The 44,135-nt window shown below is 60.7% G+C and carries 40 protein-coding genes and 6 pseudogenes; 28 read left to right on the top strand and 18 right to left on the bottom strand.

Annotated elements, in window-relative coordinates; translation table 11 throughout:
- The coding region (locus FEZ63_RS25355; RefSeq protein WP_210251572.1) for a hypothetical protein at positions 1-212 on the top strand (212 nt) is incomplete at its 5' end.
- Positions 213-391: 179 nt separating this feature from the next.
- Here the strand turns inward: FEZ63_RS25355 and FEZ63_RS26160 are convergent.
- From FEZ63_RS26160 to FEZ63_RS04725, 3 genes are all read right to left on the bottom strand, one after another.
- Positions 392-901 (bottom strand): GNAT family N-acetyltransferase, encoded by a 510-nt coding sequence (locus FEZ63_RS26160; RefSeq protein WP_420846260.1) that lies wholly within the window; start codon positions 899-901, stop codon positions 392-394.
- 93 nt (positions 902-994) lie between these two features.
- Positions 995-2,764, bottom strand: coding sequence for a DHA2 family efflux MFS transporter permease subunit (locus tag FEZ63_RS04730; protein WP_150942489.1), 1,770 nt, complete (start codon positions 2,762-2,764; stop codon positions 995-997).
- Positions 2,761-3,795 (bottom strand): HlyD family secretion protein, encoded by a 1,035-nt coding sequence (locus FEZ63_RS04725; protein WP_150942488.1) that lies wholly within the window; start codon positions 3,793-3,795, stop codon positions 2,761-2,763. The genes FEZ63_RS04730 and FEZ63_RS04725 overlap by 4 nt, the downstream gene beginning before the upstream one ends.
- Before the next feature lie 259 nt (positions 3,796-4,054).
- On the opposite strand from FEZ63_RS04725, the pseudogene FEZ63_RS25460 reads away from it, so the two are divergent.
- From FEZ63_RS25460 to FEZ63_RS04675, 11 genes and pseudogenes are all read left to right on the top strand, one after another.
- A pseudogene (locus FEZ63_RS25460) lies at positions 4,055-4,228 on the top strand (TetR family transcriptional regulator); the annotation flags it as partial.
- Between the two features lie 3 nt (positions 4,229-4,231).
- Positions 4,232-4,681, top strand: coding sequence for a TetR/AcrR family transcriptional regulator C-terminal domain-containing protein (locus FEZ63_RS04720; RefSeq protein WP_244622645.1), 450 nt, complete (start codon positions 4,232-4,234; stop codon positions 4,679-4,681).
- 286 nt (positions 4,682-4,967) lie between these two features.
- On the top strand, positions 4,968-8,126 hold the full coding sequence (locus tag FEZ63_RS04715) for a PAS domain-containing protein (protein WP_244622643.1): 3,159 nt from the start codon (positions 4,968-4,970) through the stop codon (positions 8,124-8,126).
- Between the two features lie 101 nt (positions 8,127-8,227).
- Entirely contained in the window at positions 8,228-8,872 is a 645-nt protein-coding gene (locus FEZ63_RS04710; RefSeq protein ID WP_150942485.1) for a response regulator transcription factor, read from the top strand.
- A 91-nt stretch (positions 8,873-8,963) separates the two neighbouring features.
- Positions 8,964-9,374, top strand: coding sequence for a response regulator transcription factor (locus tag FEZ63_RS04705; protein ID WP_201274086.1), 411 nt, complete (start codon positions 8,964-8,966; stop codon positions 9,372-9,374).
- A 181-nt stretch (positions 9,375-9,555) separates the two neighbouring features.
- Positions 9,556-10,083 carry a carboxymuconolactone decarboxylase family protein gene (locus FEZ63_RS04700; protein ID WP_150942484.1) on the top strand — a complete coding sequence of 176 codons (528 nt, stop codon included), beginning with the start codon at positions 9,556-9,558 and terminating at the stop codon, positions 10,081-10,083.
- Positions 10,084-10,152: 69 nt separating this feature from the next.
- Positions 10,153-10,908: an SDR family oxidoreductase gene (locus FEZ63_RS04695; protein ID WP_150942483.1), complete on the top strand. Its 756-nt coding sequence runs from the start codon at positions 10,153-10,155 to the stop codon at positions 10,906-10,908.
- 53 nt (positions 10,909-10,961) lie between these two features.
- A complete protein-coding gene (locus tag FEZ63_RS04690) occupies positions 10,962-11,396 on the top strand; it encodes a cupin domain-containing protein (protein WP_150942490.1) in 435 nt (144 codons plus the stop codon).
- Positions 11,397-11,457: 61 nt separating this feature from the next.
- Positions 11,458-12,273, top strand: a complete 816-nt coding sequence (locus FEZ63_RS04685; protein ID WP_150942482.1) for a cysteine hydrolase family protein — start codon at positions 11,458-11,460, stop codon at positions 12,271-12,273.
- A gap of 286 nt (positions 12,274-12,559) precedes the next feature.
- Entirely contained in the window at positions 12,560-13,390 is an 831-nt protein-coding gene (locus tag FEZ63_RS04680) for an alpha/beta fold hydrolase (protein ID WP_150942481.1), read from the top strand.
- A 114-nt stretch (positions 13,391-13,504) separates the two neighbouring features.
- The gene (locus FEZ63_RS04675; RefSeq protein WP_150942480.1) at positions 13,505-14,152 is read left to right on the top strand and encodes an HD domain-containing protein; all 648 of its coding nucleotides are present in this window, start codon (positions 13,505-13,507) and stop codon (positions 14,150-14,152) included.
- 8 nt (positions 14,153-14,160) lie between these two features.
- Here the strand turns inward: FEZ63_RS04675 and FEZ63_RS25455 are convergent, their stop codons facing one another.
- Genes FEZ63_RS25455 through FEZ63_RS04655 form a run of 6 tightly spaced genes read right to left on the bottom strand, consistent with a single transcriptional unit; the run spans position 14,161 to position 18,002 of the window.
- Positions 14,161-14,466 carry a TDT family transporter gene (locus FEZ63_RS25455; protein WP_244622642.1) on the bottom strand — a complete coding sequence of 102 codons (306 nt, stop codon included), beginning with the start codon at positions 14,464-14,466 and terminating at the stop codon, positions 14,161-14,163.
- Positions 14,463-15,155 carry an SLAC1 family transporter gene (locus FEZ63_RS04670; RefSeq protein ID WP_244622641.1) on the bottom strand — a complete coding sequence of 231 codons (693 nt, stop codon included), beginning with the start codon at positions 15,153-15,155 and terminating at the stop codon, positions 14,463-14,465. Before FEZ63_RS04670 ends, FEZ63_RS25455 begins: the two co-directional genes overlap by 4 nt.
- 6 nt (positions 15,156-15,161) lie before the next feature.
- Positions 15,162-15,284: a DUF2474 domain-containing protein gene (locus FEZ63_RS25105; RefSeq protein ID WP_201274085.1), complete on the bottom strand. Its 123-nt coding sequence runs from the start codon at positions 15,282-15,284 to the stop codon at positions 15,162-15,164.
- A complete protein-coding gene (gene cydB / locus FEZ63_RS04665) occupies positions 15,284-16,291 on the bottom strand; it encodes a cytochrome d ubiquinol oxidase subunit II (protein WP_150942479.1) in 1,008 nt (335 codons plus the stop codon). The genes FEZ63_RS25105 and cydB overlap by 1 nt, the downstream gene beginning before the upstream one ends.
- 3 nt (positions 16,292-16,294) lie before the next feature.
- Positions 16,295-17,719, bottom strand: coding sequence for a cytochrome ubiquinol oxidase subunit I (locus tag FEZ63_RS04660; RefSeq protein ID WP_150942478.1), 1,425 nt, complete (start codon positions 17,717-17,719; stop codon positions 16,295-16,297).
- The gene (locus FEZ63_RS04655; RefSeq protein WP_150942477.1) at positions 17,712-18,002 is read right to left on the bottom strand and encodes a hypothetical protein; all 291 of its coding nucleotides are present in this window, start codon (positions 18,000-18,002) and stop codon (positions 17,712-17,714) included. The genes FEZ63_RS04660 and FEZ63_RS04655 overlap by 8 nt, the downstream gene beginning before the upstream one ends.
- A gap of 283 nt (positions 18,003-18,285) precedes the next feature.
- Between FEZ63_RS04655 and hemA the strand changes: the two genes are divergently transcribed.
- Entirely contained in the window at positions 18,286-19,542 is a 1,257-nt protein-coding gene (gene hemA, locus FEZ63_RS04650; RefSeq protein WP_150942476.1) for a 5-aminolevulinate synthase, read from the top strand.
- A complete protein-coding gene (locus FEZ63_RS04645; RefSeq protein ID WP_150942475.1) occupies positions 19,539-20,120 on the top strand; it encodes an aminotransferase class I/II-fold pyridoxal phosphate-dependent enzyme in 582 nt (193 codons plus the stop codon). Before hemA ends, FEZ63_RS04645 begins: the two co-directional genes overlap by 4 nt.
- Positions 20,121-20,405: 285 nt before the next feature.
- Here the strand turns inward: FEZ63_RS04645 and FEZ63_RS26020 are convergent.
- Positions 20,406-20,696, bottom strand: a pseudogene (locus FEZ63_RS26020) (DUF983 domain-containing protein); the annotation flags it as partial.
- A 154-nt stretch (positions 20,697-20,850) separates the two neighbouring features.
- Between FEZ63_RS26020 and FEZ63_RS04635 the strand changes: the two are divergent.
- Positions 20,851-22,236 carry an aminotransferase-like domain-containing protein gene (locus FEZ63_RS04635; RefSeq protein WP_150942474.1) on the top strand — a complete coding sequence of 462 codons (1,386 nt, stop codon included), beginning with the start codon at positions 20,851-20,853 and terminating at the stop codon, positions 22,234-22,236.
- 163 nt (positions 22,237-22,399) lie between these two features.
- Here FEZ63_RS04635 and FEZ63_RS04630 read toward each other — a convergent pair whose 3' ends face one another.
- Positions 22,400-22,678: a GNAT family N-acetyltransferase gene (locus FEZ63_RS04630; RefSeq protein WP_150942473.1), complete on the bottom strand. Its 279-nt coding sequence runs from the start codon at positions 22,676-22,678 to the stop codon at positions 22,400-22,402.
- 506 nt (positions 22,679-23,184) lie between these two features.
- On the opposite strand from FEZ63_RS04630, the gene FEZ63_RS04625 reads away from it, so the two are divergent.
- From FEZ63_RS04625 to FEZ63_RS04590, 8 genes and pseudogenes are all read left to right on the top strand, one after another.
- On the top strand, positions 23,185-23,823 hold the full coding sequence (locus FEZ63_RS04625) for a hydrolase (protein WP_244622640.1): 639 nt from the start codon (positions 23,185-23,187) through the stop codon (positions 23,821-23,823).
- Between the two features lie 87 nt (positions 23,824-23,910).
- On the top strand, positions 23,911-24,315 hold the full coding sequence (locus tag FEZ63_RS04620; RefSeq protein ID WP_420846259.1) for a cupin domain-containing protein: 405 nt from the start codon (positions 23,911-23,913) through the stop codon (positions 24,313-24,315).
- 315 nt (positions 24,316-24,630) lie between these two features.
- Positions 24,631-25,401, top strand: a complete 771-nt coding sequence (locus FEZ63_RS04615) for an SDR family oxidoreductase (RefSeq protein ID WP_150942470.1) — start codon at positions 24,631-24,633, stop codon at positions 25,399-25,401.
- A 94-nt stretch (positions 25,402-25,495) separates the two neighbouring features.
- Entirely contained in the window at positions 25,496-26,761 is a 1,266-nt protein-coding gene (locus tag FEZ63_RS04610; protein ID WP_150942469.1) for a cytochrome b, read from the top strand.
- Positions 26,762-26,782: 21 nt separating this feature from the next.
- Positions 26,783-27,805 (top strand): bestrophin family protein, encoded by a 1,023-nt coding sequence (locus tag FEZ63_RS04605; RefSeq protein ID WP_150942468.1) that lies wholly within the window; start codon positions 26,783-26,785, stop codon positions 27,803-27,805.
- A gap of 186 nt (positions 27,806-27,991) precedes the next feature.
- A complete protein-coding gene (locus FEZ63_RS04600) occupies positions 27,992-29,044 on the top strand; it encodes an adenylate/guanylate cyclase domain-containing protein (protein WP_244622644.1) in 1,053 nt (350 codons plus the stop codon).
- Between the two features lie 108 nt (positions 29,045-29,152).
- Positions 29,153-30,097 (top strand): pirin family protein, encoded by a 945-nt coding sequence (locus FEZ63_RS04595; RefSeq protein WP_150942466.1) that lies wholly within the window; start codon positions 29,153-29,155, stop codon positions 30,095-30,097.
- A pseudogene (locus FEZ63_RS04590) lies at positions 30,004-31,195 on the top strand (IS3 family transposase). Before FEZ63_RS04595 ends, FEZ63_RS04590 begins: the two are co-directional and overlap by 94 nt.
- Before the next feature lie 338 nt (positions 31,196-31,533).
- Here FEZ63_RS04590 and FEZ63_RS04585 read toward each other — a convergent pair.
- From FEZ63_RS04585 to FEZ63_RS04565, 5 genes are all read right to left on the bottom strand, one after another.
- Positions 31,534-32,316, bottom strand: a complete 783-nt coding sequence (locus FEZ63_RS04585; RefSeq protein ID WP_150942465.1) for a FadR/GntR family transcriptional regulator — start codon at positions 32,314-32,316, stop codon at positions 31,534-31,536.
- 130 nt (positions 32,317-32,446) lie between these two features.
- Positions 32,447-33,343, bottom strand: coding sequence for an NAD-dependent epimerase/dehydratase family protein (locus tag FEZ63_RS04580; RefSeq protein ID WP_150942464.1), 897 nt, complete (start codon positions 33,341-33,343; stop codon positions 32,447-32,449).
- A 622-nt stretch (positions 33,344-33,965) separates the two neighbouring features.
- Positions 33,966-34,742 (bottom strand): FadR/GntR family transcriptional regulator, encoded by a 777-nt coding sequence (locus FEZ63_RS04575; RefSeq protein ID WP_150942463.1) that lies wholly within the window; start codon positions 34,740-34,742, stop codon positions 33,966-33,968.
- Between the two features lie 136 nt (positions 34,743-34,878).
- Complete coding sequence (locus tag FEZ63_RS04570) at positions 34,879-35,865, bottom strand: substrate-binding domain-containing protein (protein ID WP_150942462.1); 987 nt, start codon at positions 35,863-35,865, stop codon at positions 34,879-34,881.
- A gap of 48 nt (positions 35,866-35,913) precedes the next feature.
- Complete coding sequence (locus FEZ63_RS04565; RefSeq protein ID WP_150942461.1) at positions 35,914-36,894, bottom strand: NAD-dependent epimerase/dehydratase family protein; 981 nt, start codon at positions 36,892-36,894, stop codon at positions 35,914-35,916.
- 255 nt (positions 36,895-37,149) lie between these two features.
- On the opposite strand from FEZ63_RS04565, the gene FEZ63_RS04560 reads away from it, so the two are divergent.
- The gene (locus FEZ63_RS04560) at positions 37,150-37,890 is read left to right on the top strand and encodes an ATP-binding cassette domain-containing protein (protein WP_150942460.1); all 741 of its coding nucleotides are present in this window, start codon (positions 37,150-37,152) and stop codon (positions 37,888-37,890) included.
- Between the two features lie 42 nt (positions 37,891-37,932).
- Positions 37,933-38,940 (top strand): ABC transporter permease, encoded by a 1,008-nt coding sequence (locus FEZ63_RS04555; protein ID WP_150942459.1) that lies wholly within the window; start codon positions 37,933-37,935, stop codon positions 38,938-38,940.
- A gap of 270 nt (positions 38,941-39,210) precedes the next feature.
- On the opposite strand, the pseudogene FEZ63_RS04550 reads toward FEZ63_RS04555, so the two are convergent.
- Positions 39,211-39,468, bottom strand: a pseudogene (locus FEZ63_RS04550) (LysR substrate-binding domain-containing protein); the annotation flags it as partial.
- A 309-nt stretch (positions 39,469-39,777) separates the two neighbouring features.
- On the opposite strand from FEZ63_RS04550, the gene FEZ63_RS04545 reads away from it, so the two are divergent.
- Positions 39,778-42,675 carry a sensor domain-containing protein gene (locus tag FEZ63_RS04545; protein WP_150942457.1) on the top strand — a complete coding sequence of 966 codons (2,898 nt, stop codon included), beginning with the start codon at positions 39,778-39,780 and terminating at the stop codon, positions 42,673-42,675.
- Positions 42,676-42,758: 83 nt separating this feature from the next.
- Here FEZ63_RS04545 and FEZ63_RS04540 read toward each other — a convergent pair.
- Positions 42,759-43,094, bottom strand: a pseudogene (locus FEZ63_RS04540) (erythromycin esterase family protein); the annotation flags it as partial.
- 137 nt (positions 43,095-43,231) lie between these two features.
- Between FEZ63_RS04540 and FEZ63_RS04535 the strand changes: the two are divergent.
- Together FEZ63_RS04535 and FEZ63_RS26155 are read left to right on the top strand one after the other, a co-directional pair.
- Positions 43,232-43,615 (top strand): hypothetical protein, encoded by a 384-nt coding sequence (locus tag FEZ63_RS04535; protein WP_150942456.1) that lies wholly within the window; start codon positions 43,232-43,234, stop codon positions 43,613-43,615.
- Positions 43,616-43,799: 184 nt separating this feature from the next.
- Positions 43,800-43,928: pseudogene (locus FEZ63_RS26155) on the top strand (ABC transporter substrate-binding protein); the annotation flags it as partial.
- Between the last annotated feature and the right edge of the window lie 207 nt (positions 43,929-44,135).

Below are 44,135 nucleotides of genomic sequence, written 5' to 3'. Positions count from 1 at the left end.
AGGGAACGGCGCCAAAGCGAGCAGGTTCATTGTCTCGGGCCCAGGTCATCGACCAGGAAGTCCAGGCCTTTCCTGAAGACGCCCTCCGACTGGATGGAGCAGATCATCCCACCTACGCCGATCTGGACGACGCCCAAGAGGGGACCCGTCAGCGCCTGGCCAGAGGGGCGGTGGGCACCTTCGCCCTTCTGCTCGGTATTGCATTTCCATAAACGGCTTACCCGAAAAACGGCTTACCCGAACTTCTCGTCGTAAACATTGATGGATATCGCACGCACGGACTCCAGGCCCGGAAGGTCTCAAAATGACCCGGAGCGAACCTTCCCTGATTAGCTCTCCTATGAGACTCTGCATTAGGTCCCGTTCCGCGAAATGGCGAGCAATAGCCAATCTATCTTGGCCGATTGCGCCACTCTTCACGAGTGATCTCCCATACTTCCGCAGGAAAGCGACCTGACACGTAGTCTCGTTCGCACATCTCAACAATCCGCATTGTCTGACGCTCCGAGATCCGGCGAGAGCGCTCGTTTGCGACAGCTTTCGGTACTTGGAGAACAGGCCGACCCAATGTCTCGAACCAGAAGTCTGTGACTGCGGAGCTGGCTTCCAACATCAAGCCTTGCCCTTGCCAGTCCGGGTCGATCCAGAAGCCACGATTGTTGCCGGGCTTATCCATAAGACTGATGATACCAACCAGTTGCTCAGACTCGACCTTAGGCCTGATCGGCCAATGCCATCCTGTTTCCTTCTCCATAGCCGGGAGCGCATGATCCCGAATGAACGCCAGCGCTCCGTCTGCTGGATACGGCCAAGGGATCTCCTTGGAGAGGAAGCGAACGATTTCCCATCGAGGAAAGCGTTGTTGCACAGCCTCTGCGTCAGCAATTTCAAGCGGGCGCAGCGGGAGGTATGTTACCGTGCATGATACATCCTTGAAACCTGTAACGTGGTTGATGGTGTGCCCCGGCAGCGGTGCCAGGGCCCGGCGGGATGCTCATGGGGCCTGCGTGGAGGGGGCACAGGCCTGCAAACTGAGCTTCCCGCGGTGGGTAGATCGTTGTCGACGTGGACGCTCAGTGCGGCTTGGTCGCGCTCCACTGTTTGGCGGAACCGCCTGAAGCGGAATCTCGTCCAGCTCTCGATTCACCTGAGGCCGGGGTTGCAACACAACCGGCTCGGACGACTGTTCAGCCTGCGATTTTACGTATCGGGAGAGGCCGACCTTGATGGCGATCAGCGCGGGCGCGGCGACGACAAAAAGCAGGGCCACTGCATTGAACGCCGTATCGAAGGCGATCACGGTGGACTGACCTGTAACGACCCTGCCCAGCAGGCTCATGGCGGCGCGGCTGGCGGCCACGGCGTCCATTCCTTTTGCTGCCAGCATGGCTGTTGTCGTCGTCAGCCGCTCACTGACCGCAGGAACGCCTGCGGTGACGTGAGAGCCCAGCACCGCGACGTTGCCACCGACGTTATGGTCGATCAGGGTCTGGAGCCAGGCGACTCCCATGAGGCCACCAAGCTGACGCCCCGAGTTGAAGAGACCAATCCCGGACGCAAGATTGCGGCTGCTGAGATTGGTGAAAGCGATCAGGGTGATTGACAGAAACAGAAAGCCGAGACCCAGGCCACGCAACAGGATGGCTGGCATCATGTCGTCCGTGCCGCTTTCGCTGGTCGAGCCCGACAGCATCCACATCGCAACCATGATCAGCACGATTCCAAAGGGCACCGTGGCGAACGGAGGAACGCGGCGGGCCTGTATGAGGAAGGCGGCGATAAGGAGCGCTCCGACAAAAAGGGCGCCACTTGGCAAAAGGAGCAGGCCGGCATCGGTCGGCGTGAACGCGAGGACGGAGACGGCGAATGAAGGGATCAGGAACGCGCTCCCGAACAAAGCGGCGCCAGCAACAAAGCTGACGACAAAGGCAAAGGTGAAATCGTCAGACCGGAACGAGGTAAAATCAAGCAGGCCCTGATCCTTTGCCATGACTTGTTGGCCAAGAAAGGCCAGCAGGGTGGCTGTGCCGATCACCGTCAGCCACAGAATTCGTGGCTCCTCGAACCAGTCCCATCGGCTGCCCTGACTGAAGACATAGGTGAAGCAGAAAAGCGTGACCGAAATCAGGACAAAGCCGATCCAGTCAAACGGACGACGCGGGGTCGTCGCGGGCGTTGGGCCGTCCGCAATCAGGAGCAGGCCAGCGGCTGCCAGCGCTACCGGAACAACGCTGAAGAAGATCCATGTCCAGGAGTGGGTATCGAGCAGCCAGCCTTGCAGGGGAGGGGCGATCGTCGCGGGCGCAACGACCGACCCCATCGCAAACAGGGCCTGAAGGATCGGCTGAGGTTTTGGATAGGCGAGAAAGATGATCGCCTGCCCTCCGACAAGCAGGGTGCCGCCGGAAAGGCCTTGTATGATGCGGAGCGTGACCAGCAGATCTAATTGCGCTGTGATGGCGGCAATACCGCAGGCTGTGCCCATGAACAGGGTTGAACCGATGATCAGACTGCGCGGGTTGATCCGGGTCATGAGCCAAGGGGCGGCCATGAAGCCAATGAGCTTACAAGCGGTGTATCCGACATCGAGCCAGGCGAACTCATCCGGCGTGGCATAAATATCGCCCATGATGTCGCCGCGTCCGAGCGACAGGACGGTACTGGCTATCGCCTCCGTCAGTGTGGCAAGCACGATGCCCGCAACAAGAAGGGCTCCTGTCGCAGGCTTGTCGCGGCTCGGCAGGGCGACGACGGCCGTGGTCATGAGCCGCTTCCTTGGGTGATCTCGACCCGCGCAGACAGGCCGGGCACGAGGCGACCGGGCAACGGATTGTTGGCAAACCGGATCTTGACCGGAACCCGCTGGACGACGCGAACGAAGTTCCCAGTCGCATTGTCCGTGGGGAGCAGGCTGAAGGCAGATCCACTCCCGGGTGCAAAGCTGTCCACGACACCTTCAAGCGCCTCATTCGGATAGCCATCGACGGTGATCCGGGCGCGCTGACCGGGCCTGATACGTTCGAGCTGAGTTTCCTTGAAGTTCGCCACGATCCACACATCGGCGACCGGAACGACATCGAGCAGGGAGGCGCCCGGCGCAACAAGCCGGCCGACTCGGACCTGGCGGTTGCCGATAACGCCGCCGACTGGCGCACGGACCACGGTGTTGTCGAGATCGATCTGGGCGAGATCGCGGGCGGCCTGTGCCTGTGCCACCGCGGCCACGGCCGCTTCGCGCTGGGTCGCAAGGACGGCGATGCGGCGCTGCTGGGCCTCTACCGTTGCCGCCGCCGCCGACACGCCCGCCTCGGCTCGCAATCGCGCCGCGTCGCTTTCATCGATCTGGGCCTGGCTGATGGCGTTGCTGCGGATCAGCTGGCGGTGACGGTCGGAGGCCTTGGTCGCGCGGTTCAAATCGGCCACAGCCGAATGCCTCTGGGCTTCGGCCTGCCGGATGAGCGCATGCTGAAGTTCGGTCTCCGCATCGACATTGGCTAGGCGAGCTTGGGCAGCTTCGATATTGGCCACGGCTTGCGCAAGCCGTGCGCGGTAGTCCCGATCGTCGATCCGGAACAAAACGTCACCCGCACGGACGGCTTGGTTGTCCTCAATTTCTACCGCCGTGACGTAGCCCGGAACCTTTGGGGCGAGGGAGGTCACGTCGCCGCGGATGTACGCGTTGTCGGTCGATGTCTCGCCGCTTGAACGAGCCCAAGCCCATCCCGCAGCTGGCACCACCACGGCGCCGAGGCACAGCAGCAGACCGATCCTCTTTGTCTTGTTGAGCTGCGCCACGGCGCCCTCCGGTAATGGGTGTTACCATTCACAGGTACGGTAATGACTGTTACCAGTCAAGAGGAGGTCGTGACCTAGTGCAGCCGCATCACAAGCATGCCCGTCCAACGGAGATCGCGCTATTGAGCCGGTGGCTTAGGCGCACACTCGATAAGTCTACAATGACTAAACCGAAGGTTAGGTAGGGTGCCCCGTTGACAGATGCGGTAACGAACGTTACCACTCCAGTGGATACATCGGAATAAGAGGTTGGAAGCCTGTGCTTGCAGCAAAGTCAGGACGGCCAAGCAGTCGTCGGGAAGCCCTTCTACGAGCGGCTGCGGAGGTCTTCTTCGAACAAGGCTACGCGGCGGCAAGCATCGACGCGATCATCGAACGCGCCGGCGGATCGAAGCGCAACATCTACAACGAGTTCGGCAATAAGGAGGGCCTCTTCTTGGCCATCGTTGCCGAAAACGCAGACAAGGCGCTGTCGACCTTGGCGATCGAGGAGATCGAAAGACACGATTTGCGGGCGACGCTGACAGCATTCGGTCAGCATCTCATGGCCATTTACATGTCGCCCGCCTTGATTGGTGTTTATCGGATTGCTGTCACCGAGGCCAATCGCTTCCCTAATCTGGTGAAGTCGTTTTATGAACAAGGACCGGGCCGAGCTGCGTCCCAACTCGCTGAGGTGCTTGAAAGCGCCACGGAACGAGGGGAAATCCGGGCGGATGATTGCCCGCGCATAGCCGGGCATTTTGTCGGCATGATCCGCGACAACCTTCATCTGCAGGTTGTTCTCGGACTTCGCCCGCCCCCGTCGGATAAAGAGGTGCGAGAGGCGGTCGCTTCCGCCGTAGAGATCTTTTTGAACGGCGTTCGACCTGGCCCGGACAAGTAGCATGTCCTTAGCCCCAACCCTTTTTTTGATGGCACTGCCGCTCGAGGATGCTTCCTTGTCTCTTGTGCAACTAACTCATGATGGAGCGAGATGAACCTATCAATCCGGCAAAAGAGGCATGACCACGCTTGGGTAGTCTAGGCAACACAATTTGAAAGGTCAGAGAGATGCGCTTCCGTTGCGAGCCTGGGGTAGAAGCATGAGTTCGACGGCCCAAAACTTCGGGACAGATGCTATAGTCAGCACTGACAGGCCCCAGGCTTTCTTTGTTCGGCAGGAGCAGCCGATGACGAGAGTGTCTCACTCACCGACCGAAACTTTCTCCGATGCCATGCATGCGCTGCAAATTATTGAAAGCATGCCCGGCCATGCGTGGTCGGCCGACGCCGCCGGAAGGTTCACTTACGTCAGTCCAAGTATCCTGTCGTTCCTTGGCAAGGCACCCGTCGACCTCAATCCTTCCGGGAATGAGGATGAGTTCGGCTGGCGTCGAGCCATCCATCCCGATGATTATGATCGTGTCGCCGCCCGGTGGCGGCATTGCCTTGAAACCGGCGATCCTTATGACATTGAGCATCGCCTGAGGTGTGTCGATGGAGTCTATCGCTGGTTCCGAATCTCAGGACGCCCGTCCCGCGATAGCCAGGGGCGCGTTACCCAATGGTACGGCACAACGATAGACATTGAGGACCAAAAGCGGGCCGAGGCGGCGTTGCGCGATAGGGAGCGGGAACTTTCCCAGCTCGTGAACATGGTTCCGAGCCATGTTTGGCGTCTCACACCTGAAGGCGAGCCGACCTTCTTCAACAAGCGCATGGTGGATTATCTCGGCCTGGACGCGACGGATACGGACAAGCCCGGTATGAGCCGACTGGAGGCGGTCATAGAGTGCGTCCATCCGGACGACGCGGCGGCGTTCCGGGACACCCTCCACCGGTGCCTTGCCACGGGCGAGAGTTTCGCGTTGCGGTATCGCCTGCGCCGTGCCGATGGCATCTACCGCTGGATGTCGAGCCGCGCCGAGCCGCTGCGAGATGTTGATGGCAATATCGTCCAGTGGTACGGGCTCTGTCATGACATCGACGATCAGATGCGTGACGACGAGGCCTTGCGGCAAAGCGAGCAGCAGCTTCGGCAGATGATCGACGCCGTGCCGGTCCGCATCTGGAGCGCGACGCCCACGGGCGAGATCGTCCACTTCAACAAGCAGTACCGTGATCACTTTCGCTCCGTCATCGCGAATTTCGACGATTCCGTAGAGCCGCGCATCGAAACATTGCTACGAGAGCTGATTCATCCCGAAGATGCTCCCGAGGTGCAGCATACGTTATGGAACTGTTTCGAAACCGGCGGCGGGTGCGTGATGCGGTTTCGGTGGCGGGAGAAAGATCGCCTCTACCGGTGGGCGGAGTGCCGGGTCGCGCCTCGTCGTGATCAAGACGGAGCAATTGTGCAATGGTACGGAGTTTCTCTCAATGTCGACGATGAGATGCGAGCGCAGGAGGCGCTGCGGCGGAGCGAGCGGCAGCTTCAGCAGATGATCGACACCGTGCCGGCTGTCATCTGGTGTACGACCCCGGAAGGGATACCGTGCTATCTCAACAAGCGGGCGACGGATGTCATCGGCATCACGTTGAAGGATTTGATCGCGCCTGACGGCTCGCGCTACCTGACGGTCGTTCATCCGGAGGACCGGGACGTGGTGGATCAGGCGCTCGCACGTTCGATCGAGACGGGCACGTCCTTCGTGGGGAGATATCGCCAACGCCGATCCGACGGCCGTCATCGCTGGGTCGAGAGTCGTGCGGAACCGTTGCGTGACGACTCCGGCAAGATTGTCCAGTGGTACGGCGTGAGCGTCGACATCGACGACTTGGTGACCGCACAGGAGGCCTTGCGTGACCGGGAGCGGGAACTGTCTCAGCTCGTGGACATGGTCCCGGTCCACATCAGGCGTCTGACACCCGAAGGTGAGCCGACCTTCTTCAACAAGCGGTTGCTGGACTTCTTTGGTCTGGGGAGCCCGGCCCAGTTGGACAAGCCCGGCATGAGCCGGTTGGCGGCCGCCATCAAGACCCTCGTCCATCCCGATGACTCAGACCGTCTGCTGGCGACCGTCCGCCACTCGGTGGCTACCGGCGAACCCTACTCCATGAAATACCGCATGCGTCGGGTGGACGGAGCGTACCGTTGGGTTGATGGCCGCGCGGAACCGCTGCGGGATCAAAGCGGGGCGATTGTGCAATGGTACGTGATTTCCATCGACATCGACGATGAGATGCGGGCGCAGGAAGCGCTACGCGACCGCGAGCAGGAGCTTTCGCAACTCGTGGATATGGTCCCGAGCCTGCTCTGGCGGCTATCCCCTGAGGGCGAGCCGACTTTCTTCAGCAGGCGTCTGATCGAGTTCTGTGGCCTGGATGTCGGGGCCTTCCAGGGACCGGGCAAGAACCGACTGTTGGCTGCCATCGCGACCCTCTTCCATCCCGACGACCAAGCCAGGCTGGCGGAAGCGCTCACCCACTCCCTCGTCACCGGTGAGAGTTTTGCCCTGACCTATCGCCTGCGCCGGGCCGATGGGATCTACCGCTGGATGTCGGGCCGTGCCGAACCGCTCCGGGATGAGAGCGGAGGCATCGTTCAGTGGTTTGGCCTCTCGCACGACATCGACGGTGAAGTTCGAGCGCAGGAAGAGTTGCGCCTGGCGCGGGAGAGCCTGGCCCGGGCAAGCCAGGCCGCAAGCCTTGCTGAGCTTTCGGCATCCATCGCACACGAGGTGAACCAACCCTTGGCGGCGATCGTCACCAACTCCAATGCCTGCCAGCGCTGGCTCTCGGCGACCCCTCCGAACCTCGAGCGCGCTCAGAAAACCGTGGAACGCATCATTCGTAATGCAAATGCCGCCGCCGACGTCGTGAGCCACATCCGCGCCCTGTTCAACCACTCGGTGGAGAGCAGGACGAGCGCGGCGCTCGGCAGCGTCATCGCCGAGGCGCAGAACCTCATGGCCGAAGAGGCGGCCCGGCGCGGCATTCGCATGAATGTTGAGGTTGAAAGCGACCTTCCGCCTATAGCGCTCGATCGCGTCCAGGTTCAGCAGGTCCTCGTCAATCTCATCCGCAACGGCATGGAGGCGATGGACTCAGTCACAGGCAACAGAGTTCTCGGCATCCGTGTGCACCGATCGGACGATGTGGTTCAAATCGACATCAGTGATCGTGGCCCTGGTGTCGAGGATCCGGAGAGGATGTTCGAGCCCTTCTTCACGACGAAGGAACACGGCATGGGCATGGGGCTGGCAATCAGCCGATCGATTGTCGAGTCTCACGGCGGGCGGTTATGGGCTGAGAATAACGAGTCACAGGGGGCGACGTTCACCTTCACGCTGCCAGTTGAAGTAAAAAGTCACCATGACGCCCGGACGCTCGCATTGTCTCCGTCATAGAGAGCAAGCGCGTGGCCTGGCGGCGAGCGAAGTATGGAGACAACGGCGGTCACCATCTTTGGCCCTCGCTTCCCTTCCTCGTGGAACTCGGAGGCATTCCCATGAACACGCCCGACGTCAAAGCTGAACGCCCGCTGGTTCTCATCGTGGATGACGACGAGGAGGTCCGGAGCGCGCTCCAGGAGCTCATGGAGTCCGTCGGCCTCGATGCGGTTGGTTTCGCGTCGCCTCGCGAATTGCTGGACTCTGAGCTTCCCGACCGCCCCGGCTGCCTGGTGCTCGACGTCCGTATGCCCGGGGCAAGCGGCCTCGATCTTCAGCAGCAACTGGCAGCGAAGGGCAACCTGAAGCCGATCATCTTTCTCACCGGCCATGGCGACATTCCGATGACGGTCAAGGCCATGAAGGCTGGCGCCATCGATTTCCTCACAAAGCCGGTCCGCGATCAGACCCTGCTTGATGCGGTAACACTTGCTATCGAACGGGATATCGCACAGATGGCGGATACCCGTCGCGCCAAGCAGCACCTTGATCGGTTTACAACCCTGACCCTCCGTGAGCGGCAGGTCCTGCGCGAAGTGACGCGCGGCCGGCTCAACAAACAGATCGCTTTTGATCTCGGCATCAAGGAGATCACGGTCAAGCTTCATCGCGGCAATGTCATGCGCAAGATGCAGTCGGCGTCCATCGGCGAGCTGATCCGCGCCTGGGAGACGCTGCCCGGCGACCTACGCGATAAGGCGTGAATCCTAGACCTCGGTATGGTTTCCAAGTGGAATGATTCAGCGCAGCCTTGCGAAGTCGGCCTGACAGGCCGCAGCAGCAAAGGTCACCCACTTGTTCAATCCGCCAGTCATCGCGGTCGTGGATGACGAGGAGGCCATCCGTGAGGCCCTCTCCGATCTCCTTCTGGTTATGGGTTATTCCTGCCAAGCCTTCGACCGGGCCGAAGCCTTTCTCGCAGCCCATGGAACTGAGCGCTTCGACTGTCTCATCACCGATATTCGAATGCCAGGCATGAACGGTCTGGAGTTGCTCCAGCATCTTAAAGCAGCCGGCTCGACCCTGCCGGTGATCATCGTGACCTCCATGAACGACCCCTTGGCTCGGAGCCGGGCACTCGAGAGCGGGGCGCACGCATATCTCACAAAGCCGGTTACCGACGACGTCCTCCTTGAGAGCCTCAAGACCGCACTGCCGGACTCAGACATTCCTCGTGGCGAGGAGGAAGGGCCGGCTGGTTGCTAGGTTCGCCATGAAGCCGGCCTCTACATCGATCGGGGCAATCGTGAGCAAAACCTAGACTTCGGTATAGTGATCGTAGACTTATCGAGTGGCTATCCACTCCGCCGGCTCAATAGCACGACCTCCGCTGGCCATGCATGCTTCGAAGGCAATGCACTGACAGAGCCCATCACGGAGATAGCCTATGGACGCCGCAATCTCAGAACATACCAAGACGCTTCACGCGAAGGCTCCCATTGAACGTCTGAACTACGCAGCGCACTCGCCTGAGCTTTTCAAAAAACTCGCCGACCTCACGATGGCCATCAGGAAAGGCAGCATCGAGGAGTCGGTTATCAACCTGGTTGAGATCCGGGCATCTCAGCTCAATGGCTGCAGCTTCTGCCTCGACATGCATGTGAAAGAGGCAAAGCTCCACGGTGAGCGCGAACTGCGGCTCTACCACATCGCAACATGGCACGAGTCCCCGCTGTTCGAGCCGCGGGAGCGCGCTGCCCTTGCCTGGACGGAAGCACTCACCAAGCTACCCGTGGGCGGCATGCCGGACGATCTCTATGAGCGTGTCAGCAGCCAGTTCTCTGCGAAGGAACTCTCCGACCTGACTTTTGCGGTGATGGCGATCAACGCCTGGAACCGGGCAGGGGTGGCCTTCCGGTCTGTACCGGGATCGGCCGACAAACTCTACGCGCTCGACGAGGCTGGTCTGAACTGAGCTGGGCCGTCTTAGCACACAAGCATCGGCCCCCGAACGCCAGCGAGGCTCTACTACAGGAGATTGAACATGAAGATCGTCATCAATGGTGGAACCGGTCTGATCGGTTCGAGGACAGTCACCCGCTTGCGTGGTGCCGGGCACGACGTGGTTGCCGCGTCGCCCCAAAGCGGCATCAACTCGGTCACGGGCGAGGGCCTCGCCGAAGCGGTGAAGGGAGCCCAGGTCATCGTCGACCTGTCGAACTCGCCTTCCTGGGAGGATGCCGCCGTTCTCGAGTTCTTTCGGAAGTCGACTGGCAATCTCCTCGCCGCCGCAAAGGCGAACGGGGTCAAGCATTACGTGGCCTTGTCCGTCGTCGGAACGGAGCGGCTGCAGGCGAGCGGCTATTTCGTGGCCAAGCAGGCACAGGAGACACTGATCAAAAACTCTGGTGTCCCCTACACCCTCGTCCATGCGACGCAGTTCTTCGACTTGCTGGGCTTCCTGGTCAACTCTTGGGCGCTCGGCGATAAGGTGGTTGTGCCCGCAGCCCTGATCCAGCCGATCGCCCCGGATGACGTCGCTGACGTGATGGCGGAAGTGGCGTTGGCCGCGCCCCGCAACGGCCTCCTTGAGATCTCTGGCCCGGAGCGGTTCCCCATACGCGATCTGGTGGCGAAGTACCTGGCTGCGACAGGGGACGCCCGGGCTGTCGAAGCCTCGGCCGATGTCCCCTATTCCGGGGCCAGGCTCGAAGAGGCCACGCTGGTTTCGGACAACAATCCACGCCTCGGCAAGATCGATTTCGATCAATGGTTCCAGTCCAGAGCTAAAGCTGCCTGAGTGGCTGCTGTCACCATCGGTCCAACTGAGATCAATCCAGAAAGGCATCCATGATGATCAAGGGACTTTGCAGCGCAGCCGTCGTGCTGCTCCTGACCGCCAGCACCGCCGGCGCTCACGACACCCGATCGACTGGCGAGATTTCTAAGGTGACGCTCGTCTACGCGCATGAACTTCCGAACGTGCCAGGCAAGAGCATGAAGGGCGTTCTGGTCGAATACGGGCCTGGAGGCTATGACGAAGCCCATACGCATCCATCATCGGCCTTCATCTATGCGACGGTCCTCGAAGGAGCGATCCGGGGCCAGGTCAACGACGGACCGGTCAAGACCTACCGTACTGGCGAAAGCTTCTCGGAGTATCCGGGCGATCGCCACGCTGTGAGCAAAAATGTCAGCACGACGGAGCCGGCTCGCCTGCTGGCCGTCTTCGTGGTCGACACCGCTGAGAAGGAACTGCTCTTCCCAATCAAGCCGGCCACGCGATAGGGCCACACGATAGGACGGCTATGGTCGTGTGAATGTGTCTGCAAACCAGAAGGAGGTAGACATGCATAACGATGACTGCTGCAAACCGCACCGGCGCTCATTTCTGGCAGCGATGGCCGGCATCACGGCGACGGGTTTGACGGCGACAGGATCAGGTGCTGCTGCCCAAACTGCAGCTCCCAACTTTTATGCTGATCCCGCCAACCCGGCTCTCCCGAAAGGGAGCATGAAGTTGGACGCGTCCAGGGCAGCCCTGGTCGTCGTTGATCCGCAGATCGACTTCATGAGCCCGCAAGGCAAAGCATGGCCGGTCGTGGGCGAGAGCGTCACCGAGCACAATGTCGTTCCGAATCTCGGTCGTTTGTTTGAAGCTGCGAAGACAGCCGGAATGGTTGTGGCGATCTCTCCCCACCACTACTACCCTTGGGATCACAATTGGAAAATCCAAGGTCCGCTTGAGGTCTTTCAACATGAGGTGGGAATCTTTGATCGGACAGGCCCCTACACGGTTGATGGCTTCCGCGGATCCGGCGCGGACTTCTTGCCGGAATTCAAGAAGTACATCGAGGATGGTCAGACGATCATTTGCTCGCCGCATAAGTTGTATGGGCCGCAGGCCAACGGCCTGCCCCTCCAGCTCCGCAAGCAGCGGGTCGATCAGATCGTTCTTGCCGGGATGCTTGCCAATATGTGCATTGAATCGCACTGCCGGGAGTTTCTGGAACAGGGCTTTGAGGTTGCTGTCGTCCGAGATGCCATAGCGGCGCCGAAGTTTCCGGAAGGCGATGGCTATCTCGCGGCGCTCATCAATTTCCGTTATATGGCAAACGGTCTTTGGACAACGGAGGAAACGGTCCAAATGCTTCAGAAGACCTGAGCCCAGATTACTGTGTGGATGGATGACCGTCAGACGTGCGGGCCATCAATCAAGAAAAAGATCACAGACCAACGTCCTTTGTGACATCAATGCTTGCTGGGTCTGTCGCTCTAAAATTGTCTTATCAATAGGGCCGCAAATGGCTGCACCAGGAATGTGCAATCCTGCCCGCCGAGATGTGATCCGACTCGGCTTGAGTGCAGCGCTAGTCGCCTGCTTACCCACCGTGCCCGCAGCCGCTCAGCCGGCGGGCCGTGTCAACTCACCAAACGAAAGGGACAACAACATGAGTATAATCAGCACCAAAGACGGCACTCGGATCTTCTACAAGGATTGGGGCCCCAAAGATGCTCAACCGATCGTGTTCCATCATGGCTGGCCATTGAGTGCCGATGACTGGGATAACCAGATGATGTTTTTCCTGGCGGAAGGATATCGCGTGATCGCCCACGACCGCCGGGGTCACGGGCGCTCGGACCAAACCGACGGCGGCAACGAGATGGACACCTATGCAGCCGATGTCGCCGAACTGGTGACGACGCTCGACCTCAAGAACGCGATCCATATCGGCCACTCGACCGGTGGCGGCGAGGTCACCCGTTATGTGGCGCGAGCGGAATCGGGACGCGTGGCCAAGGCCGTGTTGATCGACGCGGTCCCGCCGGTGATGGTCAAGAAGGATTCAAACCCTGGCGGGACGCCACTCGAGGTATTTGATGGATACCGTGCCGCCCTGGCCGCCAACCGCGCCCAACTTTACCTCGATATCCCGAGCGGCCCCTTCTACGGCTTCAACCGGCCCGGCGCGAAGGTGTCGGAGGGTCTGATCCGCAATTGGTGGCGGCAGGGCATGATGGGGAGCGTCAAGGCCGGGTATGAGTGCATCAAGGCCTTCTCCGAGACCGACTTCACCGAGGATTTGAAGGCGATCGACGTGCCAGTGCTGGTGATCCACAGCGAAGACGACCAGATCGTGCCCTATGCCGATTCCGCGCCACTGACGGTCAAACTCCTGAAGAACGGCACGCTCAAGACCTACAAGGACCTGCCGCACGGCCTGTGCCAGACCCATCCCGAGATCGTGAATCCCGAGATACTCGCCTTCATCAGGGGCTGAACCTCGGTCTCCACAGGTGCATCAAGGGTCGGCCGGAAATTCCGCCGACCCACCGACGCCGGCAGAGGCGATCTAATCCATTCGCACTGCCGATCTGATTGAAAGGGTATGACGATGCTTGGGACAGATAACAGAGTGGTCGCCGGTGTCTCGGTTCCAGACACTCCGATCGTTGATGCCGCTCTCGAGTACGCTCGGCAGCGATGCGAACCATACTTGTTCAACCATGTCGTTCGTTCCTGGCTCTTTGCCACCCGCCTCGGACAGCTTCAGAACATCACGCACGACGCTGAGGTCGTTGCTGTTGGAACTTTGCTGCATGATATCACGCTCAATGAACGTTTTGCCGGACCACGGCGCTTCGAGGTGGAAGCGGCCGATCTCGCCGGGAGCTTCGCAAGAGAAAGCGGACTGGACGAACGCCGTGCCCAATTGATTTGGGATAGCGTCGCGCTCAACTCGACACCCTCGATCGGGCTCTACAAGGAGGCAGAGGTCGCTCTGTGCACCGCTGGAATCTGCCTGGATGTCATCGGATTGCAGTATGATCGAATTCCACCCAAAGAGATGGAACAAATTGTTGCGGAGTTCCCGCGGCTTGGCATGAAGCAGCGAATGACGCGATGCTTCTGTCACATCGCCAAAGTGAGACCTGAATTGACCTACGATAACTTTGTTCGGGACTTCGGAGAGCGCTGTGTCGAAGGCTACAAGGCTCCTTCATCTGTCGATTTTGTAGCGGATGCCCCGTTTCCTGAGTGACGCAGAGATTATTGCTGCGACAGAAGCTTCCCCGTGAAGGCAAGGCGTAGAGTTTGCAGGGTGATCCAGCCGATGACTAGGTTGGCGCCGATGAAAAGCGGGATGGCCAAGCAGGAAATCGGCCCCGCCTGTCCCCGTTCGACGAAACGCAGGGCCGCAAGCGGCAGGGCGGAGACGCCGAAGGTGTAGGCCCAAGCCGCGGGCGAGAATGCCTGCTGTCGAAGCCAGGGCACAAGGCGCAGCATGACGAGGGCTTGGAGCAGCGCGTATCCGAACAGCATCTGGACGAAGCGGTCCGGAGGACCGTCGGTCACCGCGAGGTACGCAACGGATCCGACTGCCGGGCTGCCGAAGTCGCGAGGTGAAGGCCCATCGTGGCCCGAAATGCTATCGGCAATGTATGGGTCATCAGGCGATGCAGCACGATCGATTCCAGCACGACGAGCGAGAGGAGGCCTGCCCCGAAGAACAGCAGCCCTGGCTCCGGGTAGCCGAAGGAACCGCATGCGATGGCGCTGACGAAGCATCCGCCGACCGTAGGCATGTACAGGGCCGGCGTGGTCGCCTCTGTCTGGCTTCCGCCCTGCCACAGTTCACCCACGACCCAGGCGCTGTACAGGACCTGGCTCGCAACGCCCAGCACGAACATCGCCCAGGCGATGGCAGCGATGTACGGAGCTACCGCCGTGGAGGCGATCATGGTCGCCACGGGGATCAGCGCAATGAAGAAGCCTTGGATGGGATTCCGGAGTTCGGCGGCGGCCTCCTCGCGGGACATGGCCCATTTCCATCCGTAGAGGACGATCCAGAGAAACCACACCGATCCTGCAGCTACGGAGAGAGATTCTCCCGGAAAGGCAGGGGCATCCCAGACCCTCGCGGCCGTGCGCCATCCGTTGCCGAGGCCGCCCAGGCCGAGGACCATGCCGAAGAAGGTCGCCGGGACGACGGGCGACAGGAGATACGCCGATCGTGCTCGGTTGCGTTCGGTCGGATTCTGCATGGGTCGTCAGGTTAGCCAAGACCGGATGACGAGGCTGACCGCTCCCGTCGTGCCGACGCCGGCGGCCCAGAGGCCCGCGAACCACAGCCAGCGGCGCACGGCAGAGCCCTGTTCGAGATCGTTGGTCATCAGTGGTATCCCTCGTGTCCGGTCTTGCCGCGGAACACCCAGTACGAGTACCCGGTGTAGGCGAGGATGATCGGGATTAGGACACTCGCACCGACCAGCATGAACTGGAGGCTGGAATGCGGCGCCGCGGCCTGGTGGATGGTGACGGCATTCGGCACCACGTATGGGAACATGCTGACACCCAGCCCGAGTAGGCAAAGGGCGAACAGCCCCAGCGTCAGCAGGAACGGCCAGTACTCCCAGCGCCGCATCAGGCTCACCAGCAGCGTTCCGGAGCAGAGGCCGACGAGCAGCGGCACCTGGGCGGTGAACAAGACTTGGGGCCAGGCGAACCAGCGCTCGTAATAGGCGCCGCTGAGGAACGGCGTTGCTACGCTGACAAGGCCGATGCAGGCGATCAGTGCGATGGCGAGCTTGCCAGCGAGACGGAAGCTGTGGTTCTGGACAGCACCTTCGGTCTTCATGACAAGCCAGGTCGCACCGAGCAGGGCATAGCCGAACACGAGGCTGACGCCGACCAGCAGGCTGAACGGCGTGAGCCAGTCCCACCAACCGCCGGCATAGGAGCGTCCTTCGACCACGATACCCTGAAGCAGGGCGCCGAGCGTGATGCCCTGTGCCAGCGTGGCGACGATTGAACCCGTGGTGAAGGCGAAGTCCCAGTAGCGACGGTGGCCCGGATCGCGCCAGCGGAACTCGAAGGCGACCCCGCGGAAGATCAGCGCCAGCACCATGGCGATGATCGGCGCGTAAAGGGCCGGCAGGATGATGGCATAAGCCAGCGGGAAGGCCGCCATGAGGCCGCCGCCGCCCAGCACCAGCCAGGTCTCGTTGCCATCCCAGACCGGGGCGACCGAGTTCATGGCGCTGTCGCGCTCCGGTCCCGGCGCGAAGACAGGGAACAGGATGCCGATGCCGAGATCGAAGCCGTCCATCACCACGTAGGCAAAGACCGCAAACGCGATGACGAAGGCCCAGAGGGTGGGGAGGTCGAGAAGGGTTGTCATGGTTCAGGCCTCCGCGCCAAGGGTGCGGTCCGGATCGACTGCCGGAGCCGGGGTGATGCCGGCGGTGCGAATGGGATGGTCAGGACCTTCCTCAGGGCCGGTCTCGCCCGATTGGGGCGGCTTGCTCATGAGCTTGAGAATGTAGCCTGTGCCGGCCCCGAACACGATGAAGTAGACCACGATGAAGGTCAGCAGCGACGCGGCGACCGCCGGAGCCTCAAGCGGTGAGACCGACTCGGCAGTCCGGAGCAGGCCATAGACGGTGAAGGGCTGGCGCCCGACCTCCGTGGTAACCCAGCCGGCGATTACGGCCACGAAGCCCGCGGGCCCCATGGCCAGCGCCAGCCAATGCAGCGGGCGCCAGTCGTAGAGCTGGCCCCGGAACCGGGCCCACAGGCTGAGCACTCCGAGGCCCAGCATGAGAGTGCCCAGGCCCACCATGATACGGAAGGACCAGAACACCACGGGCACATAGGGCCAGTTGGCGCGGTCGAACGTGTCGAGCCCATCCACCGGAGCATTCAGGTCATGCTTGAGGATGAGTGACCCTACTTTCGGGATCTCGACGGCATAGCGCACCGTGCCGGCCTCCTGATCGGGGATGCCAAACAGGATCAGGGGAGCACCGTCCGGGTGGCTCTCGAAGTGACCTTCCATCGCCATGACCTTGGCGGGCTGGTGCTCCAGAGTGTTGAGCCCGTGCATGTCGCCCACGAAAATCTGAAGCGGGGCGACAACGGCGATCATGCCCATCGCCATTGAGAACATCACCTGGGCGCCCTTGTTGGTGCGCTCGCGCAGGAGATGCCATGCACCGACACCGCCTACGACCAGCCCCGTCGTGAGGTAGGAGGCGAGCACCGTATGGACGAGGCGGTAGGGGAAGGACGGGTTGAACACGATGGTCCACCAATCTTCGGGAACGAACTGTCCGGCCTCGTTGATGGTGTGACCGACCGGGGTCTGCATCCACGAGTTGGCGGACAGGATCCAAAAGGCCGAGATGCAGGTGCCGATGGCGACAGCAAGGGTCGCGGCGAAGTGCAGCCGTCGCCCGACACGCCCCATGCCGAACAGCATGATGCCGAGGAAGCCCGCCTCCAGGAAGAACGCGGTCAGGACCTCGTAGGCCATCAGCGGGCCGACGATCGGCCCGGCCTTGTCGGAGAACACGGCCCAGTTGGTGCCGAACTGATAGGACATGACGATGCCGGACACGACGCCCATGGCAAACGCCAGGGCGAAGATCTTGAGCCAGTACTTAAACAGGTTGAGATAGACCTCGCGCCCGGTCCACAGCCACAGCCCCTCCAGCACGGCAAGATAGCTCGCCAGCCCGATCGAAAACGATGGGAAGATGAAGTGGAACGAGATCGTGAACGCGAACTGGAAACGTGCCAGGAGCAGGGCGTCGAACTGGTCAAACATTGGGCTCTCCCTTGGATGAGAGGGCGGTAGTCGACGGGGCCTGTTCGTTGACGTGGAAACGAAAGACGTCGGGACTCGCGTGGTGCGCCACGACGTCGAAGTCGTACTCGCCGTCAAGGTCCAACTCGACCAGGATATTCGCTAAAGGGGCCATGATGATGGCCGTTTCGACGAAGCGGCGGAGGTCTTCGCGCTCCTCGGGCAGATTCTCGATCCTGCGGGTCGCATCGAATCCGACCGGGTTGGTTTGGACAACCGCTGCAGTGGCTAGGGTGCTCTCCATGGTTCATCTCCAACGGTGTTGCGGTCGAACGAGAGGATGATGCAAACCCCGGCGGGTCACTGCAGGTCGCATTGCCCCGCGCTTGCTGTATGGGTTACCTGTACATGCAAGTTGCATACATATGGCTGCATGCAGTGTAAAGGGTGCATCTGGTCGAAGCGTAGATATGCGGCATTTCGCTCAGAAGCTGGCGGAATCGTAGTGCACCAGTTATATGTATTTAAGAATTATTTGTATGATCCACCAAACCATACAACTGAATCTGGAAGGTCAGGAGAGATAGATGGATACCCGCTTTGGCTCCTATAGCATTGCGCCTTCGGACCGGTTTGATCCGGAGCAGTTCTTCCGAGGATCCTTGGCTGATCTCAAGGCGGACGGCCGCTACCGGAGCTTTCTCGAGCTGGAGCGCAGGGCAGGGCAGTTCCCCCTCGCTGATGCACCGGGGCGGTCCGACCCTGTCATCGTGTGGTGCTCGAACGACTATCTCGGCATGGGCCAGCACCCGGTGGTGCTCAAGGCCATGCACGAGGCCATCGACCGGGTGGGGACCGGGGCTGGTGGAACCCGCAACATCTCCGGCAACACCCGCGACCATGTCCTGCTCGAGCGCGAGCTTGCCGACCTGCACGGCAAGGAGGCGGCCCTCGTCTTCGCCACCGGCTACGTGACCAACGAGGCGGCGCTCTCGACGCTGGCGGGAATGATCCCGGGCTGCATCGTGTACTCGGACGCCCTGAACCATGCCTCGATGATCGCGGGCATCCGGCATTCCAAGGCCGAGAAGCGCATCTTCCGCCACAACGACGTGGAGCACCTCGAACACCTGATGGCGGCCGACGATCCGGCGCGGCCGAAGCTGGTGTGTTTCGAGAGTGTGTACTCGATGGATGCGGACGTCGGCCCGATCAAGGCGATCTGCAACGTCGCCGAGCGCTACGGCGCCATGACCTATCTTGACGAGGTCCATGCGGTCGGATTGTACGGTGAGCGCGGCGCTGGCGTGGCCGAGCGCGAGGGCCAGATGCATCGCCTGACGGTGATCCAGGGAACCTTGGGCAAGGGCTTCGGCTGCGGCGGCGGCTACATCGCGGCCTCGGCTCCCCTGATCGATTTCGTGCGTAGCCATGCGCCCGGTTTCATCTTCACCACGTCGATGCCTCCTGCCGTTGCGGCCGCCGCGCGGGCGAGCGTGGCCTATCTCAAGGCCAGCAGCTCCGAACGCAAGCGCCACCAGGAGGTTGTCGCCACGGTAAAGAGCCGACTCAAGGCCGCGGGAATTCCTGTCATGCCATCCGAGACCCACCTGGTTCCGGTGTTCGTGGGCGACGCCCATCTGGTCCGGCGCATCTCGGATGAGTTGCTGACGCAGCACGGGATTTACATCCAGCCGATCAACTACCCCACCGTGCTACGCGGTACTGAGCGGCTGCGGATCACGCCGACCCCGCTCCACACAACCGAGCAGGTCGATCACCTCGTCGAGGCCCTGGCGGCGGTGTTCCAGGCGCACGGGCTTGAGACGGGGCAGGCGGCATGACGTTCGAACGCGAGAACGTCCGGCGTATGGCCGGATACGTCCCGGGTGAGCAGCCCCGTCGGGCGGTAGCCAAGCTGAACACCAACGAGAACCCGTTCCCGCCCTGTGATGCGGTTCTTGCGACCCTGGCCGGGATCGACGGGGAGATGCTGCGCCGCTATCCCGATCCCACCGCCTGGGGCTTCCGCACCGCGGCGGCCCGCCTGCACGGCCTCACGCCGGACCACATCGTGGCCACCAATGGCGGCGACGAGCTCCTGCGGCTGGCACTGACGACGTTCCTGCCGCCCGGCGCCCCGCTCGGCCTCGCGGAGCCGAGCTACTCCCTCTATCCGGTGCTGGCGGCGGTTCATGACAGCCCGCTGTGCCCGGTGCCGTTGGCTGATGACTGGTCGGTGCCGGCCGACATTGCACGGCAATGGAACAGAGCCGGAGCCAGGCTCGCGATCCTCGTCAACCCGCATGCCCCGTCGGGGCGACTTACAGCGGCTCAGGAACTGGCGGAAGTGGCACGGACCTTCAAGGGCGTGCTGGTGATCGACGTGCAGAACAGGTTGTGGAGCGGGACGGAGGCATAGGCGAGGCCGAGCATGCCGGCCGCGACGGTCAGGCAGGTCAGGGCCGTGTTGCGGGTTCGTCCCGCAGGCGAACGATCGGTGTCGGACATGGCGGCAACCTTCCGTGGCGAGGACTGGCGGTTCAGCCGCGGGAACCGACGGGGCCTGGGGAGGGCGGTTCCTTCTCCGCTGCCTGCCGCGGGACGGCGAAGCGGCCTTCCTCGGCCTTGTGGAAGTACTGGCTCGCAACCAGCTGCCCTTGGCGATGCGGATCGGCGGGATGCAGGTCAGCAGCAGGAACGGCCCAGACGTGAGCAGGCGAACCCAGACGGACGGTTCCCACATGATCTCGACCCAGACACCGAACCCGGCCGCTGGGATGCCCATGATGATCATGATGAAGAAGGCCGGGCCGTCAGCCGCGTCGGCAAAGGAAAAGTCGAGGCCACACGACTCGCAATGTGAGAGTGTCAGGAAGCCGTTGAAGGGGCAGCGGCACTTAAGGCCGTGCTTGAGGATGGCATCCTTGGCACGGGGTTCATGGTCATGTCCGCTCCTTCCGGTCTGCACTCTCGGAATCCAAGGGCACCCAGTCATGTATGGCTTGACGTCCCCCATACAAATAGACGTAAATTTTCCTCCGAGGCCGGGCCAGCTTAACGCCTTTCGCAGGATTTGCAGCGGCCTCATACGCGCACTATGTATGTTATGAGTACTCCCTACATTTACAAGACAAGAAGGTCAATAACACATGTTGTCCTGGATGCCGCAGCTTGAAACGGGACACGGGCCCAAGTACCGGGCCATCGCCGAGGCCCTGCTGGCCGACGTGCAGTCCGGCCGCCTCAAGCCGGGCCATCGCCTGCCGCCGCAGCGCCAGCTTGCGAAGGAGCTCAGGGTGGACCTCACCACCGTCACCCGTGCCTTCAACGAGGCCCGTCGGATGGGGCTGATCGAAGCGAACACCGGGCGGGGCAGCTACGTGCGCGGACAGGCTCCGGAACAGAACAATGTCGCGCCTGCCGGATCTCCGGTTATCGACCTGAGCATGAACATGCCCCCGCAGCCGCCGGCGGCGAAGCTGCGCGAGCGCATCAAGGAGGGAATCGCGGGCGTACTTTCGTCGCCGCACGGCCTGATGCACCTGCACTACCAGGAGAGCGTGGGTGCCGGACCGGACCGAACTGCCGCCGCCCGCTGGCTCGCAGGCCGCCTTGGCGCGGTTCCCATCGACCGCGTCGTGGTGACCGGCGGCGCTCAGACGGCGCTCTATGCCATCGTGCGGATCCTGGCGGATCCCGGCGACGCCATCTGCGTCTCGGATCTCACCTATCCGGGGCTGCGGGCCATCGCCGAGCAGCTCAACGTGCGGCTGGTCCCGGTGGCCATGGACGGGGAGGGGATCGACCCGGCCGCGCTGGAAGAGGCGTGCGGGCGCGAGCGGCCGAAGGCGGTCTATTGTGTGCCCACCATCCACAATCCGACGACCACGACCACGTCGGCCAAGCGGCGCGAGGCCATCGCCGGGGTGGCGCGGCGCCATGGCATCGCGATCATCGAGGACGATGCCTACGGGGCGCTGCCCCGGCAAGCGCCAGCACCGATTGCGGCGATCGCGCCCGACCTCACTTGGCACATCGCCACCCTGTCGAAATGCGTGACGCCCGCCCTGCGCACGGCCTACGTCGTCACGCCGGGATTCGCCGACACCCTGCGGCTCGCGGCGGAGGTCCGCGCCATGTCTCTGATGATGCCGCCGCTCATGGCGGCGCTGGCCTCGAAGTGGATCCTCGACGGCACGCTGGATGCCATCACGGCAGCCATCCGCGAGGAGAGCGCCGCCAGGCAGTCCATCGCAGGTCGGGTCCTGCAAGGCATCGAGTTTCAGGCGCACCGGGAAGGGCATCACCTGTGGCTGACCCTGCCGGAGCGCTGGCGCCGGGCAGACCTCAACCTTTATGCACGGCAGTCTGGCCTTGCCTTGGTGTCGAGCGAGGCCTTCGCAGTCGGGCCTGCTCCGGATACAATCCGCGTCTCTCTTGGCGCAGCGCAGAACCAGGCCGTGCTGGAACGCGGGCTCAACCTGCTGGCGACGGTCCTGTCGCGTGGCCCCGGTGCTCTGTCCTCGATCGTATGACCTTGGTGAAGAACAGACACCGTGTGGCATCGTAGAATGATCGTTTCATCCAAGTGCAATCGGTCGCTGGGCGGCGAACCGATGGGCGCCCCCCGCTTAATCTGCCGACAGGGGTCGGATAAACGCTGATCACGGGGAGGAACGGAAGTGACTTTGACGATCCTCATCCAACAATGAGATCATTGACCTCAGGGTGACGGCTGACCCAGTCCGTCATGAACGAGCACCGGACAACCGCCTGACGCCCACTCTCACGAATCTGCCGGAACACTCCCTCTGCCAGTTTGGAGCCGATCCCCTGACCGGATAGCTGTTGGGGCACTTCGGTATGGATGAGAACGACCTTGCCATCCTCCAGCCGGTAATAGGCTGCCGCAATCGTATCTCCGATGGCCATCTCAAAGCGGTGAGCGGCTGTATTTTCAGTAACTCTGTCGTCCATAGGGTTGCTCTTGTCGGTATGCTGACGGCAAAGGCTGTCTTTGGTGATAACAATTGATTTCGCGTACGCAGACACACCGATCCGTTCCGACGATGCCAGTTAAGGCGGTGCTGTTCTTGCACTGATCTGCTCTCAATGATCACATTTCAGATGGCAGTATGTCGGCACCTGCCGCAGCGCACGCGGGATGAGAGAATACTGTCTTTCCTGCTGTCACGATCCCAACGCCGCATGTGCAGCTTGGTGCTTCAATGGGCATGGGCAGACAGGTTTAGCAGCCACCATACCAAGGTATAGGTCCATTCGACCGCTGCATAGTCGGGCCGCGCCTTGCCTAGACCAGAACATAGCTTTCGCGACCGGTGGAAAGAGCCATGATTGGACAACTGCCCTTTGAGGGGACAGCCCCAATAGAGGCCGCCTCAGACAGGAGCAGGCTCTCTGAAGCTTAAGGTAAGGAATACAAAATGGGACACGTTCTGCCCAGTGGCGGTGGCAAAGCTCTGATGAATGTCGGCGACGCAGCGTTGCTCCTGCTCGATCATCAGACGGGTCTCTTTCAGACTGTCAAGGACATCACGGTCGCTGAATTGCGTGCCAACGTGTCGGCACTCGCCCAGATTGCTACTCTGCTGAAGCTGCCGGTCATTACGACGGCCTCGGAACCTGAAGGGCCAAACGGTCCGCTGATGCCCGAGTTAGCCGAGCTGGCGCCACATGCCGTTTATGTACCGCGGAACGGCGAGGTGAATGCCTGGGACAACGACCTGTTCGTCCAGACCGTCGAGAAGACGGGTAAAAAGACGCTGATCATGGCCGGCGTCTGGACGAGCGTATGCGTTATGTTTCCAGCCCTCGATGCCAAGGCCGCAGGCTTCAACGTTTATGCCGTTGTTGACGCATCAGGTGATCCCAGCCAAATGGCGTCCCGCACGACCCTTGCCCGCTTTGCCCAGTCAGGCGTCATGCCGACAACCACCAACGCGGTGATTTGCGAACTTCAACGCACCTGGAGGCGTCCGGAGGCGGCGGAGATCGCCGACATCTATACCGTCGCCACACCAGACTACCGAACCGTCATGGAGAGCTATCAGAAGGCCAAGGACGTCGGTTCGGCGCAGAAGCAATACCAGGACCGCATGTAAGGGTTCGTGCGCATGGCATTAGCCTGAAACGGAGGATACCCGATGAGAATGATGATGTGTGCTGCAGCGGCAGCTTTGTTGCTGACCATGGCAAACGCCAATGCCCAAGCGCCTGGTCCGCCGGACAAGGGAGTAAACCTTCCTGGCTCCAAGAACGCGAAAGTGACAGAAGTCTACCAGCGGGCTTTGCCGGGAGTCCCTGGCAAGAGCATCAAGGGCGTTATGGTCGAATACGGACCAGGTGGATATTCGCCGTCCCACACCCACGCGAAATCCGCTATCATCTACGCTACCGTCATTGAAGGCGCTGTTCGCAGCCAGGTCAACGAAGGACCTGTCGTGACCTATCAGACCGGTCAGAACTGGACGGAGATGCCTGGCGATCATCATCGTGTCAGCGCCAATGCGAGCGAAACGCAGCCGGCCAAGATCCATGCTGTCTTCGTTGTGGACGACGTGGACACTGAACTGACAGTCCCGGACAAGAAGTGATGAGCCGGCCGGACTTTCAGAAAAAGCGTGGGCTCGCAGGACGTCAAAAGGGCGCCCTGCAAGGTCCTGGCGAAACTGTTGGTGCAATAGTTCGTGGAGACCTATGGGGGAAGCTACGGCATAGGCTTGAGCTACGCCGCCACATGATCAAGCCTCCAAGCATAAAGACCTAAACCTTCGTATACCTTCGACTGGACTTCGAGCTATGTAGTCGCCCGAGCACTCCAGAGTAAAACTACAATAGCGGACCGTCGGCATAAATTGGCCCGCCGCATTCTCCTTCGAACCAGATTGATTTCGCATGGGGAGGGAACGATGAGAATTGTTGTGGTGGGTGGCACCGGACATATCGGCTCCAGGCTCGTTACAGCCCTACAGGACTGTAATCAGGATGTCGTGGTTGCCTCACCGTCTTTGGGCGTCAACACAATCACCCGCGAAGGACTGGACGAAGCATTGAATGGCGCTCAGGTCGTCGTCGATGTGACGAACTCTCCGACGTTCCAGGATGACGTTGCACTGGAATTCTTCCTTGCATCGGGACGCAACCTTCTGGCAGCGGAGGAGGCCGCTGGCGTCCAGCATCACGTCGCCTTATCTGTCGTCGGTACCGATCGTCTGCCGGAGAGCGGTTACTTCAGGGCGAAGATGGCACAGGAGAACCTGATCCGGGCGTCGCATCTACCCTATACGATTTTAAGATCGACGCCGTTCTTCGAGTTCCTCACCGGGATTGTCGAAAGCGCCGCCGATGGCAACGTGCTTCGCCTGTCACCGGCTCCGATCCAACCCATTGCGGCCGATGACGTTGTGGCAGCCTTACGCGAGGTCGCGATGGGTCGTCCCCAGAACCGCGAGGTTGAGATCGTCGGTCCAGACAGGTTCGGTCTCAACCAGATCGCCGAACAGATCCTGACCGCGAATGAAGATGGCAGAATGGTCGTTGCCGATCCTCGCGCTTTGTATTTCGGTGCGGTGCTGCACGACGATACCCTTGTGCCGGGTGATCATCCGCGATTTGCGCCAACACGGTTCGAAGATTGGCTCAGGCGCTATGTGGCCGACGCCTTACCTGTGGCCTTTTGAGAGGCGACTTAACAGGCGGCCAAAGGTGCAATGCCGTCGGGCAGCACAGAGAATAACCCAGTGTCATTCAGATCAGCGCGAATCGGGTGACGAAATGTTCAAGCATAGCAATTACGAGCCTAGAAGCCGGATCGAGCGATGGATTGAGGCGAGACTCCCCATCATCGGCTTTTCACATGAAACGGCGGTGTCATACCCGATCCCGCGGAACCTGAACTACTTCTGGACCTTCGGCGGAATACTCACGTTCATGCTCGCGGCGCAGATCGTCACCGGCATCTTTCTCGCGATGCATTACGTGCCGAACTCTGATTTGGCCTTTCAATCAAACGAGCGGATCATGCGCGACGTCAATTATGGATGGCTCATCCGGTATCTGCACGCGAATGGCGCGTCGATGTTCTTCATCGCGGTGTACATCCACATCTTTCGTGGGCTGTACTATGGATCCTACAAGGCGCCTCGTGAGATCATCTGGATCCTTGGCATCACCAACCTCCTCATCATGATGGCGACCGCGTTTCTGGGCTATGTCCTGCCATGGGGACAGATGTCCTTCTGGGGCGCAACCGTAATCACCAACCTTTTCTCGGCGATCCCGCTCGTTGGCGAGACGATCGTTGAGTACCTGTGGGGCGGCTATTCGGTCGGCAATGCAACCCTGAACCGGTTCTTCTCCCTCCACTACCTGCTGCCCTTTATGCTCGTCGGCACCGTCACGCTTCACGTTTGGGCGCTCCACCACGTGGGGCAGAACAATCCGACAGGTGTGGAGATTGCGGACTTCAGAAAAGATACAGTGCCTTTCACGCCACAAGCGACCGTGAAGGATCTCTTTTCCATTGCCACTTTCATACTGTTCTTCGCCTACTGGGTGTTCTACATGCCGAACTATCTCGGCCATGCAGACAACTACATCCCGGCGAACCCGGCCGTGACGCCATCTCACATCGTTCCGGAATGGTACTTCCTGCCCTTCTATGCAATCCTTCGCGCCATCCCGGACAAGCTTAGCGGCGTGACCGCGATGGTCATGTCGATCGTTATAGTGGTGTTCCTGCCCTGGATTGACACCTCCAAGGTGCGCTCGATGTCCTATCGTCCGGCCGCGCGGCCACTGCTGTGGATGTTTGTTGCGGCTTTTATCGGCCTTGGGTACCTCGGCAGCATGCCGGCGGAGGGCGGCTACGTGATCGCCGCGCGTATCCTCGCCGCGCTCTACTTCGGGTACTTCGTTGCCCTGCCGATCGTCGGTTTGTTTGAAACGCCGCTGCCGCTGCCCCTATCGATCAACGAGGCTGTGCTCGCCCGTCACGAGACGCCTGATCTCTTGGTCGGCAGGTACGTCATACGTCACTAAAAATCTATGAGCGGTTAGGCCATGCATATCGGTCGACAGTATAAAATCACCGACTTTCTCGCCTGGACACGATGGGAGTCCAGCTGGATACTCTCTTGGTCCTTGCTCGTCACGATTATACTTCAAGTCACAAACTGGCATTTTCTAACGGTGCCGTCGTCCATTCTGGCCCTTGTAGGATCGGCGCTCGCGATCACTCTCGCATTCAAGAACCAGCAATGTTACGCGCGCTTCAACGAGGGTCTTATGCTGGCGGGGCAGGTAAGCGCGACCAGTATGGTCCTGGCTAACAGGTTGATGTCAATGGTAGGCAGGCTAGATGCCGCAACACCCGGCCTAGGGCTGAAGGAGATATTTTATCGCCATTTCGCGTGGCTGACTGCGCTGCGCTTCTACCTGCGCGAGGGCAGATCCTGGGAAAATACGTTTGATCCGGGAAATGTGAGCTTCCTTGCCAGCACTCCAAGTCCCGAAAGCCACTCAGCCCTTGCGGACGAGTTGAAAACCTATTTGTCGGATGCAGAAGTGCAGAAAGTCATGACGCATCAAGGCGACAAAGAGGGTCTGATCATTCGTTGGCAGTATGAGTCCATCAGGGATCTTCATACTCAAAATCTCATCAGCGAGTACATTTTCACCGTGATTACGGCTGGACTTGATGATCTTGTTCGGTTGCAAGGAGCTCTGAAGCGCGTCAAGAATTATCCTTATCCGCGCAACTACTATTCGATCGCCGTTATTGTGGTGAAGATCTTTGTCCTGATCGTGCCATTCGGTCTCTATCCGGATGCCCGGGAGTTGGGCGAGCCGGCCGGGATCGGGGATTGGACTGCCTGGTTGAACGTGCCGTTCAGCGTGGTCGTCGGCTGGATTTTTATTTCAATGGAGAAGGTCGGCGAGAACTCGTCGAACCCGTTCGAAGGGAACGCCAACGATGTCCCCATCTCATCGATCATGCGGCGAATTGAGATGGAGATGCGGATCATGATCGACGGGAAAACCGACCTCAAACCGATCGAAGCAAAGGATAGCATCCTGTTCTAGTTTAGTCAGCGCATCCGCGCCCACGTCTGGTCTAGGATCGACACCATGGTGCCATTCTGCAGAACCGCAGCCTCGGACGACTGGATAGTCGAAAGAGAGGAACTCGCAGCGTGGCTGATCGGTCCGGCGCGCCTGTCTGGCGACGCAGTTGCGGTGACCTCCGGGTTCGCGGAAAGGTTGACCGCGATGGGCGTTCCGTTGCACCGGCTGCGCATTGGGATGCGCGTCGACAACCCACTGCTGACGGCCTGGGGCATCGTCTGGATGCCGGAGACGGCGACCGAGATCTTCACCATCAGCCATGCCCTCCGCGAGTCCTCCACTTATGTCGGCAGCCCGTCCCAGCATGTTATGGAGACTGGAACCTGGTTCCGGCGGCGGCTCGACCAGCTTGAGCTCAACGATCACACTGCCCTCCATGAATTGGCGAGTGGCGGTTTTACGGACTATGTCGCAGTGCCGGTGACCTTCGGGAACGGCATCATTCAACCGGCGATGTTCGCCACGCGGCACGACAGCGGGTTTGCCGAAGACCACGTCGCTTCGATCAAGGAGCTTTCCGTTCCCCTCTCGGCTGCGCTGGAAGCCATCGCCATGCGCCGCTCGACCGCAAGCCTGCTGGCCACCTTCCTGGGCGACGGGCCAGCCGGGCGCGTACTAGCCGGTGCGATTCACCGCGGCGACATTGTCGAAACTGAAGCGGCCATTCTGCTCACTGACATGCGCGGGTTCACACCTCTCTCGCTGACATCATCACCATCACAGCTGCTGGCCACATTGGGACGCTATTTCGAGGCCGTCGCCGATGCTGTTCGGGCGGAGGGAGGCGACGTTCTCAAGTTTCTGGGTGACGGAGTCCTGTCGATTTTCCAGGTGGCCGAGGACGGACGCACGGCTGCCTGCGCAGCGGCTGTGCGCGCAATATCGCGGGTCGTCGCGTCAGCCCGGGCCGAGGATCTGCCCCCCTTCGTTGCTGCCCTGCACGTTGGCCCGGTGATGTATGGCAATATAGGTAGTCTCACTCGTCTGGATTTTACGGTGGTTGGGACGGCGGTGAACATTGTCAGTCGTCTGGAGGGGATCGCCAAAGCCAGCGGCGAGACAGTGGTCTGCTCCGGGACCTTCGCCTCTGCCGTGCCGGCGACGCTCACCCGAACCCTGGGCCGCTTCGAGATCAAGGGCTTAGAGGGCGAGCACGAGGTTTTTGCGATGGATGTCGAACCGGGCAATCATGCGTAAACAAGGCCGTGGCTGCCAGGATATACATATCCGCCCAACAGGACCGAGACACCGCCCAAGCCGGGCACACCGAAGCCTCTGAGCAAGGAATTGGGAAGGACAAATCTCATGAGCTGGAACCCCGCGGAAGATCCGAAACCTGGTGACAAGTTCGCCTGCGACGCCATCGAGACCGTGATCGTGCCTCGTGCCCGTGATCTTGGCAGCTTCGAGGTACGCCGCGCTCTTCCCTCGGCACAGCGACAGATGGTCGGCCCCTTCATCTTCTTCGATCAGATGGGGCCATCCGAATTCCTGCTCGGATCAGGGATGGATGTCAGACCGCATCCCCACATCGGTCTCTCGACCGTCACTTACCTGTTCGATGGCGAGATCATGCACCGGGACTCATTGGGGACGGAGCTGCCGATCCGCCCGGGTGAGCTTAACTGGATGACCGCAGGCCGAGGCATTGTCCATTCTGAGCGGACCGCACCGGAACTGCGTACGACAGGCTCGAAGCTCTTCGGCATCCAGAGCTGGGTGGCATTGTCGGCCCAGGACGAGGAGACCACGCCTGGCTTCGTGCACTATGACGCGGGCCAGATGCCGATGCTCGATGGCGATGGCAAGACGGTGCGGATCATCGCGGGCTCGATCCTCGGCGCGACCTCGCCGGTGCGGACCTCCAGCCCGATGTTCTACGCCGACGTAGCGCTGCGGGCAGGGTCCTCGGTGCCGCTCGATCCGGACTACGACGAACGGGCGATCTACACCGTCTCGGGCGAGGTCGAGATCTCCGGCGACGTGTTCCCTGCCGGTGAGCTTCTAGTGTTCAGGCCGGGCGACCGCATCACGATCCGGGCACGCAGCGACGCCCGCTTCATGATGCTGGGCGGCGAACCGATGGATGGGCCGCGCTTCATCTGGTGGAACTTCGTCTCGTCCCGGCAGGACCGCATCGAGCAGGCCAAGGCCGACTGGAAGGCCGCCCGGTTCGACACCGTGCCCGGCGACGAGGCCGAGTTCATCCCGCTGCCCGAGGCGCCGCCTCCGCCGGTCCGTTATCCCTAGAGCACGGCGTCAGTGATGCCAGCATCTACAAATGGAAGGCCCGATTCGGTGGCATGGAGGTCTCGGAGGCCAAGCGGCTGAAGACGCTGGACGACGAGAACACGCGCCTCAAGCGGCTGCTCGCCTATGCGATGCTGGACAATGCGGCGCTGAAGGATCTTTTGGGAAAGAAATGGTGACGCCCGCTGACGAGCGGAAAGCTGTCGTGCATCTCAAGGGCACATTCGGGATGAGCGAACGGCGGGCGTGTAAAGCCATCGGCTGCTGCCGCATGACGATCAGATATGCATCAATCCGGCCCGATGACGGTGATCTTCGGGAGCGCATGAAGGCGATTGCGCATGAACGCCGCCGCTTCCGCTATCGTCGCATCCATGTGCTGCTCAAGCGCGAGGGATACGCGGTCAACCACAAGAAAGTCTTTCGGCTCTACCGGGAGGAGAAGCTCGCCGTGCGGGCGGGGCGGCCGAAAACGGGCGACCGGAACCCGCGCGCCGATGATGGCTCCCATGGCGCCCAACCAGCGCTGGTCGCTCGACTTCGTGTCGGATCGGTTCACCGACGGCCGCCGCTTCCGCATCCTTGCTCTTGTCGACGACTGCACCCGGGAATGCCTGGCGCTGGTGGCCGATACCTCGCTCTCCGGTGCCCGGGTGGCGCGGGAACTGGACCGGCTCATGCGCGGCAAACCGAAGATGGTGGTGGTCAGTGACAACGGCAGCGAATTGACCAGCAACGCCATCCTGACATGGGCTGATCAGACCCGGGTCGAATGGCACTACATCGCGCCGGGAAAACCGATGCAGAATGGCATCATCGAGAGCTTCAATGGCCGCTTGAGAGACGAGCTCCTGAACGAGACGCTGTTCACGTCGCTGGCTCAGGCCCGCGCCGCCCTCGAACGGTGGCGGGCAGACTACAACGGCTCGCGCCCACACTCGAAACTTGGATGGAAGACGCCCACCGAGTTCGCCACGACGTTCATCCCGCGCCGGGGGCTCGGCGCTGCGCAACATGCACAGCTCCGCGCCAATCCCCGCCGCTCAACCCGCCCGGCAGGGCGAATCCAACCGCTGGAGCGAACTCAAAATTGGATAAAAGTTGGGGGCAACGTCAGAAGGACTTACCGGCCAAGACGATTGAACGAACTGCTCCGCCGTAAACGCAGTCGATTTCGTGAACACCATTGTAACGTCCACTGGTGGCGCTGAGCGAGACCTGGAGCGTCGTCACCATGAGTGTCTTCTTCCAGGAATCGGAAAAGCGGATCTTCACGTCCGAAAAGCGGCGCTAACCAGACATTAGAGGCGCGCCGCATGACCTCTCGTGGCACGAGGCCGGCCTTATTTGATGGCGTGGGCGGACCTTCCGTCGATCCACTCTTCTTCGCATTTTGACCCACAGCGGACACTTAGGCCGCGGCCGAACTGCGACACCTAGCGTGATCCTTGCCCTATGATTTTGTCAGTGTTCGCCAAAAGCTTGCGAACCGCGTTCCGCGCTGCGTTCGGTTGTTGCAATCGAATGCATTTTTCTATTTTCTCATGAAGCTTCTGTGCGTGCAGGAGGCCGCTCCCCTCCCGCGTCACATGGATAAAGAGTTGGTTCAGCGCCGATTCGATCAGCACCCCCAGCGGCACCAGAAAATCGTTTCCCGATGCGCGCAGGATGGCGACGTGAAACCGGGTGTCAGCCTGTGTTCGCTGCTGGAGCGATGTAGCGCGACCCATGTCGTGGAGCGCCTGGCTTATCTCGCTCATCTGATCCTCGGTCCGTCGCTCCGCAGCCAATGCAGTCGCTTCCGGCTCGATGATATGCCGGAACTCCTGCACCGTCCTGAGAAAGTGTTCGCGGTTCGGCGATGTGACGTACCAGCTCAGCACGTCTCGATCGAGCAGATTCCAGTGCTCCTTGGGCTCCACCCAACTACCGATCTTGGGACGGGAAGCCAGCAGGCTCTTGGCCATCAACATCTTGATGGCTTCGCGTACCACCGATCGGCTGACATCGAAGGTTTCCGACCACTTCGCCTCGTTCGGCAGTATGGTTCCCGCTGGATAGTCGCCGCGGACGATTCTAAGGCCAATTTCGCTGGCCAGCGAGGTATGCGCGCTCGCCCCTTTGATGCGGGCGGCGTTCGCTCGGCGGCTGACGAGCGGCTTGTCCGCAACCCTTTCGGCTGTCGGCTTCGATGGCTTCTTGGGTATGCGCTCCGGCATATTTCCTCAATCATTCTCACAGTTGCCCCCGGTGGCATGGCGCGTTCGTCGTCAGAAAGACGTATCGGGCCGCGCCGAGGTTTAGATCGAGCCGACCAGGTGCCTTCAACCCGGAACCGGTGCCTATTGATCATACCTGCGGCAGATACTTCCTCCAACTGTGCTGGCTACGGAAACCGAGCATGTCCCTGGCCTTGCGGTTGGACAAGAGGGTCTCGTATTCGCCGAGCTCGTGCTTCAACGGAACGCCCGGATAGAACCGGTCGATCAATTCCTTGGTCGGCAAGTTCGAGGAGGTGTCGTCGTTCGCCGCATTGATCACCTGAAAGCCGAGACCGTCCGTCTCGATGGCAAGATGCGTGATCTGGCCGAGATCGCGCGCGTCGATATAGCTCCAGGCGATCCTCTTCCGGAATCCGGGATCGGCAAACCAATTCGGAAACAGATCATACTCGTGGGGCTCGATCACGTTGCCGATCCGAAGGGCGTAGATGTCAAAACCGCTGCGCAGAGCAAAGGCACGCGCAGTCTGTTCGTTGACGATTTTGGAGAGTGCGTAGCTGTCCATTGGATCGACATCGTATTCTTCGTCAAGGGGAAAATAGCGCGGGTTTCGCAGCTCGTTGGCGAAAACAAGGCCGTAGGTCGTTTCGCTGGACGCAATGACGATCTTGCGGATGCCGAGCTTCACCGCGGCCTCGATCACATTGTAGGTGCCGAGCGCATTGATGCGGAAGATCTCGTTATCGGGCGTGATCATGATGCGAGGGATTGCTGCAAAATGAACAACGGCGTCGATTGGTTGCGGCCGCAACGACGGATCGAATTCGTGCAGGCCGGTATAGCTGGACAGCGCGTTGAAAACCTGCCCGCTATCGGTGATATCCGTGATCAGTGTCCGAACGCTAGGATTGTCGAGCCGCTTGGTGTCGATATTGAGCACCTGGTGGCCCCGTTCGACGAGATATTGGACAACATGCCGTCCAGCTTTGCCGCTCCCGCCGGTGAACATGATCCTCTTCGACATCTTGTCCTCCACATTCTGCAAGATCGGTAGATATTATCAGGCGGCCAGCTGACACAGCAATTGCCTTCCAGAGGGGACGCGAGAGCCGTTCGCAAGAAATCGCCGATCGTTGGTGGCGCCAGCGCTGAAACCAACACGCGATGAGATGGGCACAGAAAATGCTTACGACCGCGGACGCAAATGAACCAATCGGATTCATCTGCCTAGGGCTCACGGGACACAGGATTGCAAAAAAGATCGTCGACAAGCGCTATCCGCCGACTTTTGGTGTTGGAAAAACCGCGCTCCGGCCGAGGGACGCTGGACGGCGATCGCGGCGCACATAGGTTCTCGATCGCCACCGCGCTCAAAGATCTGACTTATCTGGAAGGCCGATTCCGCCGGGCTGACAAATCCCGTCGGGAACGCTGCCAAGACCTCATTTGCGGGAGCGGTTGCCGGGTGCGGCCGATCAATACGTACCCATGCTGACAATGCATATCGGTCGCATCAACGGCGTCGCTCTGACGCCGTGCCAAAACACCTCCCCACAAACGTCTTGAATTTTGAGGGACGTTGGAGCAACAGGGACAAGAGAGTCGGAGCACCGGCCCCCGGGGGCACCGGCCCCGAAAGGAAGAATTTACTTCCTCGAGCGACCGATCACCTCGTCGGTATTGGCCAAGAGCTTGCGTACCGCATTGCGCGCCGTGTTGGGACGGCGCAGACGGATGCTCTTCTCGATCGCTTCATGCAGCGTCTGCGCACGTGGCTGGTCCTGAATTTCGCGAGTGACGAACATGAGGAGATGATGGAGTGCTGATTCGATCAGAACGCCAAGCGGCACCAGCAGGTCATTGCCCGAAGCGCGCAGTATGGCGAGGTGAAACCGTGTGTCGGCAAGTGTGCGCTCCTGCAATGACGTCGACTGACCCATTTCAAGGCAGGCCTGACTGATCTCGACCATCTGCGCTTCGGTATGGCGTTCGGCCGCAAAAGCCGCCGCTTCCGGCTCGATAATGTGGCGAAACTCCTGCACTGTTCTAAGGAAGGATTCGCCATCCGGCAATGCCGCGTACCAGCTCAGCACGTCGCGATCGAGGAGGTTCCAGCGTTCCTTGGGCTCGACCCAACTGCCGACCTTCGGGCGGGAGGCGAGCAGGCTCTTGGCCATCAACATCTTGATCGCCTCGCGCACCGCCGAACGGCTGACATCGAAGGTTTCCGACCACTTCGCCTCGTTCGGCAGAATCGTTCCTGGCGGATAGTCGCCGCGCACGATCCTGAGTCCGATCTCGCTGGCCAGCCAGACATGTACGCTCGACCCCCTTATCCTGGCGGCGTTCGCGCGGCGCATCGCGGGTGGACGCTCGGTTACGGCGATCGGTGCTGAAGGCGTTCTCGATTTTCCGTCCGGCATTAGAGCAAGATGATCATGTTGGGCCAATTGTGTTTCTTAGGGGCGCCAGGCAGCTGCCGCGGGCGGCTGGATCCGGGCCGCGCCCCAAGCACTCGCAGTCGGAGCGCCCGCAGGCCGGACGCCCCGATCGGCAAATCTACTTCTGGATACAGGTGTCGACCGTATCCTTCGTGCATTCGTCGAGGCCGGTGAACACCGGATCTTCAACTGGCTTGCCGGTGACAAGATTCACCATCACCGACGGTGCCTTGTACCCCATCTCGAACGGCCGCTGGCCGACAAGCGCCGTCACCAGGCCTTCGCGCGCGATCGCAACTTCATCACCGATGGTGTCGGCGGCCGAGACCACGAAGTCGTTGCTGGCGATGCGGCTCGCGAGCGGCTTGAACAGATCGCGGTAGGGTTGCGGTGCGCCGAACAGCGGCCAGCCACCCTCGATTGCGAACGCGTCGAGTTTTGGATTGGCGGCGAGAATGTCGGTCATCGCCTGGACGCCCTTGGCGCCATCATCATTGGTGAAGACCGGGCAGCCGGCGACTTCGGTCCAGCCGCCTTCACCCTTCAGCGCCGTCAGGCCCTTCTGGCCGGTCAATGCATCGCGCGTGCCCTGTGCACGGCGCAGAATATTATCAGCGCCAGGATTACCTTCGATCAGACAAATGGTTCCGCCCTTCGGCTTGGCTTTCTTGATGTATTCGCCGATGCGAAAGCCCATCAGGTAATTATCGGTTCCAAGGTAGGTCTTGCGCAGCGCTGAGTCTTCGGCGGCCAGGTCAGCGTCAAGCGTCATCACCGGAACCGTCGGCTTGGCTGTCTTGAGAGTCTGAGCAATAAGTTTCGCGTTCGACGGCGAGATGGCAATCGCGGCGGTGTCAGCCTTGCCCAGCATATCCTGGACGATCTGTGCTTCACCGGCTTCGTCGGACGTCGATGCGGGACCGGTGTAGAAGCATTCGTATTCCGATGCCGCGTTCTCCTTGTTCCACTTCTGGCAACCTTGGTTGATCGCCTCGAAGAACGGGTTGTCGAGGCCTTTCACGACGATGACCAACTGCTTCTTGGCCAGCGCCGGTCCGGCGGTGAGTGCCAAAACAGCGCCGGCGAGCAACAATGTCTTCTTCATTGATTCCTCCCTTGAAACAAACGGACACGGCGTGTCCGCCCCACGAAATCAACCCGGGTACCAGACGATGCGAGGTTCAGTCTGTGAACGCGCGTATTGCCAGGCTGAGTCAATAAGCATTTCCAGGTCGTAGCCGGGTTGCCAGTCCAGCAGGTACTTGGCCTTACTGTTATCCATCCAGTTCGAGTGAAACCCGCTCGGTATGTCGATGGAGTCGAGGCCACGCGTACGGGCGAGGTACGCGGCGACCTCGCCATAGTCGACAGGCCGATCCATGCAGATGTTGAAGAGCTGCCGTTTCGCGCGCGGATTGTCGAGTGCAGCCAATATCGCCGAAACCAGATCGTCGACGTGCACGAAATTGCGCTTCAGCGGGTGCCCATCGGCGTCGCGCAACAGTGGCACGGTGCCTTCTTTGGCGTAGCGCTTCGCGTCGGCTTCCGGGACCAGGGTCTTCCAGTCAGGCCCCCCGAACACGTCGTCGCCGAACGATAGCGTATACTTGAAGTCGTCCTTCTCCATGATCCACGGCGCGCGAAGACAGCAGCCGTTGGTGTCGTATTGAATGCCGAACTGCTCCAGCATCACCTCTTCCAGAACTTTCGATAATGCGTAGCTTCCCGGATACGCCCGGTGCGGCGCATCTTCGGTAATCGGCCCGGCGTGGCGATAATAGAAATGACCGATCCCTGCGTCTCCGCCGATAAGGATAAACTGGCGGGCGGTGGGGCTCAGCCGAAACTCCTCGAGCAGCCAGAAAAGCCCTTTGACCGTTACGTCCATGACGTCGTCGGGCGTTTCTTTGCAGGTCGCGAGGTGCACGACATGTGTGACGCCGGCGAGCGCCGCCGCCGCGACATGACGCTCGGCGATCGAGCCCAGGACCACCTCGACGCGGTCGGTTTCATCGCGCAAACGATTGTGACAAAGCGCCCGAACGCTCACTTTGGAAAATCGCACATCGTCAAGCAGCCCAGCGATGAAGTGCCGCCCGACCTTGCCCGTTGCGCCGGTGACAAGGATCAGCATGCTCTATCTCCCGCCGTCAGCTAATATCCGCCGGCCTCGCACGTCAACGGCTATTTGTCATACAAAACAGATTTTTGCGCGTCAGAGGGTCCGATTCGTCTGACAATTGATTGACGCTGTCGCGGCGTTTTGCGTAAATGAAGGTCATCGCGCCTCCTGTGAGGAAAATCGGGAAAGCGAGATCGCTACGCCTGCCCGAGACGAGCGCGGCTCAGAGCGGCAGCGAGCCTGAAGGTTTTGGGAGGCTAGAAGCTGGTGGCGGTTCTCGAACTCACCAACATCTCCAAACACTTCGGTGCCATTCAGGCGGTCAACGATGTTTCGCTTTCGATTGAGGCAGGACAGGTCGTCGGCCTCATGGGCGACAACGGAGCCGGCAAGTCCACATTGGTCAAAATGATCGCCGGCAATTTTCGACCGAGCCATGGCACCATGCACCTGGATGGTTTGGAACTCATCCTTCACCGCCCGGTGGAAGCGCGGCAGCATGGCATCGAAATCGTTCACCAGGACCTCGCGCTCTGCAACAACCTGACGTCGGCGGCGAATGTCTTCCTCGGACGCGAACTGCGCCACGGCTTCGGGCCCTTCCGCGTGCTCGACTACAGGAGAATGTACAGGCGCGCCGGCGAGATCTTTCGGGAGCTGAAGTCGGAAACGCGCCCACGTGATCTCGTCAAGCAAATGTCAGGCGGGCAGCGGCAGGCGGTCGCGATCGCCCGCACCATGCTCTCGGAAGCCAAGATCGTGCTGATGGACGAACCGACAGCGTCAATTTCGGTCCGTCAGGTTACCGAAGTGCTGCACCTGATCCGCCAATTGCGCGACCGCGGCATTGCCGTTGTTCTCATCAGCCACCGCATGCCGGATGTTTTTGCTGTCGCCGACCGTGTCATCGTGATGCGGCGGGGCAGAAAGGTGGCCGACAAGCAGATCGCGGCGAGTTCGCCCGAGGAAGTGACAGGGCTTATCACTGGCGCGATCGAACGGGTATGATCGATGCCGCTTGTCGGTATCGATCAGAAAAGAAGGTCAACGATGGCAATTACCACTGATACCTTTGATGAAGCGATCGAGCGAAAGCAGCACAGCTGGCTCGCGACGATCCTGGGAAGCCAGACGTTCTGGGTCCTGATCGCTGTCATCCTGGCGTCCGTCTTCCTGTCGTTTGCGACCGATTCATTTGCGACGACGAAGAATTTATATAACATCACCCGCAACGTCACTTTTGTCGCGATCATTGCGCTTGGCATGACGGTGGTCATCATCACCGGTGGCATCGACTTGTCAGTTGGGTCCGTGCTTTGCCTATGCAGCATGGTGCTTGCTGTGGTGATGCATGCCGGGCACAGCATCGAGGTCGGCATCGCCGCCTCGATGGGCACTGCCCTTCTGATCGGAGCCTTTAACGGAATCCTGATCGCCTACCTGAACTTTCCGCCATTCGTGGTCACTCTCGGCATGCTGTCGATTGCGCGCAGCCTGGCGATGGTCGCGTCGAACAACACCGTCGTCTTCCAGTTCGGACCGGATCACGACAAGCTCCTGGCGCTGGGCGGCGGAGCCTGGTTCTTAGGTATCGCCAACCCGGTGCTCTATATGGTCGTGCTGGCGCTCATGACCGGTTTCGTGCTGCGCTGGACCCGGTTTGGCCGCTACGTCTTTGCCATCGGCGACAATGAGCATGCCGCGACACTCACGGGTGTGCCGGTGCGAAAGATCAAGGTCGCCGTCTATATGATTTCCGCTTTGTCGGCGGGAATCGCCGGCATCATTCAAACCGGATGGCTCGGTGCTGTCACCACCAACATTGGTGCTGGAATGGAATTGCAGGTGATCGCTGCCGCTGTCATCGGCGGCGCCGATCTGGCCGGCGGCGTCGGCACCGCATTCGGCGCAATCGTTGGCGCCGCCCTGATCGAGGTCATCCGCAACAGTCTCGGCCTGCTAGGCATCAACGCCTTCTGGCAGGGCGCTTTCATCGGCGGCGCCATCGTGCTCGCGGTGCTGTTCGACAGAATCCGCAACTTCCAACAGAGCGAATAGAAGGCACCGGGACCGCTCACTGGATTGGATCGCGGTGGAGACGTGCATACTTGTCGGCAAAAGGCTCACTCCGGCCGTTGCTCGAATGTCTGCTTCGGAGCAGCGCCAGGAATGTCGGGAAATGGCACATTCCGGAAGTACATCGAACGTCCGCTTCGCGGCGCGAAGCGGACATAACCGCGGCGTGCCTACAATGTCTGTTCGTGGGAGCAGGCGACGTTTGCCCGTAAATCCGGCTTGGGGCGCATGCACGCTAACGCGCTCGGGCTATCACGGTTGAAGATTGGCGATCACTGACGTTTCGAAGGCGGTGGCGAAAAATCGCTCCAATGTCGCCGGCATGTAATCGCGGCGCCACGTGATCCCTGTTTCGAGACGAGGCGGCGAATCGAGCAGATCGACGTAGCGCACGCCCGTCCGCGCGAGATGGCGCAGGGAGGCGGGAACCAGCGACATGCCTATGTCGGCCGAGATGAGGTTGATGATGGTCTGCATCTGGATGGTCTCCTGAACGATGCGGGCAAGGCTGCGTCGTTCGGCGAATGTCGACGGCTATTCCGAACGGGCGGTCTCAGGATTGAGCAGACGTTTGCACCCTGGCGCCCATCTCGGCGTCAGTATGCTTGAAAACAAATGGTTCTCGAGGAATTCCTGAAGAGTTTCGCTGGCTGCGCGCAGCGTAACTTCGAAGCATCTTGTCGGCCATCAAGACACCAGTAGGTGATATCCTGGACATTAGCCTGTTTCGCAGTCACCCGATCTATGCTCAACTGATCATGATGTACAGAGATCGAGGGCGATGCCGCTCAACAAGATTCTCTTCGGAAGATCTATGAGATGACGTTGAAGATTCATCCCGGCCCTGTTCAGGTCAGGAGCGCGGCCGAGGCCTTCGAGCGCATCCTGAACGGCATTGCGCAACCGGTCATTGTCAAGGACCATGCCCATCGCTTCGTGTTTCTGAACGACGCTGCGTGCAGCCTTGTAGGCCAGCCTCGCGAGGCAATGATTGGCCGCGTGGATCACAACTTCATTCCAAAGGAGCAGGCCGACAGCTTCTGGGCGATCGACGACGAGGTCCTCTCAACCGGTCAGGACCACCAGGTCGAGGAGATCATCACTACGGGCGACGGCACTATTCGGACCCTGAGCACCCATAAGCGTCTTGTCAGCCTTCCGGCGGCGACAGGGGAGGACTCCTTCATCGTCGCAGTCATTTCCGACATCACGGAACTCCGGCAGGCTGAAGTGGTCCTGTGCGAAAGCGAAGAGCACTATCGGTATTCCGTCGAGCTGAATCCGCAGATTCCCTGGACCGCCGACCCGCAAGGCAAGGTCGTCGAGACCTCCTCTCGCTGGCAGGAGCTCACGGGCGTCCCCGTTCAGGAGGCTCTCGGTCGCGGCTGGATCAAGGCGCTGCACCCGGAGGACCTGCCGCCCACGCAGCAAAGCTGGCTAAACTCGGTCGCCAGTGGCGAGCGGTTCGACGCAGAGTACCGGTTGCGCCTGCAGACGGGGATTTATCGCTGGTTTCGGGCTCGCGCGACCGCCAGGCGCAACAAAGATGGCGGGATTATCCGCTGGTACGGCACGCTGGAGGACATCCACGAGAGCAAACTGGCCACGCAAGCGCTCCGCGAGCGGGAGCGTCAACTTGCGATAGTCTTCGGCCAAACCATGGTCGGGATCCTGCATCGTGGTATGAACAACGAGGTGCTGATGGTAAACCAGCGCTTCTGCGACATCGTCGGGCGTCGATGGGAAGAGCTCGACGGTCTTCCAATGAGGGACTTCACGCACCCGGAGGATTTTCCGAACAACCTCGCCGTATTCGAGGAACACAGGGAGCGCGGCGAACCCTTCGAGATCGAGAAGCGCTATATCAGACCGGACGGCACTGCCACTTGGTGCGCGGTCAACGTCTCCTTCGTTCGCGATGAAACCGGCGAGGTGATTTCCACCATCACGGTAGCGCAGGATACCGATAAACGGAAACGAGCGGAAGAACAGTATCGCGAGAGCCAGGAAAACTTCCGCTATCTGGTTGAGTTAAACCCGCAGATCCCATGGATTGCAGACCCGAAGGGCCGAACCGTCGAGATCAGTTCCCGCTGGCTTTCTCTGACAGGCTTCTCCCGCGACGAGGTGCTCTCCGAGGGCGGCTGGGCGAAAGGTTTGCATCCGGATGACCTCGAACCCGCAACGCGGAGATGGGCTCAATCCATAACCACGGGCGAGCCGTACGACGACGAGTTCCGTTTGCGCCTGGCTGACGGAAGTTTTCGCTGGTTTCGTGGAAGGGCGACGGCCCGACGAAACGAGACGGATGCCATCGTTCGCTGGTACGGCACGGCCGAGGACATTCACGACAGCAAGCTCGCGGAGGAGAGCCTCCGCTGGGCCGCATTTCACGATCCTCTGACGGGTCTTCCCAATCGAAGCTTCTTTCAGGCGAGGCTCCAGCAGGCTCTGGATCACGCCTTTGTAGCGCAGCAAAGGGTCGGTCTGCTGATCGTCGATCTCGACGACTTTAAACAGATCAACGACAGGTTCGGTCACGATGCCGGGGATGCTGTCCTGAAGGCGTTCGCCGCACGGCTCCAAAGCATCGCGCCAGCTCCCGATTGCGTGGCACGCCTCGGCGGAGACGAGTTTTCCATTATCATCCCCAATATCGATGAGACAGAGGTCATCCGGCTTGCAGAGAATATCGTGACCCAAGTGCGCGAGCCGTCGAGTGGAAATCATATTGGACGAGATTATCGAGCGAGCGTTGGGGGAGCCATCTCGTCTGACCTCAGCATGGAGCCTGACGAACTTCTCAAGCAGGCGGATCTCGCGTTGTACAGCGGCAAGGCGACAGGACCGGGCCTGTTCAGGATGTACAAGCCTTCCATGCGCGACGAAATGCAGCAAACCGCCTCGGCCCTGCGGCTGGCCCAACAGGCCGTGAGGTTCGACTGGATTGTTCCGTTCTACCAGCCGAAAATCGCATTGGGCGATGGCGGCGTTGCCGGCTTCGAGGCGCTGTTGCGGTGGCATCACCCTCGCCGGGGACTTCAGGCTCCCGACACAATTGCACCGGCCTTCGACGATGTGAACCTCGGCATCGCGATCGGCGAGCGGATGCTTTCCTCTGTCCTCCGAGACTTGTCATCCTGGCTCGATGCGGGTCTCGATGTCGGGAGCATCGCCATCAATGCCTCGGCCAGTGAGTTTCTTCGGGGCGGCTATGCCGAGTGGGTGCTCAATCGGCTCCGGTTGGCCGATTTACCAACAAGCTGTCTTGAGCTCGAGGTTACCGAAACGGTGTTTCTCGGCCGCGACGCGAAATACGTCGAGCATGCGTTGCGGACCCTGAGCGCCGAGGGAATAAAGATCGCGCTTGACGATTTCGGCACCGGCTACGCGTCCTTGTTGCACCTCAAGAAATTTCCCGTCGACGTTCTCAAGCTGGATCGGTCGTTCGTCAGCAACCTTGAGAGCGGATCCAGCGATGCGGCGATCGTCAAAGCGGTGCTCAGCCTTGGTCAGAATCTTGACCTCAGGGTTGTTGCAGAAGGCGTCGAAACCTCCGCTCAAGCAAGCCTCCTCTGGGAACAAGGGTGCGATTTTGGCCAAGGATACTTCTTCGGGAGGCCGATGGCTGCCGAGGCCGTTCCGCGGTTCCTTCGGTCCTGGCCGGACCATGGCGTCTGGAGAGCCGGTCCACGCGGCAAGCTCCGGGAGGCGTGATCGGCGGCAGTCGACAGCACCGTGCGGGAACGCTTGCGCCGTGGATATTATCAGATGGGATTCATAATCGGGAACCATCGATCATCAGAAGCCGCCGCAACGGTGCCCGTGTGCGTGCCGAAGCCGATGAGCGCGGCTTCCTCGCCGAGGCGCTGGCGGCAGAGCTGGCCGATGTTCAGCTCGTGGCGTAGGACGCCCATCTCCGTGTAGCGCGCGTCGCCCATGTGTGAGTTGTGAGCCCATACGACCGCTTTCGATTGCGGGCCGCGCGCTTCCAGAATACGTTCGAGCGTCTCGAACATATGCGTGTCGCGCAGATTCCGGGACTCTGCCCCGCCGTAGTACATCACACGGTAATAGCGCTCGGCCGAGGCGATCAGGCGGGCATTCTGCGCCGCATCGAGAAAGCTGTCGCCGTCGGCCCCGACGGGCGTCTCTGTCTCGGCACGTCAAGCCGGTGTCTCGTTTTGTCAAGCTGACTGCTTGCTTTCGTGCGAGGCTGTTGGCATCGGCGGAGTCATTCCTGTCGCGATTATCGGCCGCCGGGAGAGAAGCAATGCAATCCCAATCGATATTTACGCTTGGCGCGATTAGCCTGATCCTCGCCGCGTGCCAGACCCCGCAACAGGCGGTCCAGAGCAAGGAGAACCAGCTTGCGGCCGCCGGATTCACGCTTCAGCCCGCCAATTCGCCAGCGCGGATTGCCGCCATGAAGAAGCTCCCGCCGAACAAGTTCGTTCGTCAGACGTCGGGCGGGACCGTGGTTTACGTCTTCGCCGATCCTGCCGGGTGTCAGTGCGTCTATTTCGGCGACCAGACAGCGTGGTCTAGCTATCGGGCCGCTGTTTTCGCCAAGCAACTTGCCAATGAGCAACAGATGACCGAGATGATGAACCAAGACGCCTTCGACTTTGGGCCGTGGGGGCCTGGCTTCTGGTAGGTTACCTGCGCTTAGAAACTCTGCAATCCCCCACCCGACGTGAGGACGGCGACGCTACTGCATGCCGGGTTCATGGTATTGGCTGGCGTCTGCATCAGCGAGTTGCCATGTGTCGGCTGCGCAAGGCCGGCGGCGCTCTCGGATGCATGCGCGCGGGCAGCATGCGGTGAAGACTTCCCAATCTCTTGGTGCGTTCTATCAGCAGAACCCTCTCTTCAAGGCTAGCCTTGAGCAGATGCGGCAAACGATCCCTTGTATGAATTCCCCGGATCAAGCGTCGTGAAGGACACAGACAATCGTGGACGATCTTGCCGGGTGGGAACGGAAGGCGGCGCATCAAAAAGCCCTTTTCGAGCCCGGCTGCCCCCGATCCCTTCAACCGCACGATCACCCCGGGCTGTGCGCGACACTCGACATCGCGTAGCCGAAACCCGCTAAGGTGTCTCGGCTCTGAGCTTCGGTCGGACGTTTGTTCCTGTCAGTAGCAGGGTGGGTAGGGGTAGTAGCCACAGGCGGGGGG

Source organism: Microvirga brassicacearum, assembly GCF_008757455.1.
Lineage (GTDB): Bacteria > Pseudomonadota > Alphaproteobacteria > Rhizobiales > Beijerinckiaceae > Microvirga > Microvirga brassicacearum.
This window is presented reverse-complemented; position numbering and strand designations above follow the sequence as displayed.

Bases quoted from the DNA above. Each gene is read 5' to 3' on its own strand.
- FEZ63_RS04730 (WP_150942489.1), bottom strand. From the start codon at position 2,764: ATGACCACGGCCGTCGTCGCCCTGCCGAGCCGCGACAAGCCTGCGACA.
- FEZ63_RS04715 (WP_244622643.1), top strand. From the start codon at position 4,968: ATGACGAGAGTGTCTCACTCACCGACCGAAACTTTCTCCGATGCCATG.
- FEZ63_RS04710 (WP_150942485.1), top strand. From the start codon at position 8,228: ATGAACACGCCCGACGTCAAAGCTGAACGCCCGCTGGTTCTCATCGTG.
- FEZ63_RS04700 (WP_150942484.1), top strand. From the start codon at position 9,556: ATGGACGCCGCAATCTCAGAACATACCAAGACGCTTCACGCGAAGGCT.
- FEZ63_RS04695 (WP_150942483.1), top strand. From the start codon at position 10,153: ATGAAGATCGTCATCAATGGTGGAACCGGTCTGATCGGTTCGAGGACA.
- FEZ63_RS04690 (WP_150942490.1), top strand. From the start codon at position 10,962: ATGATCAAGGGACTTTGCAGCGCAGCCGTCGTGCTGCTCCTGACCGCC.
- FEZ63_RS04685 (WP_150942482.1), top strand. From the start codon at position 11,458: ATGCATAACGATGACTGCTGCAAACCGCACCGGCGCTCATTTCTGGCA.
- FEZ63_RS04680 (WP_150942481.1), top strand. From the start codon at position 12,560: ATGAGTATAATCAGCACCAAAGACGGCACTCGGATCTTCTACAAGGAT.
- FEZ63_RS04675 (WP_150942480.1), top strand. From the start codon at position 13,505: ATGCTTGGGACAGATAACAGAGTGGTCGCCGGTGTCTCGGTTCCAGAC.
- FEZ63_RS04670 (WP_244622641.1), bottom strand. From the start codon at position 15,155: ATGCAGAATCCGACCGAACGCAACCGAGCACGATCGGCGTATCTCCTG.
- FEZ63_RS25105 (WP_201274085.1), bottom strand. From the start codon at position 15,284: ATGACCAACGATCTCGAACAGGGCTCTGCCGTGCGCCGCTGGCTGTGG.
- cydB (WP_150942479.1), bottom strand. From the start codon at position 16,291: ATGACAACCCTTCTCGACCTCCCCACCCTCTGGGCCTTCGTCATCGCG.
- FEZ63_RS04660 (WP_150942478.1), bottom strand. From the start codon at position 17,719: ATGTTTGACCAGTTCGACGCCCTGCTCCTGGCACGTTTCCAGTTCGCG.
- FEZ63_RS04655 (WP_150942477.1), bottom strand. From the start codon at position 18,002: ATGGAGAGCACCCTAGCCACTGCAGCGGTTGTCCAAACCAACCCGGTC.
- hemA (WP_150942476.1), top strand. From the start codon at position 18,286: ATGGATACCCGCTTTGGCTCCTATAGCATTGCGCCTTCGGACCGGTTT.
- FEZ63_RS04645 (WP_150942475.1), top strand. From the start codon at position 19,539: ATGACGTTCGAACGCGAGAACGTCCGGCGTATGGCCGGATACGTCCCG.
- FEZ63_RS04635 (WP_150942474.1), top strand. From the start codon at position 20,851: ATGTTGTCCTGGATGCCGCAGCTTGAAACGGGACACGGGCCCAAGTAC.
- FEZ63_RS04630 (WP_150942473.1), bottom strand. From the start codon at position 22,678: ATGGACGACAGAGTTACTGAAAATACAGCCGCTCACCGCTTTGAGATG.
- FEZ63_RS04625 (WP_244622640.1), top strand. From the start codon at position 23,185: ATGAATGTCGGCGACGCAGCGTTGCTCCTGCTCGATCATCAGACGGGT.
- FEZ63_RS04620 (WP_420846259.1), top strand. From the start codon at position 23,911: ATGGCAAACGCCAATGCCCAAGCGCCTGGTCCGCCGGACAAGGGAGTA.
- FEZ63_RS04615 (WP_150942470.1), top strand. From the start codon at position 24,631: ATGAGAATTGTTGTGGTGGGTGGCACCGGACATATCGGCTCCAGGCTC.
- FEZ63_RS04610 (WP_150942469.1), top strand. From the start codon at position 25,496: ATGTTCAAGCATAGCAATTACGAGCCTAGAAGCCGGATCGAGCGATGG.
- FEZ63_RS04605 (WP_150942468.1), top strand. From the start codon at position 26,783: ATGCATATCGGTCGACAGTATAAAATCACCGACTTTCTCGCCTGGACA.
- FEZ63_RS04600 (WP_244622644.1), top strand. From the start codon at position 27,992: ATGGGCGTTCCGTTGCACCGGCTGCGCATTGGGATGCGCGTCGACAAC.
- FEZ63_RS04595 (WP_150942466.1), top strand. From the start codon at position 29,153: ATGAGCTGGAACCCCGCGGAAGATCCGAAACCTGGTGACAAGTTCGCC.
- FEZ63_RS04585 (WP_150942465.1), bottom strand. From the start codon at position 32,316: ATGCCGGAGCGCATACCCAAGAAGCCATCGAAGCCGACAGCCGAAAGG.
- FEZ63_RS04580 (WP_150942464.1), bottom strand. From the start codon at position 33,343: ATGTCGAAGAGGATCATGTTCACCGGCGGGAGCGGCAAAGCTGGACGG.
- FEZ63_RS04575 (WP_150942463.1), bottom strand. From the start codon at position 34,742: ATGCCGGACGGAAAATCGAGAACGCCTTCAGCACCGATCGCCGTAACC.
- FEZ63_RS04570 (WP_150942462.1), bottom strand. From the start codon at position 35,865: ATGAAGAAGACATTGTTGCTCGCCGGCGCTGTTTTGGCACTCACCGCC.
- FEZ63_RS04565 (WP_150942461.1), bottom strand. From the start codon at position 36,894: ATGCTGATCCTTGTCACCGGCGCAACGGGCAAGGTCGGGCGGCACTTC.
- FEZ63_RS04555 (WP_150942459.1), top strand. From the start codon at position 37,933: ATGGCAATTACCACTGATACCTTTGATGAAGCGATCGAGCGAAAGCAG.
- FEZ63_RS04545 (WP_150942457.1), top strand. From the start codon at position 39,778: ATGACGTTGAAGATTCATCCCGGCCCTGTTCAGGTCAGGAGCGCGGCC.
- FEZ63_RS04535 (WP_150942456.1), top strand. From the start codon at position 43,232: ATGCAATCCCAATCGATATTTACGCTTGGCGCGATTAGCCTGATCCTC.